At 62.5% G+C, this 55,807-nt stretch carries 56 protein-coding genes and 1 tRNA gene (1 of these 57 cut by a window edge); 36 read left to right on the forward strand and 21 right to left on the reverse strand.

Annotation, left to right across the window (positions count from 1 at the left end; translation table 11 throughout):
* The first annotated feature begins 101 nt into the window (after positions 1–101).
* From NEZ08_RS06125 to NEZ08_RS06150, 6 genes are all read left to right on the forward strand, one after another.
* Positions 102–178 (forward strand) — tRNA-Arg (locus tag NEZ08_RS06125).
* 17 nt (positions 179–195) lie between these two features.
* Positions 196–876 carry an alpha/beta family hydrolase gene (locus NEZ08_RS06130; protein WP_298105234.1) on the forward strand — a complete coding sequence of 227 codons (681 nt, stop codon included), beginning with the start codon at positions 196–198 and terminating at the stop codon, positions 874–876.
* Positions 877–914: 38 nt separating this feature from the next.
* Positions 915–1,352, forward strand: a complete 438-nt coding sequence (locus tag NEZ08_RS06135; RefSeq protein ID WP_298105237.1) for a hypothetical protein — start codon at positions 915–917, stop codon at positions 1,350–1,352.
* A complete protein-coding gene (locus tag NEZ08_RS06140) occupies positions 1,339–2,343 on the forward strand; it encodes an ABC transporter substrate-binding protein (RefSeq protein WP_298105240.1) in 1,005 nt (334 codons plus the stop codon). The genes NEZ08_RS06135 and NEZ08_RS06140 overlap by 14 nt, the downstream gene beginning before the upstream one ends.
* 152 nt (positions 2,344–2,495) lie before the next feature.
* Positions 2,496–3,269, forward strand: a complete 774-nt coding sequence (locus NEZ08_RS06145; protein WP_298105431.1) for an ABC transporter ATP-binding protein — start codon at positions 2,496–2,498, stop codon at positions 3,267–3,269.
* Positions 3,262–4,095: an ABC transporter permease gene (locus NEZ08_RS06150; RefSeq protein WP_298105243.1), complete on the forward strand. Its 834-nt coding sequence runs from the start codon at positions 3,262–3,264 to the stop codon at positions 4,093–4,095. Before NEZ08_RS06145 ends, NEZ08_RS06150 begins: the two co-directional genes overlap by 8 nt.
* A gap of 89 nt (positions 4,096–4,184) precedes the next feature.
* Here the strand turns inward: NEZ08_RS06150 and gtdA are convergent, their stop codons facing one another.
* Positions 4,185–5,225, reverse strand: coding sequence for a gentisate 1,2-dioxygenase (gene gtdA / locus NEZ08_RS06155; protein ID WP_298105245.1), 1,041 nt, complete (start codon positions 5,223–5,225; stop codon positions 4,185–4,187).
* A gap of 113 nt (positions 5,226–5,338) precedes the next feature.
* Between gtdA and maiA the strand changes: the two genes are divergently transcribed.
* From maiA to NEZ08_RS06170, 3 genes are read left to right on the forward strand one after another with little or no spacing between them, the layout of a single operon-like run.
* Entirely contained in the window at positions 5,339–5,971 is a 633-nt protein-coding gene (maiA, locus tag NEZ08_RS06160) for a maleylacetoacetate isomerase (RefSeq protein WP_298105249.1), read from the forward strand.
* Positions 5,961–6,467 carry a MarR family winged helix-turn-helix transcriptional regulator gene (locus tag NEZ08_RS06165; RefSeq protein WP_298105252.1) on the forward strand — a complete coding sequence of 169 codons (507 nt, stop codon included), beginning with the start codon at positions 5,961–5,963 and terminating at the stop codon, positions 6,465–6,467. Before maiA ends, NEZ08_RS06165 begins: the two co-directional genes overlap by 11 nt.
* Positions 6,467–7,660 carry a 3-hydroxybenzoate 6-monooxygenase gene (locus tag NEZ08_RS06170; RefSeq protein WP_298105255.1) on the forward strand — a complete coding sequence of 398 codons (1,194 nt, stop codon included), beginning with the start codon at positions 6,467–6,469 and terminating at the stop codon, positions 7,658–7,660. Before NEZ08_RS06165 ends, NEZ08_RS06170 begins: the two co-directional genes overlap by 1 nt.
* Positions 7,661–7,673: 13 nt before the next feature.
* On the opposite strand, the gene NEZ08_RS06175 is transcribed toward NEZ08_RS06170, so the two are convergent.
* A complete protein-coding gene (locus tag NEZ08_RS06175) occupies positions 7,674–8,537 on the reverse strand; it encodes a LysR family transcriptional regulator (protein ID WP_298105258.1) in 864 nt (287 codons plus the stop codon).
* Positions 8,538–8,634: 97 nt separating this feature from the next.
* Between NEZ08_RS06175 and NEZ08_RS06180 the strand changes: the two genes are divergently transcribed.
* Positions 8,635–9,576, forward strand: coding sequence for a DMT family transporter (locus NEZ08_RS06180; protein ID WP_298105260.1), 942 nt, complete (start codon positions 8,635–8,637; stop codon positions 9,574–9,576).
* A gap of 9 nt (positions 9,577–9,585) precedes the next feature.
* Positions 9,586–10,356: an MBL fold metallo-hydrolase gene (locus NEZ08_RS06185; RefSeq protein ID WP_298105262.1), complete on the forward strand. Its 771-nt coding sequence runs from the start codon at positions 9,586–9,588 to the stop codon at positions 10,354–10,356.
* A 4-nt stretch (positions 10,357–10,360) separates the two neighbouring features.
* On the opposite strand, the gene NEZ08_RS06190 is transcribed toward NEZ08_RS06185, so the two are convergent.
* From NEZ08_RS06190 to NEZ08_RS06210, 5 genes are all read right to left on the reverse strand, one after another.
* Positions 10,361–12,832, reverse strand: coding sequence for a hypothetical protein (locus tag NEZ08_RS06190; protein ID WP_298105265.1), 2,472 nt, complete (start codon positions 12,830–12,832; stop codon positions 10,361–10,363).
* Positions 12,833–12,991: 159 nt separating this feature from the next.
* Positions 12,992–13,747 (reverse strand): TIGR02186 family protein, encoded by a 756-nt coding sequence (locus NEZ08_RS06195; protein WP_298105434.1) that lies wholly within the window; start codon positions 13,745–13,747, stop codon positions 12,992–12,994.
* A gap of 32 nt (positions 13,748–13,779) precedes the next feature.
* Positions 13,780–14,706 (reverse strand): sulfite exporter TauE/SafE family protein, encoded by a 927-nt coding sequence (locus NEZ08_RS06200; protein WP_298105268.1) that lies wholly within the window; start codon positions 14,704–14,706, stop codon positions 13,780–13,782.
* Between the two features lie 330 nt (positions 14,707–15,036).
* The gene (locus NEZ08_RS06205; RefSeq protein WP_298105270.1) at positions 15,037–18,339 is read right to left on the reverse strand and encodes a hypothetical protein; all 3,303 of its coding nucleotides are present in this window, start codon (positions 18,337–18,339) and stop codon (positions 15,037–15,039) included.
* Positions 18,340–18,540: 201 nt separating this feature from the next.
* On the reverse strand, positions 18,541–19,137 hold the full coding sequence (locus tag NEZ08_RS06210; RefSeq protein WP_298105272.1) for a PadR family transcriptional regulator: 597 nt from the start codon (positions 19,135–19,137) through the stop codon (positions 18,541–18,543).
* Positions 19,138–19,287: 150 nt separating this feature from the next.
* On the opposite strand from NEZ08_RS06210, the gene NEZ08_RS06215 reads away from it, so the two are divergent.
* The 4 genes from NEZ08_RS06215 (at position 19,288) to NEZ08_RS06230 (ending at position 25,097) form a co-directional block, all read left to right on the forward strand.
* Positions 19,288–19,677: a nuclear transport factor 2 family protein gene (locus tag NEZ08_RS06215; protein ID WP_298105275.1), complete on the forward strand. Its 390-nt coding sequence runs from the start codon at positions 19,288–19,290 to the stop codon at positions 19,675–19,677.
* A 117-nt stretch (positions 19,678–19,794) separates the two neighbouring features.
* Positions 19,795–21,585, forward strand: a complete 1,791-nt coding sequence (locus NEZ08_RS06220; protein WP_298105277.1) for an acyl-CoA dehydrogenase C-terminal domain-containing protein — start codon at positions 19,795–19,797, stop codon at positions 21,583–21,585.
* A 66-nt stretch (positions 21,586–21,651) separates the two neighbouring features.
* On the forward strand, positions 21,652–22,860 hold the full coding sequence (locus NEZ08_RS06225; RefSeq protein ID WP_298105279.1) for an acetyl-CoA C-acetyltransferase: 1,209 nt from the start codon (positions 21,652–21,654) through the stop codon (positions 22,858–22,860).
* 11 nt (positions 22,861–22,871) lie between these two features.
* A complete protein-coding gene (locus NEZ08_RS06230; protein WP_298105282.1) occupies positions 22,872–25,097 on the forward strand; it encodes a 3-hydroxyacyl-CoA dehydrogenase NAD-binding domain-containing protein in 2,226 nt (741 codons plus the stop codon).
* A 153-nt stretch (positions 25,098–25,250) separates the two neighbouring features.
* Here the strand turns inward: NEZ08_RS06230 and gstA are convergent, their stop codons facing one another.
* On the reverse strand, positions 25,251–25,865 hold the full coding sequence (gene gstA, locus NEZ08_RS06235; RefSeq protein ID WP_298105286.1) for a glutathione transferase GstA: 615 nt from the start codon (positions 25,863–25,865) through the stop codon (positions 25,251–25,253).
* 126 nt (positions 25,866–25,991) lie between these two features.
* Here gstA and NEZ08_RS06240 point away from each other — a divergent pair, with 126 nt between their 5' ends.
* The 6 genes from NEZ08_RS06240 to NEZ08_RS06265 all read left to right on the forward strand — a co-directional run bounded on the left by NEZ08_RS06240 (position 25,992) and on the right by NEZ08_RS06265 (position 30,378).
* Entirely contained in the window at positions 25,992–26,480 is a 489-nt protein-coding gene (locus NEZ08_RS06240) for a MarR family winged helix-turn-helix transcriptional regulator (protein WP_298105289.1), read from the forward strand.
* A 96-nt stretch (positions 26,481–26,576) separates the two neighbouring features.
* On the forward strand, positions 26,577–27,947 hold the full coding sequence (locus NEZ08_RS06245; protein WP_298105291.1) for a glutamate--cysteine ligase: 1,371 nt from the start codon (positions 26,577–26,579) through the stop codon (positions 27,945–27,947).
* A 330-nt stretch (positions 27,948–28,277) separates the two neighbouring features.
* Positions 28,278–28,775: a PAN domain-containing protein gene (locus tag NEZ08_RS06250; protein ID WP_298105294.1), complete on the forward strand. Its 498-nt coding sequence runs from the start codon at positions 28,278–28,280 to the stop codon at positions 28,773–28,775.
* Positions 28,776–28,853: 78 nt separating this feature from the next.
* Positions 28,854–29,258 (forward strand): thioredoxin family protein, encoded by a 405-nt coding sequence (locus NEZ08_RS06255; RefSeq protein ID WP_298105298.1) that lies wholly within the window; start codon positions 28,854–28,856, stop codon positions 29,256–29,258.
* Between the two features lie 167 nt (positions 29,259–29,425).
* Positions 29,426–30,142, forward strand: a complete 717-nt coding sequence (locus NEZ08_RS06260; RefSeq protein WP_298105301.1) for a cytochrome c biogenesis CcdA family protein — start codon at positions 29,426–29,428, stop codon at positions 30,140–30,142.
* A gap of 26 nt (positions 30,143–30,168) precedes the next feature.
* The gene (locus tag NEZ08_RS06265) at positions 30,169–30,378 is read left to right on the forward strand and encodes a GDCCVxC domain-containing (seleno)protein (protein ID WP_298105304.1); all 210 of its coding nucleotides are present in this window, start codon (positions 30,169–30,171) and stop codon (positions 30,376–30,378) included.
* Positions 30,379–30,386: 8 nt separating this feature from the next.
* Here the strand turns inward: NEZ08_RS06265 and lepB are convergent, their stop codons facing one another.
* The 3 genes from lepB to NEZ08_RS06280 form a co-directional block, all read right to left on the reverse strand.
* The gene (lepB, locus tag NEZ08_RS06270) at positions 30,387–31,157 is read right to left on the reverse strand and encodes a signal peptidase I (protein WP_298105307.1); all 771 of its coding nucleotides are present in this window, start codon (positions 31,155–31,157) and stop codon (positions 30,387–30,389) included.
* Complete coding sequence (gene tldD / locus NEZ08_RS06275) at positions 31,154–32,575, reverse strand: metalloprotease TldD (RefSeq protein ID WP_298105310.1); 1,422 nt, start codon at positions 32,573–32,575, stop codon at positions 31,154–31,156. Before tldD ends, lepB begins: the two co-directional genes overlap by 4 nt.
* 222 nt (positions 32,576–32,797) lie before the next feature.
* Complete coding sequence (locus tag NEZ08_RS06280) at positions 32,798–33,283, reverse strand: invasion associated locus B family protein (protein WP_298105437.1); 486 nt, start codon at positions 33,281–33,283, stop codon at positions 32,798–32,800.
* Between the two features lie 540 nt (positions 33,284–33,823).
* On the opposite strand from NEZ08_RS06280, the gene coxB reads away from it, so the two are divergent.
* From coxB to NEZ08_RS06320, 8 genes are all read left to right on the forward strand, one after another.
* Positions 33,824–34,666: a cytochrome c oxidase subunit II gene (coxB, locus tag NEZ08_RS06285; RefSeq protein WP_298105313.1), complete on the forward strand. Its 843-nt coding sequence runs from the start codon at positions 33,824–33,826 to the stop codon at positions 34,664–34,666.
* A 108-nt stretch (positions 34,667–34,774) separates the two neighbouring features.
* Positions 34,775–36,394, forward strand: a complete 1,620-nt coding sequence (gene ctaD / locus NEZ08_RS06290) for a cytochrome c oxidase subunit I (RefSeq protein ID WP_298105317.1) — start codon at positions 34,775–34,777, stop codon at positions 36,392–36,394.
* A gap of 51 nt (positions 36,395–36,445) precedes the next feature.
* Positions 36,446–37,384 carry a heme o synthase gene (locus NEZ08_RS06295; protein ID WP_298105321.1) on the forward strand — a complete coding sequence of 313 codons (939 nt, stop codon included), beginning with the start codon at positions 36,446–36,448 and terminating at the stop codon, positions 37,382–37,384.
* A gap of 16 nt (positions 37,385–37,400) precedes the next feature.
* Positions 37,401–37,565 (forward strand): CoxF protein, encoded by a 165-nt coding sequence (locus NEZ08_RS06300; protein WP_298105324.1) that lies wholly within the window; start codon positions 37,401–37,403, stop codon positions 37,563–37,565.
* A gap of 57 nt (positions 37,566–37,622) precedes the next feature.
* Positions 37,623–38,234, forward strand: a complete 612-nt coding sequence (locus NEZ08_RS06305; protein ID WP_298105327.1) for a cytochrome c oxidase assembly protein — start codon at positions 37,623–37,625, stop codon at positions 38,232–38,234.
* 103 nt (positions 38,235–38,337) lie between these two features.
* Positions 38,338–39,231: a cytochrome c oxidase subunit 3 gene (locus NEZ08_RS06310; protein WP_298105329.1), complete on the forward strand. Its 894-nt coding sequence runs from the start codon at positions 38,338–38,340 to the stop codon at positions 39,229–39,231.
* Positions 39,232–39,327: 96 nt separating this feature from the next.
* Entirely contained in the window at positions 39,328–39,720 is a 393-nt protein-coding gene (locus tag NEZ08_RS06315) for a DUF983 domain-containing protein (protein WP_298105333.1), read from the forward strand.
* Positions 39,717–40,472 carry an SURF1 family protein gene (locus tag NEZ08_RS06320; protein WP_298105336.1) on the forward strand — a complete coding sequence of 252 codons (756 nt, stop codon included), beginning with the start codon at positions 39,717–39,719 and terminating at the stop codon, positions 40,470–40,472. Before NEZ08_RS06315 ends, NEZ08_RS06320 begins: the two co-directional genes overlap by 4 nt.
* 38 nt (positions 40,473–40,510) lie before the next feature.
* Here the strand turns inward: NEZ08_RS06320 and NEZ08_RS06325 are convergent, their stop codons facing one another.
* The 3 genes from NEZ08_RS06325 to NEZ08_RS06335 all read right to left on the reverse strand — a co-directional run bounded on the left by NEZ08_RS06325 (position 40,511) and on the right by NEZ08_RS06335 (position 42,287).
* Positions 40,511–40,687 carry a hypothetical protein gene (locus NEZ08_RS06325; protein ID WP_298105339.1) on the reverse strand — a complete coding sequence of 59 codons (177 nt, stop codon included), beginning with the start codon at positions 40,685–40,687 and terminating at the stop codon, positions 40,511–40,513.
* 88 nt (positions 40,688–40,775) lie between these two features.
* A complete protein-coding gene (locus NEZ08_RS06330; RefSeq protein WP_298105342.1) occupies positions 40,776–41,432 on the reverse strand; it encodes an acyl-homoserine-lactone synthase in 657 nt (218 codons plus the stop codon).
* Between the two features lie 126 nt (positions 41,433–41,558).
* Positions 41,559–42,287, reverse strand: a complete 729-nt coding sequence (locus NEZ08_RS06335) for a LuxR family transcriptional regulator (RefSeq protein ID WP_298105344.1) — start codon at positions 42,285–42,287, stop codon at positions 41,559–41,561.
* Positions 42,288–42,762: 475 nt separating this feature from the next.
* Between NEZ08_RS06335 and thrC the strand changes: the two genes are divergently transcribed.
* The 4 genes from thrC to NEZ08_RS06355 all read left to right on the forward strand — a co-directional run bounded on the left by thrC (position 42,763) and on the right by NEZ08_RS06355 (position 46,974).
* Positions 42,763–44,181 carry a threonine synthase gene (gene thrC, locus NEZ08_RS06340; RefSeq protein WP_298105440.1) on the forward strand — a complete coding sequence of 473 codons (1,419 nt, stop codon included), beginning with the start codon at positions 42,763–42,765 and terminating at the stop codon, positions 44,179–44,181.
* A 30-nt stretch (positions 44,182–44,211) separates the two neighbouring features.
* A complete protein-coding gene (locus NEZ08_RS06345) occupies positions 44,212–45,501 on the forward strand; it encodes a pitrilysin family protein (RefSeq protein ID WP_298105347.1) in 1,290 nt (429 codons plus the stop codon).
* A 71-nt stretch (positions 45,502–45,572) separates the two neighbouring features.
* Positions 45,573–46,160, forward strand: coding sequence for a GNAT family protein (locus NEZ08_RS06350; RefSeq protein WP_298105349.1), 588 nt, complete (start codon positions 45,573–45,575; stop codon positions 46,158–46,160).
* A 127-nt stretch (positions 46,161–46,287) separates the two neighbouring features.
* On the forward strand, positions 46,288–46,974 hold the full coding sequence (locus tag NEZ08_RS06355; protein WP_298105352.1) for a hypothetical protein: 687 nt from the start codon (positions 46,288–46,290) through the stop codon (positions 46,972–46,974).
* 80 nt (positions 46,975–47,054) lie between these two features.
* On the opposite strand, the gene NEZ08_RS06360 is transcribed toward NEZ08_RS06355, so the two are convergent.
* From NEZ08_RS06360 to NEZ08_RS06380, 5 genes are all read right to left on the reverse strand, one after another.
* A complete protein-coding gene (locus tag NEZ08_RS06360) occupies positions 47,055–47,540 on the reverse strand; it encodes an ATP F0F1 synthase subunit B (RefSeq protein WP_298105356.1) in 486 nt (161 codons plus the stop codon).
* A gap of 5 nt (positions 47,541–47,545) precedes the next feature.
* On the reverse strand, positions 47,546–48,100 hold the full coding sequence (locus tag NEZ08_RS06365; protein ID WP_298105359.1) for a F0F1 ATP synthase subunit B: 555 nt from the start codon (positions 48,098–48,100) through the stop codon (positions 47,546–47,548).
* 71 nt (positions 48,101–48,171) lie between these two features.
* Positions 48,172–48,399 carry a F0F1 ATP synthase subunit C gene (locus NEZ08_RS06370; RefSeq protein WP_009796340.1) on the reverse strand — a complete coding sequence of 76 codons (228 nt, stop codon included), beginning with the start codon at positions 48,397–48,399 and terminating at the stop codon, positions 48,172–48,174.
* Positions 48,400–48,439: 40 nt separating this feature from the next.
* Entirely contained in the window at positions 48,440–49,183 is a 744-nt protein-coding gene (locus tag NEZ08_RS06375) for a F0F1 ATP synthase subunit A (RefSeq protein ID WP_298105362.1), read from the reverse strand.
* A gap of 66 nt (positions 49,184–49,249) precedes the next feature.
* Entirely contained in the window at positions 49,250–49,621 is a 372-nt protein-coding gene (locus NEZ08_RS06380) for an AtpZ/AtpI family protein (RefSeq protein WP_298105365.1), read from the reverse strand.
* Between the two features lie 569 nt (positions 49,622–50,190).
* Between NEZ08_RS06380 and NEZ08_RS06385 the strand changes: the two genes are divergently transcribed.
* Positions 50,191–50,640 (forward strand): hypothetical protein, encoded by a 450-nt coding sequence (locus tag NEZ08_RS06385; protein WP_298105442.1) that lies wholly within the window; start codon positions 50,191–50,193, stop codon positions 50,638–50,640.
* A 14-nt stretch (positions 50,641–50,654) separates the two neighbouring features.
* Positions 50,655–51,134 carry a secondary thiamine-phosphate synthase enzyme YjbQ gene (locus NEZ08_RS06390; protein ID WP_298105367.1) on the forward strand — a complete coding sequence of 160 codons (480 nt, stop codon included), beginning with the start codon at positions 50,655–50,657 and terminating at the stop codon, positions 51,132–51,134.
* Positions 51,135–51,200: 66 nt separating this feature from the next.
* Here the strand turns inward: NEZ08_RS06390 and NEZ08_RS06395 are convergent, their stop codons facing one another.
* Positions 51,201–52,835, reverse strand: a complete 1,635-nt coding sequence (locus tag NEZ08_RS06395; protein ID WP_298105370.1) for an MFS transporter — start codon at positions 52,833–52,835, stop codon at positions 51,201–51,203.
* 317 nt (positions 52,836–53,152) lie between these two features.
* On the opposite strand from NEZ08_RS06395, the gene NEZ08_RS06400 reads away from it, so the two are divergent.
* A complete protein-coding gene (locus NEZ08_RS06400) occupies positions 53,153–53,827 on the forward strand; it encodes a response regulator transcription factor (RefSeq protein WP_298105373.1) in 675 nt (224 codons plus the stop codon).
* A 2-nt stretch (positions 53,828–53,829) separates the two neighbouring features.
* Here NEZ08_RS06400 and NEZ08_RS06405 read toward each other — a convergent pair whose 3' ends face one another.
* Positions 53,830–55,807 carry the 3' portion of a PAS domain-containing hybrid sensor histidine kinase/response regulator gene (locus tag NEZ08_RS06405; protein ID WP_298105376.1) on the reverse strand. It continues 1,544 nt past the right edge of the window, so only the last 1,978 of its 3,522 coding nucleotides appear in the window; its start codon lies beyond the right edge, outside the window; the stop codon is at positions 53,830–53,832.

The raw sequence follows: 55,807 nt of genomic DNA on the forward strand, positions 1-55,807 counted from the left end.
GTCGAAAATCGGCCGACCGGCAGGCGCCCAGAGGCTGGCGATCCGGGGGCGGCTCTGATACATGAAAGCCGAGTTGACGCTTCACAGAAGCGAAATACTCCGGTCCCGTAGCTCAGCTGGATAGAGCGACGGTTTCCTAAACCGTAGGTCGCATGTTCGAGTCATGCCGGGATCGCCATTCTTTCAGCTGTTCGGATGAAAGCTGATAGCCCGCAGCAACTGACGTTCGAAGCCGGAAAGTCCGGGCCGCTCTCCGCGCTCGTGCTGCGTCCCGAGGCGTCACGCGCCTGCTTCGTCTTCGCCCATGGCGCGGGTGCCGGAATGGCCCATTCCTTCATGGCGACGTTTGCGGGAGGCCTTTGCGGGCGCGGGATTGCCAGCCTGCGCTATCAATTCCCCTACATGGAAAAGGGCAGCAAGCGGCCGGATGCGCCGGCCGTCGCGCAGGCAGCTGTGCGCGCCGCCGTCACGGAAGCCGGACGAATCTTCCCGCGTCTTCCATTGATCGCCGGCGGCAAATCCTTTGGCGGCCGCATGACCTCGCAGGCGCAGGCGGCGTCTCCCTTGCCGGGCGTGCGCGGCATCGCTTTTGTCGGCTTTCCCTTGCATCCGGCGGGAAAACCGTCGACTGACCGCGCCGATCACCTTGCCGGGATCGATATTCCCATGTTGTTCCTGCAGGGAACGCGTGACACCCTGGCCGAAGTGGCGCTGATCGGCCCGGTCGTGCAACACCTCGGTCCGCGCGCGACCTTGCATCTGGTCGAAGGCGCCGATCATTCCTTCCACGTGCTGGCGCGCTCGGGCCGCAATGACGTCGAGGTGATGAACCAGATGATCGATGCGTTCGCCCGCTGGATGGATTCGGTCGTCTGAATGCGGCAACCAGGCCTTCAACACCCGCGGCAGATGCCGTGGATCTGCCGGTCCAGCGCCTGGTCTTCCTGCTTCATCTGCTCGAGCGCTTCCATGGTCGCATCGCGACGCGGCTCAGGAGGCTTTCGTTTGGCGGCCAGTTCGGCCTCCTGCCGCTGATAGCAGGCTTCGCGCTCTGCCTTAGCCTGGATGAACCGGCATTGTTCCACTGCAGTCGCGGGAGCAACGCTCACCATCAGCCCGGCGCAAGTCACAAGGGCGGCGAGCGTGAAGGCGAGACCTTTCGTTCGGACGGAGATCATGCGCTGCTTTCATATTCGGCTGCGGTGCTGCCGACGGTGGTGATGCCGATCTTCGATAGCAAAAAATGTCAGCCCGGGGCATTATATTCCCCTGATCCACCGGAAATCCGACTTGAAATTCACATCCATCGAAAAACCTGCGTCCCGCCTGAAAAGCCGGATGAAGGCGTTTGAACTCTTTTTCCTGACTTTGGTGCTGACGCTGACCATCAGCGTGAGCGCGCGAGCCGATGATGCTCTCAAGGCGCGGGTCGGCGTCTTGAAATTGTCGTCATCGGCGCCGGTCTTCATCGCGCAGGACAAGGGATATTTTCGCGATGCGGGTCTCGACATCGACCTGAAATTCTTCGATGCGGCGCAGCCGATTGCGGTGGCGACGACCTCGGGCGATGTCGATATCGGTGTCACCGCCTTCACCGCCGGGCTTTATAACCTTGCCGGCAAGGGCACGCTGAAGGTGATCGGCGGCATGAGCCGCGCAAAGGCCGGCTATCCGCTGATCGGCTATTTCGCCAGCAACAAGGCCTATGCCAATGGCCTGAAGACGCCGAAGGATCTCGCCGGCAAGCGCGTCGCGGTGACGCAGATCGGCTCCAGCTTCCATTACTCGCTCGGGCTTCTGGCCGATCGCGACGGCTTCAGGCTTTCCGACATCCGGGTGGTGCCGCTGCAGTCGCTGTCGAATGTCGCCGCTGCGCTGAAGGGAGAGACCGTCGATGCCGCCTTGCTGCCGGTCTCGGCCGCGCGCAAATTGATGGACGACGGCGGGGCAAAACTGCTCGGCTGGGTCGGTGATGAGACGCCGTGGCAGGTGGGCGCAGTGTTCGCTTCGCCGAGGACGCTTGAGAAAAAAGCGCTCGTGACGAAATTTCTTGCGGCGATCGCCCGCGCCGACCGCGAATATCATGACGTCATCCTCGCAGCCGTCGCCGGCGGCAAGGCACCAATCAACGACAAGACCCGGCCGCTGCTCGAGATCATCGCCAAGTACACCAATCTGCCGCTCGAACAGGTGGTCGGCAATTGCGCCTATATCGATCCCGAGGGAAGGCTGGACGTCAAGAACGTCGCCCACCAGATCGCGTGGTTGCAGGGCGAGGGTTTTGTCGACAAGGGTGTCACGGTCGATGCGATCATCGCCAAGGATTTCGTGAAGCCGGATTGAGCGGCCGCGCGGCTTCGTCCTTGGAGACACCGCGTTGCGGCTCCTCAGGATGAGCAGATGGTGCTATCCCCGTCCGTGAAAATCTCTCCTCACGGGGAGAAGGGCGAAGCCCGCCTCGAACCATGAGGACCGACAACAGCAGGCTGAACCGAGTGGACCTGATCGCCAATCACATCTCGCATCGATTCGGCACGCTCAATGTGCTCGACGCCGTCTCGTTCACCGTTCGAGCCGGCGAAGTGGTCGCCGTCGTCGGTCCTTCCGGCTGCGGCAAGAGCACGCTGCTGTCGATCCTCGGCGGGCTGTTGCAGCCATCCTCAGGCGCGGCGGAATTGCGGGGCGCGGCTTCGCCGCAAAGTCTCAATCCGCTGACCTTCGTGTTTCAGGATTTCGCACTTCTGCCCTGGTGCACGGTTGCGGAAAATATCGAATTCCCGCTCTGCCATGCGATGTCGGATTCCGCCGCGCGGCGTGCCGTCGTCGACGATGTCCTGCGCCGCATCGGTCTGTCGGATTTTCGTACCGCCTATCCGAAGCAGCTTTCCGGCGGCATGCGTCAGCGTGTCGGCATTGCACGTGCGATCGCCGTGAGGCCTGCGATCCTGCTGATGGATGAGCCGCTGTCAGCGCTCGATTCGCAGACCCGCGAATTGCTGATGGAGGATTTCAGCCGGCTGCTGGCGGAGGCCGCGATGGGTGCGGTCTATGTCACCCACAATCTCGAAGAAGCGGTGCGGCTGGCGGATCGCATTGTCGTGCTGTCGCGCCGTCCCGGCCGTGTTCGCGAGGTCGTCAGCATTCCGTTGACGCGCGCCGAGCGTGGCGAGATCCGCGGGCGCGAAAAGCTCACGGCGTTGCAAGCCGAACTTTGGTCGCTGATCCGGAGCGAGGCGATCGACGCCGAACGCGAGGTCCAGGATGCTTGACCGCGCCGGAGAAAAGTCCCAGGCGCTGCAAGCTGGCGGCGATAACCTGCGCAAGGTTGCATTTCGCGGCGGCGGCTTCTCGCCGAAAACCTCGCGCTATGCCGGCCTGCTCGCGCTCGCCGTCGTCATCGTGCTTTGGCAAGCCGCCGGCAGCCTGTCGCTGGTCAATCCGATATTCCTGCCGAGCCCGCTTGCGATCGCGCGCGCCATCGTTCAACTCGCCTCGTCAGGCGCGCTCTGGCAGCATCTCGCTTATTCGATGATGCGGATCGGCACGGGCTGGCTGCTCGGCACCGTGGCCGGAATCATCGTCGGCTTTGCGATCGGGCTCTCGACGTTGGCGCGCAGCGTCGGCATCACCTTCATCTCGGCGCTGTTTCCGATCCCCAAGATCGCGCTGCTGCCGCTTCTGATCCTCTGGCTCGGCATCGGCGAGGAGCCGAAGATCGCGACCATTGCGCTCGGCGTTTTCTTCTCCACCGCGATCTCGGTCTATAGCGGCGTCGATGCCGTGCCGCGCAACCTCATTCGGATGGCGCAGAGCTTCAATGTCCCGTTCCTGACGATCGTTCGCCGCGTGGTCTGGCCCGGCGCCCTGCCGTCGATCCTTGCGGGCTTTCGTATTACCGCGTCGATCGCGCTGCTGCTCGTCGTCAGCGCCGAAATGATCGGCGCCGAATACGGCATCGGCGCATTCGTGCTACAGGCCGGCAATCTGATGCAGACCGATCAGCTGCTCGCCGGAGTGGTCATCCTGTCGCTGTTTGGCCTTTTGGTCGGATGGCTGATCAGCCGGCTCGAGAAGCGGCTGTTGCATTGGCGGTGACCGTGAGCCCCAACAATGGTCGTCAAGCGGCCTAGCCGTTCTTCAAACGGCTATGCCCGGCCATCAAAGGGTTGAGTGACGGCGGGTTGTTATGCGTTGCCGCGATCCTCGCGGAACAGGTCGAGCTTCTGCTGCACCGGGCGGTCGGAGAAGGAGAACAGCACCGAATCCGCGTCGGCCTCGTGGGTGACCCAGTGCCAGCTCGGCACCACGAACAGGTCGCGCGGCCCCCATTCAAAGGTCTGGTCACCGATCCTTGTGCGGCCCTTGCCTTCGATCGCGGCGAACACGGTCGCGTCTGTCGAGCGATAGCGCGCGGTCTTGAAGCCCTTCGGCAGCAGCTGAATGAAGGTGCCGATGGTCGGCATCGCGAAGTCGCCGGTTTCGGGGTTGGAGAACTTCAGCTTCAAGCCGTGGCAGGCGTCCCATTCGTCGCGCTGCCTGGCAGTCTCCAGCGCCTCGCGCGTGTAGGAATAGGGATAATTGAAGATCGGCGAAGTCTTCGATTTGCGCTTCTCGTCGACTGGCAGCAGGTTGCGGCCGTAACGCGCAAAGCTGTCGCCGGCGACGCGGGTGATCTTCTGCTGGTCTTCCTTCAGGCCTTCCGCGAAGGAGGCATCGAAGAATTTCACCATCGGAATGTCGAGGCCATCGAGCCAGAACATCGGCTCCTTGGTTTCGTTGGAATGATCGTGCCAGGTCCAGGCCGGCGTGATGACGAAATCGCCCGGCGACATCGCGGTGCGCTCGCCATCGACCGAGGTAAAGGCGCCCTTGCCTTCGAGCACGAAACGCAGCGCCGACTGGCTGTGCCGGTGTGCGGGGGCGATATCGCCCGGCACCACCATCTGCACGCCGGCAAACAGCGAGGTCGTGATCTTCGACTGGCCGCGCAGTCCCGGATTTTCCAGTACCAGCACGCGCCGCTCGGCTTCCTTGGCGGTGATCAGCTTGCCGGCCTCGTTCATGTAGGCGCGGATGGCGTCGAACTTCCACAAGTGAGGCTGGCAGGCGCTCTTCGGCTCCGGCGTGATCAGGTCACCGAGCACGTTCCACAGGGCGGAGAGATTTTCGCCGTCGATCTTCTTGTAGAACGCCTCGCGTTCCGGTGTTTTTTGCACCGCTTCCATGGCTCGACCTCCCATAATGTTATCTTGTTCTCAATTGACAGTATACTGCCAATATGGCTAGCGTCAATCGCGCCCCTAAAGGGTTACGCGATAAATAAAACGGGAGGTCGTCCATGAAGCTGCACGGCTATTTCCGCAGCAGCGCGTCATATCGGGTCAGAATTGCGTTGAACCTGAAGGGCTTGAGCGCGGAACACCTGAGCCATCATTTGCGCAGGGGCGAGCAGCACGCTCCCGGCTATCTCGCGATCAATCCGCAAGGGCTCGTTCCAACGCTGGAAGGGGACGGCGGCTCCGTTCTCACCCAATCGCTTGCGATCATCGAGTGGCTGGATGAGACACATCCCGCACCGCCGCTGTTGCCGAAGGAGCCGCTGCGGCGCGCGCTTGTGCGTGCCTTCGCGCAAGTGGTGGCCTGCGACATCCATCCGGTGCAGAACCTGAAAGTTCTGGCGCGGCTGCGCGAACTCGGCCTTGCCGAAGACAAGGTCACGGAATGGGCGGCGTGGGCCAACCGCGAAGGCCTCATGGCCTGCGAAAAGCTGATCGCCAGCGAAGCCGGGCCATTCTGCTTTGGCGATACGCCGACCCTCGCCGATCTCTGTCTGGTGCCGCAGCTTGCCAATGCGCGCCGGTTCGGCGTCGACGTTGCGGCCTTTCCCCGTTTGCTGAAAGCGGAATCGGCGGCGAAAGCCCTCAAGGCGTTCGCCGAGGCCGCACCGGAGCGGCAGGCTGATGCAGAATAGGCCCGACATAACGATGGACGCGGTCTACACCGCGCCAGGCTATCTGTTTCGCCGGATGCAGCAGATCGCGGTCGCCATCTTCATCGAGGAATGCCGCGATTTCGACCTGACGCCGGTGCAATACGCCGCGCTGATCGCGATCCGCACCCATCCCGGTATCGACGCGACGCGACTCTCTGCCGTGATCGCCTTCGACCGTTCGACGCTCGGCAGCGTGATCGAGCGGCTGGAAGCCAAGGGCTATATCGAACGCAAGCCGGCACCAGAGGACAAGCGCGTCAAGCTTCTGTACCTGACCAAGGCCGGCAGCAGCCTGCTTCGCGACATCATGCCTGCAGTCGATCGCGCACAGGTGCGGATGTTGCAGCCGCTGAAACCAGCCGATCGCAAGACGCTGCTGGTGCTGCTTGCGCAGCTCGTCGATCTTAACAACGAGGCCTCGCGCGTGCCGCTCCGGGCCGAGGATGCGTTGGAGCATTTGGGGAAGGTAGGCTGATGGCGGGTGCTGACAGACAACCGGTCCTGATCGCGGGCGGCGGCATCGGAGGCCTCGCGGTGGCGTTGGGCCTTGCGCAAAAGGGCATCCGATCAATCCTGCTCGAGAAGGCGTCAGTCCTCGGCGAGATCGGCGCCGGCATTCAGCTCGGGCCGAATGCATTTCACGCCTTCGACTATCTTGGCGTCGGCGAGGCCGCGCGCAACATGGCGGTCTATGTCGATCAGCTGCGGCTGATGGATGCAATGACGGCAAAGGAAATCTGTCACGTCGACCTTGGCGATGCGTTTCGCACGCGCTTCGGCAATCCCTATGCCGTGGTGCATCGCGGCGATTTGCATGGCGTATTCCTCAAGGCCTGCCGCGATTCCGATCTGATCGATCTGCGCGTCAGCTCGGAGATCACAGGCTATGACCAGGACGGCACGTCGGTGACCGCACGCCTCGCCTCCGGCGATCGCGTCACCGGTTCGCTCCTGGTCGGTGCAGACGGATTATGGTCGAACATCCGCAAGCAAGTGGTTGGCGACAGCAAGCCGCGCGTCTCCGGCCACACGACGTATCGCTCGGTGATTCCGACCGAGCAGATGCCGGAAGACCTGCGGTGGAACGCAGCGACGCTGTGGGCCGGACCGAAATGCCACCTCGTGCATTATCCGCTTTCGGGCTGGAAGGTGTTCAACCTCGTCGTCACCTGTCACAACGACGCCCCGGAGCCGGTCGCCGGCAAGCCGGTGCCCCATGACGAGGTGATGAGGGGGTTCGCGCACATCAATGAGCGTGCGCTCGAGATCATCCGCCACGGCACCAACTGGAAACTCTGGGTGCTCTGCGACCGCGACCCGACCGAGCGCTGGGTCGACGGCCGCGTCGTGCTGCTCGGCGATGCCGCCCATCCCATGCTGCAATATTTCGCGCAAGGCGCCTGCCAGGCGATGGAAGATGCTGTGTGTCTTTCTCACATGCTCGGCAGCCATGCCGGCGATCACGCCAACGCTCTGGAGAAATACCGCGCGCAGCGTTTCCCGCGCACGGCGCGGGTGCAGATGCTGTCGCGCGCCATCGGCGAGCACATCTATCACCCCTCGGGCGAACATGCCCGCTTGCGCAACGCCATCATGGGCGCGAAGTCGCAAGGCGAATGGTATGGCGATCTCGCCTGGCTCTACGGCGGCACGGGCCTGACGGCGTGAGATCGTGCCAGTCTTAAGCGGCCTTGGCCTGCACCGCGTCGCAGAACTCGGCGAGGCGCTCGGCAAGCCGCAGGGTCGCGGGGCTGGCGTCGGGCGATGCGACCAGTGCGACTTCGGTGCGGTCGATCGGAGAGAAGCCCTCCTTGGCCGTGAGCACGCGATGGTCAGCCTGGATCGACATTTCCGATAGAATCCCCAAACCCATGCCGGCGGCGATTGCGGCCTGAATGCCGGCAAGGCTGGAGCTCGAATAGGCCATGTGCCAGGTTCGGCCGGCGCTTTCCAGCGCGTGGATCGCGCCGGCGCGATAGAGACAGCCGAGCGGAAAGCCGATCAGCGGCACGGAGCCGGCTCTCGCATCGATCGGATGGCTCTTGCTGGTGACCCAGTGCACGCGCTCCGGCCACACGGCGATACCGCCCTTTTCGCCAGCCGTTCGCTTGAACAGCGCGAGGTCGAGATCGCCGCGCTCGAGATCGCGCTTCAAATTCACGCTTTGATCGGCGCGGACGTCGAGTCGCAGATTGGGGTGGGACCGCGAAAAGCTCGCCAGCAGCTTGGCCAGCCGATAGGCAGCGAAATCTTCCGGCACCCCGAGCCTCACCGCGCCTTCATTGCCCGGCCGCGCCAGCACGTCACGGGCCTCTTCTTCCAGGGCGAGAAGTCGCCGCGCATAGAACAACAGCCGCTCGCCGGTTTCAGTCGGCGTCACATCCTTGCCGCTGCGATTAAGAAGCGGCTGGCCGATATCGTCTTCCAGCCGCTTGATCTGCTGGCTCACGGTGGACTGGGTGCGATGGACGCGCTCCCCAGCGCGGGTGAAGCCGCCAGCGTCCACCACCGACACAAAACTGCGCAACAGCTCGAGGTCCAGCATGAGAGTAAGCCATTTATTTTTCCACTGGATAGTAGTTTATTATTTAATTTCCAAATAGCAAGGGGCGGACCTAGATCATGGGCAAGGAGAATGCCCCATGTCTCAGGCCACCTCATCGGTCGTCCCGTCGGTCGCGGGACCGCGAGCCGCCCTCAATTCGCTTCCGCTCCTGATCGCACTGTTCTGCCTGCTTTGGAGCTATGCCTTCGTCGCCGGCAAAATCGGCGTCACCTATTGTCCGCCGCTGATCCTGCTGGCGGCCCGCTTCTCGCTGGCCGGCATGCTGATTCACGGCACGGTTGCGCTGCGCGGCGACCGCTGGTCACTGTCGCTTCGGGATACGCTGGTGTTCGCCCTGATCGGCGTCGCCAACAACGCGCTCTATCTCGGCCTCGGCTATACCGGCCTGAAGAGCGTGTCCGCCGGTCTCGGCGGCCTGATCGTCAGCGCCAATCCGGTGTTCACGGCTGTGTTCGCGGCGCTCCTGCTCAACGAGCAACTTGCCTGGCGCAAGGTCTTTGGACTTCTGCTCGGCATTCTCGGCGTCGGGCTGATCGTCTGGCATCGCTTGTCGGTCGGCACCGACAGCCTGCACGGCATCCTCTTCACCTTTGCCTCGCTGGCGTCGATCGTCGCCGGAACCATTCTGTTCAAGCTTCTGGCGCCGAAAGGCTCGCTCTGGATCGGCAACGGCGTGCAAAACATGGCCGCCGGCATCGTCCTGACTCCGATTGCCTTCACATTTTCCAGCGTGAGCGACATTGTGCCGAACGTCCAGCTCCTCGGTGCGTTCGCGTTTCTCACGCTGGGCGGATCGATGCTGGCCTATGTGCTCTGGTTCCATCTGCTGCGGGCTTGCGGTGCGACGGCCGCAAGCGCCTATCACTTCCTGATGCCGCCGCTTGGCATGCTGTTCGCCTGGATTGTGCTGGGCGAGCATGTCGCGATCCGCGATCTCCTGGGGATTGTTCCGGTGGCGCTCGGTATCTATCTCGTGACACGTCCGGCCGCAGCCGCGACGTCTGCCGCTTCACGATAGGAGAGTTCGATGTCTTCGCTCACCCTCACCTTGATCGGTGGCCCGACTGCTCTGATCGAAATCGACGGCTTTCGCCTGCTCACCGATCCGACCTTCGATCTGCCCGGCACCTACCAACTGCCGCATGTCAAACTGGAAAAGCTCTCCGGACCGGCACTGGCGCTGGAAGCGATCGGGGAGATCGACGCGGTCCTGCTCAGTCACGATCAGCACGCCGATAACCTGGACGAATCCGGCAAGCACTTCCTGCCGAAGGCCAAGCGCGTGCTGACGACGGAGGCGGGAGCGAAAAGGCTCGGCGGCCATGCCGAAGGTCTCGCGCCCTGGACCAGCACAGAGTTGTCGAAAGGCGGGCGCTCGCTGACGGTCGTGGCGACGCCGGCGCGCCACGGCCCCCACGGGATTGAACCGTTGTCCGGTGACGTCATCGGCTTCGTGCTCGTCTCAAAGGAATTTCGTCCGATCTATATCAGCGGCGATACCGTCTGGTATGACGGCGTGGCGGAAGTGGCGCGACGCTTCAAGGCCGGCGTCGTGATGCCGTTCGCGGGCGCGGCGCAGACCCGCGGTCCGTTTCATCTGACGATGGACACCAACGACACGATCGAGACCGCGCGCGCCTTTCCCGATGCCGTGATCGTGCCGCTCCATACCGATGGATGGGCGCACTTCAGGCAAAACGCGGCCGATTTGCGCGCCTCTTTCGATGCGCTCGGATGCGGAGCGCGCCTGAAGCTGCTTGAGGCGGGTGTCGCGACCGCTATCGAGTTGCCACGCTAGCTGGTCAGGCCGGTTGCCTGTCCGGGATGCCGCCAATCGATTCGGCTAGCGCCGGCTGGATGGAGGGAGCCACAATATTGGCTTCAAGGCCGGTCTCATCCTCTCTCGCGCGGCCGGCTCCGCGGCTTACGGCAATCATGATGGCGCAGACCGCATAGAAGCCCACGCCGATCGCGTAGGTGTTGGCAATGCCGAAAGCGATCGACAAGGCCATGCCGAGCACGGACGCGAGCATCGACGTAATGCCGTTGGCGCTCCAAAAGAACGGAAGCAACTCCGATCGGTCGCGCCAGACGCTCAGTCCGAGCGGGAACATCATTCCCATGCAGAATGCCGGCGGTGCCAGCAACAGCACCGACAGCAGAATGCGGGCGTCGGTGGCCGCCGATCGCGCCACAGTGGTCAGTAAGGGAGTGAGCAGTCCTGCGACAGTGAGCGTTACCAACAGGGCAGCGGCCCTGACGATCACTGCGCCCGGCCGGGGGTAGCCGGCGGTAACAGTGGTGCTGCCGATTCCACTGAAAAGGAGGATCGTGAAAAGGACGACGGCGAGCCCATAGACGGGATGTCCGAGGAAGACCGCCAGCCGCTGCATCTGCGAGACCTCGATCAGCATGAAGCCCATGCCGATCGCGCAGAAATATGCCAACGGCGGCGTCAGTGCCGACGGCGGCATCCGCTTCGCCAGCCGGAGGAACGGAACGAAGATGTAGTAAACGCAGGCGCACAGCGCCACCAAGATCAATATCAGCGTCGTGCTGATCGCCGCATTGTTGTTGGAAAGCGTCGCCGAGGGCTTGGTGAAGAGATTGCGGAAGCGCTCGGTAAAAAAGAAGAACGGATTATCGTCGGTCGAAGGGGTGATGTTTTCGACCAGAGATGCGAAGAAGGCGCGGTCGGCCTTGCCGGACATCAGCGTCGAGGTAATTGCGTCGTAAGCGACGTCCGGTCCGATCAGGACCTTGAAACCTTGCGCTTCGAGTTTCGCCTGCGCCTTAAGCCATTCGGCGTTCGTCAGTGCGTCCGGGCGGGTTATCACGGTGACGATGTTGTCGACGTTCACAGCGATGACATGCTTCGACAACTCGGCGGCAGGCACACCTTGACGCTGCAGTGCGCTGGCTGCGATCGCAACAAGCCGGTGAAGCTCGACGCGATGGCTCTTGGGGTCAAACCAGCGCGATACCGACAGCATTCCGCCCGGTTTCAAAGACCGGTAAAAATCGTCCCATGCGTCCACCGTATAAAGCCGGTTCTCGGTCAGCGTCAGCCCGCCGGCCGCCGTAGCCGCCCAGGTGTCGATCAGTGAAATCTGCACAAGGTCGTAGCGCTCGGAGGAATGATTGATGTAGCTGCGCGCCTCGGCGTTGACCAGAGATACGCCAGGCTGACGATCGAGATGACCGGAGAAGTCGGCGAACTTATCCGTGAGGACTTCGAAGATCGCGGGGTTGATCTCAATCCCGCGGATATGCTTCGCGCCAAACAGCAGCCCGGAAAGAATGTCGCGCCCGCCGCCGACGCCGACGACCGCCACGTCGGTAACCGGCTCGACCAGATAAGCGGCATTGATGACGTCGTCCTTCAGGTAAGCCGCCTTGTCGAGATCGCCGTCGTTGCGCGTAATGACGGTGTTTGCACCGGCATCGATGTCGAGGATGTGCTGATCAATCCTCGTCTTGGGCGCACGGGCAAAGCCCCAACCGAACGGCTCGGACTCGCCGAGTGCAATCACCCGAATGCGGGAGTAGGTGTTCCAGCGTTCAAACAATGTGCCCGTCTGCCGAACGCCCTTGGCCCAGAACACGCCGAGATGGCTCTTGCCGGAAATATCCAGACCCGCGTGCATGGCCGTTACGATCGTCAAGATCAGTGCGACCGCGCCGCTCAGCCGCGCACTGCGGAGGTCCGCGCTACCGCGTGCCATGATCCAGCCCGCGCCCGCGGCAAAAGCGGCGATCCCCATCGTTGCGCTGACGGGGTCGACGACAAGCAGCAGCAGGATCACGCCAATGCATCCGAGCGCTGCCCCCGCAAGATCAGCCGCATAGAGCCAGCCGCCGCTGTAGGGCAGGCGAGTCAGCAAGAGCGTTATACAGACGCCGCTTTCGGTGAAGGGCTTCACAAATGCGATCGTCGCGATTCCCAGCGCCACCGTCACGTATGCGGCGGGAGCCACGAGGGGTACGCACAGAAAGGCTGCCATCGCGCTAACGCCGGTCATCGCAAACCAGGAGGCGTGCCTTGCGAACTCGATCCCAACGCGCTCCGGGGTGTAGCGGGCGGGATGGTTATAGACCTCCATCGCCCCGCGGGTCAGCCCGAGCATGGCGAGTGAAATGGCGGCGAATGCGAAATGGTAGTACAACATCACGCTGAAGAATCGCGTGATCAAAATCTGGTAAGACAGGGTTGCCGTCGCCAGGGCAAAAATCGCGAAATAGCAGCGGCCGGGAATTCGAACGGATGCTTGCAAGGTAGAATCCTTGATGGATTGCGGCCAGTCTGCGACGCAACCTGCTTCCTACGATACCTTGCATAATGTTTGCTTAAGAGCGCGGGCGGATTGTCGCGCCGTTCGGTAGCTTCGGTTTAGCGATAGACTGGGGCGCAATACAACGGTGCTGTCGGAGCGTTAATCCTTGCGGAACACGACCGAGGCCATCCAGCCGGCCATCAGCGCCATGAAGGCGGTGAACAGGCCGTACACCAGCCCGTCCTGACGGGCGGCCGTGGCGACGAATTGCTCGAAGCCGACCTTGACGATGTCGAAAGCGGTGTCGGTCCGCGTGATCAGGGCGCCATCGGCGAACAGCTTGATCTCGACCTTGTAGGTGCCGATCGGCACGGCGGCCGGCAGGGGAATGCCGGTGCGGAACAGCGTTGGCGTCAGGAAGGTCACGGCCGACGTCTCTTCGCGATAGAGGCCCTGTTCGCGGCGCAGTCGGACAAAGGCGCTGCGGAAGGCATCATTGGGTACGACGTCGGCATAATCGGTGCCCACCCGCTGGGTCAGCAGCACGTTGTTGAGACCGAGCTGCTGCCGCCGCTCCACGTCGGGCGAAGCGATCGCATCGAACGGGCGGTTCGAGAACAGTGCGAGATAAGTCGGCACCTGTATGAATTCGCGGTAGTCGGTATTGATCCAGATGCCGAATTTGCGTTCCTTGCGCCGCGTCACCATGTCGGCGCGGGGCCCGATGACCGTGACAACGAGATCGTAGTTGTTGCGGCCGGGCGGCGTGGAGGCGTCCTTCTCGACTGAGCCGAACAGCACCAACTCCTCGCCGGAATAGGCCGGCGTCACGGTCACGCGATGATTCGAGACCGAGACGATCAGCCGTTCTGCGCGCGCCGGCTGAGCGATGCCGGCTGCGCCGAGCGCGATCATCGCTGCAAAGACGGCGCAGAGGACGCGTCCGCTCATACGGCGCCTCCGGTTTGGCGGATGGTAAAGAGATCGTCCGGGCGGATGACAAGTTCGTAGGCAAAGCGAATGCCGACTGCCAGAATCAGAAGTCCGAGCAGGAGCCGCAGATGCTCGCCGCGAATCTTTTGGCCCGCGCGGGCGCCGAATTGGGCCCCGGTGACGCCGCCTGTCATCAGGACCAGTGCCAGCACGGCATCGACCAGATGGTTGGTGATCGCATGCAGGAGCGTGGCGAACACCATGGTGACCAGCGTCAGCACCATCGAGGTGCCGATCACCGTTGAGGTCGGCACGCGCAGGAAATAGATCATGATCGGCACGAGGATGAAGCCGCCGCCAATGCCCATGATGGCGCCGATGAATCCGATGATCAGTCCGACACCGATCACGGGAATGACGGACAGATAGATCTTGGAGCGCTTGAAGCGCATCTTGAACGGCAGGCCATGGACCCAGCCGTGGCTGCCGGACCGGCGCAGCGACACCGCCATGCCGCGGCGGACGCGGAGCATCGAGCGCAGGCCTTCCCAGAACATCAACCCGCCGACGGTGGTCAGCAGCACGACGTAGGAGAGGGCGATCATCAGGTCGAGCTGGCCGAGCGAACGCAGCAGCGTAAAGGTCCAGACGCCGAGCGCCGTACCAATCGTGCCGCCGCATAACAGCACGAGCGCGAGAGCCGGATCGATGGCGCGGCGTCGCCAGTAGGTAATCGCGCCGGAAAAGGACGAGGCTGCGATGTGGCTGGCGACGGAGGCGACCGCGACCGACGGCGCGATGCCGATGAAGATCAAAAGCGGCGTCATCAGGAATCCGCCGCCGATGCCGAACATGCCGGAGACAAAGCCGACCGCCGCGCCCATGGCGAGGATAAGAAAAATGTTGACCGGAATGTCAGCGATCGGGAGATAAAGCTGCACGCGCGTCGTTTCCGGATGGACCGTGAGGCCGGCGGAAACCGCCCCGGGGCCAGGTTTCTTGGGAGCGCGGAGAAAGCCGCATCCCTGCATAGCCGAAATCGGTAATTGGAGGGATTAAAGAATCCGCACGCAGCGCGTTTTTTTGCCGATCGCCGCCCGCAACTTTGGATGTGGTGAAAAATACCTGTTAACGGCGAGCCGCCTTCGTGACCTTCGCGATTGTGATCCGGCAACGCAAAGCCAGTTGATCGGTCGGATCAGCCGCCGATCGTCCAATCGAACTTGTCGGATCGGAATGGTTCGGCGGCGCCTCAAGCGCGCCGCTTGACTTCAGTGGGCCGACGCCGTGCGCTTGGCTCCGGCTGCCCTGGCGGCCGGCTTTGCCAGCGTCGGCGTTGCTTGGGCCGGTGCGGAATCCCATCCGCCAGCGGGGCTTGCCACATTGACGGCATCGTCGGGCTGAGGCTCGGCCGTAAAGGTCTGGATCGCGAGCTTGGCGGCGGCGAGCGACTGCGGGTCCAGCCGCTTGGCAATGTCGTCGCGCTTGCGGCCGGCGTCGACGTCGCCCTGCGCCGCGGCGAGGCTGAACCATTTGAAGGATTCTGCGAGGTTCTGGTCGACGCCGATGCCGCGGGCGTAGAGAATGCCGAGATTGTACTGGCTGTCGGCGATACCGCGGTCCGCAGCCTTGCGGAACCACTGCGCCGCGCTCTTGTAGTCGGCGCCCTTGCCGCCGCCGTCGGCATAGAGCACCGCGAGGTTGTGCATCGCCTTGGCGTTGCCGCGTTCAGCAGCCTGAGTGTAGTAGCGACGGGCGATGTCGACGTCCTTCGTTACGCTCAGGCCCTTCTCGTAGAAGGTTCCAAGGCGGAAGATTGCCGGTACCACGCCGGCCTGCGCCGCGCGATCGAACCATTTGGCCGCCTCGTCGTAGTTCACCGCGACGCCTTTGCCTTCGGCGAAGCGCACCGCGACCTCATATGCCGCGCTCGGATCGCCCTTGAGCACGGCGGCGCGTAGAACAGGACCGCCGATGGACTCCGGCAGCCTTTCGGTCGGCGGCACCGCGATCATCGCCAATTTCGGCGGGCTCGAAACATTCTTCGCAAGCGGGATTGTTCCGGTCACGTCGTCGTTTGCCGCGGCTGACGACGAGTCCTGCGGAAGAGGGCCTGAGGCGGCGCTGTCGGCTCTGTCAGGGGCGGCATTGAAGGACTGTCGTCCGATCGGAACCGGCGATGTCATCGAGGGCCCGGTCGGCGCCGGCGCCAGAGTTGCGCCGCTTCCGGCAGCAGCCGCTGGTGCTGAATCGCCCGATCTCTCCACAGCGGGCATCGCCGTCGGTTCGCCGCTGTCGAGCAGCGTCATGGCCATCTTGAACGTGCCGAGCACGATCACGACGACGCTGGCGCCGACGAGCAGCGAGCGGATCTTCGAGGTGATCGTCGAAGCTGCGGCCTGACCGTTGGCCGGTGCGGCCTTCGGTTGTTTTCCGGCCTTGTCGGACGGCGGCGCGGCGGCCGCGGCCTGCGCGGCGCGTCGCGCGGCGGCGATGAAGCTCGAGGTGCTGACTGGTTCCTTCGGTACGGCCGCGGGAATGCTGCTGATCGCGCTCTCCGAAGCCGCGATGCGCTCCGCCGGTGAAGCGGCTCGTCCCGATGGCCGGGTGCCCGGCTCAAGGGGGTGATCGGGCGGCAGCTCCGGGGCGATCGACACGCGGGATGGTGCAGTGTGCGGCTCGAGGATCTCGCCGATGGTGCGAGCGGCGGCCGGTTGTAATGGCTCAGCCGCACGGAAATCCCGCGGCGCAGCCGCAAAGGCTTCCTGCGGTGTGGCTGGACTCGGCGCCGGCGGAGGGTCTTCCGCGTAGCTTGGTCCAGCCTCCGGCTCGCCCATCGGCGGCGGCGAATAGGAAGGCTCGATCGCCGATGGAGGTACGGGCTGCGCCGCCATCGGCGGTGCCGGCTGAGTGCGTACCGCACGCAGGTCGCCCTCGATCGTTGAGAGGCGATCGACCACGTGGCCCAGCGTGTTGTGGACGGCTTCCAGCGAATCCTGGGTGTGACGATTGGTTTCCGCCTGGCTGAAGCGAATGTCGGACAATTCGCGCTTGACGAGGTCCGTCAGTTCGCTGTCCCGGCCGGTCGGCGGCTCGCTGCGGCTGTCGGCGACGAAGCTGGCAAAGCTGGCATTCTGGCGTTCGAGATGGTGCAGGATGTCCTGAAGGCCTTCCTCGACCCGTCCGAGGTTGCCGGAGCGGGAGTCGCTCGAGGCTTCCAGCCGTTCGAGCAGGTAGGAGACGCGCTGTTCCAGATGGGCAAAGGCAGCGGCGTTGTCATTGCCGACCGGGATGCGGTCGAGTCGATCGGACAGCGCCATCAGGGCTCGTTCGATCTGCTCGGTGTTTTCGCTTGCGGCCGGACGCTGTTCGCGGCTCTCGAGCGAGGACATCAATGCGGCGATGCGCTGTTCAAGTGCGGCGAGCGAGTCCGATCGGTCGTCCGGTCGGGCCAATTGATCGACCTTGGCAGACAACGTGTGCACGTCGTCGGAAAGTCGTGCCAGGGCGTCGTTGGAAGCGACGTTGGAGACGATGGCGCGAAGTGCTGCGATCGCACTTTCGAGCTGGTGAATGGTCGACGGATCGTCGTTGGCCCGAATGATCTGATCGAGCTTCGCGGTCAGGTTACGAATTGCCTGATCATAGCCTGCCAGCTGTTCGGCTGGCGTCAGCGAGCGCAAGACCTCGCGGATTTCGCCGAGGGCACGCTCGATGCTGGCGAGCGCCTGGCTGTCGCTGCCGTTCTGCTTGTTGTCGTCGATCCGGCGGGAAAGCGATCGGATGTCGCTTTCGATCGATTCGATTGCGCGGCGCGGCATCGCCTCGGTGATGGCTTGGCGGATTTCGCTCAATTCGCTGCGAAAGGCTTCAATCGATTGCTCGATGTGATCCGGCCGTCGCAGCGACTCGATCTCGCTCGTGATCTTGAGGAGATGCCGCTCCAGCGAAGAGAAATCCGGGCCCGGAGACGGCGGAGCGTGGGCGGCCGCGGGCGGCGCGAAACCGGGCGTCGGCGCAATGGGCGGCGCGCTGCGAAGCGTCGGGGTCGCCGCAACCTGGTCGAGTTCGTTCTGGCGAGCGGAAATTTCCGCAATCGCCGAGTCGAACGAGGCTGGATTGAGCGGAGGCGAGGGGCGGTAGACCTGCGCGGCGGCGCGTTCGACCATCTCGGTCTGGCGCTGCTTTTCCTGCGCCTCGCGCTGGCGCGCCGGGGCGGGATTGGAAATCTGTGACAGCCGCGCATCGAGTCGGGCGATGGCGTCGTTCAGTTGCTTGGCGACGGGCGGCTCGCCGCGTGGAGCTTCGCTCCGCGGGCGTCCTTGCGAAATCTGTTCGATCTGACGGGCGATCGCGTCGAGCCGCTGGTGGATATCGGCGACATCGCGGCTTTGCTGCGCCGGCGCTGGCGGCCGCTGATCGGCAGCACCGCGGAAGCTCGGCGGCGCAGCGTCGCCCAGGTTGAGGTTGAGCCAGTCGTTCAGCGACACCCCGGCGCGGCGAGCCGCGGCCTCGGCCCGCTCCCGGACGGCAGGATCGATGCCTTCATTACTCCACGATACGCGCGAATTCATGCTTCTGTCCGGTTCCGCTTTCGGCGCTCCACCTGGCGCCTCCGGCCTCCCCGCGCGTCCCGAAATACAGACAATCGAATTCGGCGCGGGTCGTCTGCCTCTGCAGGTCGACTTTTTCGCGTCACGGTAAATAACGGGTTAAGGAAAGGCGGCCGGGCGCTCGTAAACTTTACGATCGGCTTGATTTTTCTGCCGGCCGGCTCATTCGGTCGAGCCGGTCCGCTCCCGTGTCGCAGCGTCGAGCTGCACGACATTCGCCGTATCCTGGATAGCCGACAGCGCAGTGATCGCCTCTTCGCACCACTCGGCTACCATTCGCTCGTACCGCATGCCGATGCGAAGCCCGAGCAGCTTGCCCAGGTCGGCCGGCAGCGCCGTATTGAGCGGAAAACGCTTTTTCAGAATCCGCTCATAGCGTTCGTAGCGGTCGCGGTGATGCTCCAGCCGCGCCATGAGGTCGGCGCGAAGCGGTTCGACATCCACCGCATCGAGCGCATAGATCCGGATCAGGAGGTCGTCCTTGATCTGCGCCGGGGTCGAAGGGCGGGCCGCCCAATGCCTGAAGGCGGCCCTGCCTTCGGCCGTCAGCGTGTAGACCAGCTTATTGGGCTTGCCGGTCTGGACGACCTCGCGGCCGTGGATGTGGCCGCGCTCGCGCAGCTTGGACAGCTCGCGATAGATCTGCTGATGATCGGCTTTCCAGAAAAAGCCGATCGAGGAATCGAAGGTCTTGGCGAGCTCGTAGCCCGTCATGGGCCGCTCGGTCAGGCAGGCGAGGATGGCATCACCGAGGGCCAAAGGTCGGGCTCTCCTTCAGATATCGAACGATCCGGGCCGCAACACTTGACTTTATGCATATAAGCGCATATGCGTCAATATGCATATTGAGGAATGAGATGAACCGTGTGTCCGTTGGCTGTCGATGCGGCCAAGCATGGGAGGCGTCCTTTGAACACGACCGGCCTTCAGCGATGGCGCGACTTTGTCAGGTCCCACGATCCTGCAGTCCTTTGGGACTCGCTCCATCCGGACGTGGTATTCGAGAGCCCCGTCGTGCATACGCCGCAGCGCGGCCGCGACATCACATTCAAATATCTCACCAGCGTGGTCAAAATCCTGGGCGGGCCAACCTTCCGCTTTACCGGCGAATGGACCAACGATACCGGGGCGGTGCTTGAATTCGCAAATGACATTGACGGGATCACGATCAACGGCGTCGATATCATCACCTGCGACGCCGAGGGCCGCATCACGCGTTTCAAGGTGATGGTTCGTCCGCTGAAAGCCATCAATCTGCTGCATCGCCTGATGGCCGAGCAGCTGGGGAAGACGCCGTGACCTATCGAAAGACGGTGATGTAGCGGGATAGGTGCTGCCCTCGACCCAAGGAAATGGCTAAGGTTCCCTTTGAGCCTTTCCTAAGGAAACGCCAACACGACTTGCCGGGAGAACGTCATGCCGATCTACAAAGCGCCTGTCGAAGACGTCCAATTCCTGCTCAACGACGTCTTTCAGATTGATCGCTACGACAATCTTCCGGGCTTCAGCGACGCGTCGGCCGACGTTCGCGAGGCGATCCTAGGCGAGGCCGCCAAGCTCAGCGAAGAAGTGCTGCAGCCGCTCAATCGCGTCGGCGATCTCGAAGGCTGTATCCGTCACGACGACGGCAGCGTGACGACGCCGAAGGGATTTAGAGAGGCGTACAGGCAGGTCGCCGAAGGTGGCTGGCTCGGCCTTTCGGCGCCGACGGAATATGGCGGCCAGGGCCTCCCGATGACACTGAGCCAGAGCGTCACGGAATTTCTATCCTCGGCGAACATGGCCTTCTCCATGTATGGCGGCCTCACGATGGGGGCAACGGCGGCGCTGTTGGTCCATGGCAGCGCTGAACAGAAATCGACCTACGTGCCGAAAATGGTGGCCGGCGAATGGACCGGCACCATGAACCTTACCGAGCCGCAATGCGGCACCGATCTTGGTCTGATCCGCACCAAGGCGGTCAAGCAGGGCGACGGCAGCTACAAGATCTCCGGCACCAAGATTTTCATTTCGGCCGGCGAGCATGATCTGGCCTCCAATATCATCCATCTGGTGCTGGCGCGGATCGAAGGCGCCCCTAGCGGCATCAAGGGCATCTCGCTCTTCGTAGTGCCGAAATTCCTGGTCAATGCCGACGGTTCGCTGGGGCAGCGTAATGGCGTCAGCTGCGGCTCGATCGAGCACAAGATGGGCATTCACGGCAATTCGACCTGCGTCATGAACTACGACGGCGCCACCGGCTGGCTGGTGGGCGGCGAGAACAAGGGTATGCAGGCCATGTTCGTGATGATGAACGAGGCGCGGCTCGGTGTCGGTGTGCAGGGTCTGGCGCAGTCGGAAGTCGCCTATCAGAACGCCGCGGCCTATGCCCGCGACCGCTTGCAGGGGCGCGCGCTGTCCGGACCACAGGAAAAAGACAAGCCCGCCGATCCAATCATCGTGCATCCGGATGTGCGGCGTACTTTGCTCACAATCCGCGCCTTCAACGAAGCGGCACGCGCCATGGTGGTGTGGACCTCGCTGAAGAGCGACGTCGCCCACCGCTCCAGCGATCCCAAGGACCGCGAGGCCGCCGACGATCACATGGGTTTGATGACCCCGGTCCTGAAAGGCTATCTCACCGAAACCGGCTTCGCCAACGCGGTCCAGGCGCAGCAGATGTATGGCGGCCACGGCTATATTGCCGAGCAGGGGATGGAGCAGTTCGTGCGTGATGCGCGGATCGCCATGATCTACGAAGGCGCCAACGGCATTCAGGCGCTCGATCTGGTGGGGCGCAAATTGCCGCGTGACGGCGGCCGCGCCGTGATGGCGTTCTTCGGCGAGGTCGGCAGCTTCGCCAGGGAGCACGGCGGTGACGAGGCGATGAAGCCCTTTGTCGCGCCGCTGTCCACCGCGCTCGGTCACCTCCAGCAGGCCACCACCTGGCTGATGCAGAACGCCATGATGAAGCCTGACAATGCCGGCGCGGCCGCCACCGATTACATGCATTTGTTCGGCCTCGTGACGCTCGGCTATATGTGGGCCAAAATGGCCAAGGTCGCCCAGGACAAGATTGCAGGCGGCGGCGCGACGGCCTATCTCTCGACCAAGCTTGTGACCGGCCGCTTCTTCATGGAGCGGGTGCTGCCGGCGACATCGACACATCTGGCGCGGATCCAGAGCGGAAGCGCGACGATCATGGAACTGGCGGCGGACGCTTTCTGATCGAGGCTGTTTCGCCGATATCCTCGACCCGCTATCATATGACGACCATCATTCCGGGAGGGCATCATGCCTGAGGCTTATATCTACGATCACGTTCGCACGCCGCGCGGCAGAGGCAAGCCCGATGGCGCGCTTCATGAGGTGACGGCGCTCGCGCTTGCCACCGTGCCGCTGAAGGCGCTGAAGGAACGCAACAATCTCCCCGAGGATGTTGTCGATGACGTGATCCTCGGCGTGGTCGATCCGGTCGGCGAGGCCGGCTCCGACATTGCGCGCTTCGCATCGCTGCAAGCGGGTCTTGGCGAGGCGGTTCCGGGCATGCAGATCAGTCGCTTCTGCGCCTCGGGCCTTGACGCGGTGAATTTCGCCGCTGCGCAGATCATGAGCGGGCAGAACCAGCTCGTGATCGGCGGCGGCGCGGAGTCGATGAGTCGGGTCGGCATCGGCGCTTCCGGCGGGGCTTGGCCGATGGATCCTTCGATCGCGGTGCCTTCCTATTTCATGCCGCAGGGCATCTCGGCCGATCTGATCGCGACCAAATACGGTTTTTCGCGCGATGATGTCGATGCCTATGCGGTGCAGAGCCAGCAGCGCGCAGCAAAGGCCTGGGACGAGGGCCGCTTCAACAGGTCGGTGGTGCCTGTCAAGGACGTCAACGGGCTGACTATCCTCGCCAAGGACGAGCACATGCGGCCGTCGACGACCATGCAGTCGCTGGCGCAGCTCAAGCCGTCATTCGCCGATGCGGCGGCGATGGGCGGCTTCGACGGCGTGGCGATCCAGTCGCACCCGGAAATCGAACGCGTCAACTACGTGCATCATGCCGGCAACTCGTCCGGCATCGTCGATGGCGCCGGGGCTGTGCTGCTCGGCAGCAAGGAGGCCGGCAGCAAGTATGGCCTCAAGGCGCGTGCAAAGATTCGGGCCTTTGCCAATATCGGCTCGGAGCCAGCGATGATGCTGACCGGTCCGGTCGACGTCACCGAAAAGCTGTTCGGACGCTCCGGCATGAAGAAATCCGACATCGATCTGTTCGAGTTGAACGAGGCGTTCGCTTCCGTGGTGCTGCGCTATATGCAGGCCTTCGAGATCGATAGCGCCAAGATCAACGTCAATGGCGGCGCGATCGCGCTCGGCCATCCGCTGGGAGCAACCGGCGCGATGATTCTCGGCACCGTGCTCGACGAACTCGAACGCACCAACCAATCGACCGCGCTGGTGACGCTTTGCATCGGCGGCGGCATGGGAACCGCCACGATCATCGAGCGCGTTTAAGGGGACACCACATGGCCTTCAAGAATTTCACCGTTGAGACGGACGCCGACGGCATTGCGCTCGTGACCTGGAACATCCCCGGCCGTTCGATGAACGTGCTGGATCAGACCTCGACAGACGAACTCGAGGCAATTCTCAAGCAGACCACGGCCGATGCCGCGGTGAAAGGCGTGGTCATCACCTCCAGCAAGGAAGCGTTCTGCGCCGGCGCGGACCTTTCGATGCTCGAGGGCATGAACAAGGCCTATGCCAAGGCGCTCAAGGAGCAGGGCGAGACGGCCGCGAACCAGATGCTGTTCGACCAGAGCCGGCGCTTCTCGCTGGTGCTGCGTGGAATCGAGACATCGGGCAAGCCGTGGGCGGCTGCAATCAACGGCCTTGCTTTGGGCGGCGGCTTCGAGATCACGCTCTCCTGCCACTACCGGGTGGCCGCAGAGAATCCGAAAACGCGGCTTGGATTGCCGGAAGTGAAAGTCGGTCTGTTTCCGGGCGCCGGCGGCACGCAGCGCGTGCCGCGCCTGGTCCCCCCGCAGGATGCGATGACAATCCTGCTGAAGGGCGATCCGGTCACAGTCGAGAAGGCCAAGCAACTCAACCTCATCCATGCCATCGTGCCGGCTTCCGACCTGATCAAGGCCGCCAAGGACTGGATCAAAGGCGGCGGCAAAGCGGTCGCGCCCTGGGACGAGAAGGGATTCAAACTGCCGGCCGGCCCGGTCTATTCAAAAGCCGGCATGATGATGTTCCCGGCTGGCAATGCGATTTTCCGTCGCGAGACGTTCGACAATTATCCGGCGGCGCGCGCCATCATGCAGTGCGTCTACGAGGGCTTGCAGCTGCCGATCGACGCGGCGCTGCGGGTGGAATCGCGCTACTTCACCAAGATACTGCGTTCGAACGAAGCGGCTGCGATGATCCGCTCGCTGTTCATGTCGATGCAGGAACTGAACAAGGGCGCGCGGCGTCCGCAAAACGTTCCGCCGACCAGGGTCAAGAAGCTCGCCGTGATCGGTGCCGGCTTCATGGGGGCGAGCGTCGGCTATGTTTCGGCGCGTGCCGGCATCAACGTGGTGCTGATCGATCGCGACCAGGCCAGCGCCGACAAGGGCAAGGCGCACGCGCAATCGGTGATCGACGATCTGATCAAGAAGGGCCGCGCCAAGGAGAGCGACCGCGACGCGGTCCTCTCGCGGATCACCGCAACCGCCGACTATGCCGCGATTTCGGATTGCGATCTCGTCATCGAAGCCGTGTTCGAGGATCGTAAGGTGAAGGCGGAGACCTACGCGAAGGCACAGCCGCTGCTGCGAAAAGACGCGATCTTTGCCTCCAACACCTCGACGCTGCCGATCAACTCGCTGGCGGAAGAATTCAAGGACCAGGAGAAGTTCATCGGCATCCACTTCTTCTCGCCGGTCGAGAAGATGATGCTGGTAGAGGTCATCCTCGGCAAAAACACCGGCGACGTCGCGCTCGCCACCGCGCTCGACTATACGCGCCAGATCGGTAAGACGCCGATCGTCGTCAACGACTCCCGCGGCTTCTTCGCCAACCGCTGCGTCCTGCGCTTCACAGCCGAAGGGCTGGAAATGCTGATGGAAGGCGTGCCGCCGGCGATGATCGAGAACACGGCGAAGATGGCCGGCATGCCGGTCGGGCCGCTGTCGCTGTCGGATGAGGTCGCGCTCGACCTCGTGCTCAAGATCATGAAGGCGACGGAGGCCGATCTGGGTCCGAACGCCATCGACCAGGCGCAGAAGAAGCTCCTCGTCGAACTGGTCGAGAAGCAGGGCCGCTTCGGCCGCAAGAACGGCAAGGGCTTCTACGACTATCCCCAGAAGGGCAAGGGGCAGAAGAGCCTTTGGCCGAACCTCGGCGCCCTTCAGCCCAGGCATCTCGATCCCGATACGCTCGACGTCGAGGAACTGAAACAGCGGTTCCTGGTGGTGCAGGCGGTGGAAGCGGCCCGCACCGTCGAGGATCACGTCATCACCGATCCGCGTGAGGCTGATGTCGGTTCGATCCTCGGCTTCGGCTTTGCGCCGTTCACCGGCGGCACGCTGTCCTATATCGATTTCATGGGCACGAAAAAGTTTGTCGAGCTCTGCCACAAGCTCGAGGCCAAGTATGGCTCGCGCTTCGCGCCGCCGAAGCTTCTGGTCGACATGGCGCAGAAGGGCGAGACGTTCTACGGCCGCTTCCCGCCGAAAAAGCTCGCCGCGCAGGCGGCGGAGTAGTTGGGCGTCATTCCGGGATGGTGCGCTAGATCAGCACCAGACCCGGAATCAGGATTCTCAGATGCGCAACTGCGCATTGGGGTGCGATGCGGAGCCTGCCATCGGGCCGGCCAATAGGCCGACCCTGGCATCGCTCTGCAGTGACGATCAATCTTACGCCGCCTTGACGAGGCCTTCCTTGACGAGCGCCTCCTGGACCTTCGGTCGCGCGGCGACACGATCCCTGTAGGCGAGAAGGTTGTTCAATCCGGAGAGGTCGAACTTCATCCCCTCGGCCCAGCGCAGCATCACGTAAAGATAGCCGTCGGCCACCGTGAATTGTTTGCCCAGCAGGTAGTCGCCGCCGGCCAGCTGGCTGTCGACATATTTGAACTTGCCCATCGCGCGGTCCTTGAACACCCCCTTGGCCTCGTCCGAGAGCATGGGGTTGAACAGTGGACCGATGTTCTTGTGCAATTCGCCGTTGACGTAGGTCAGCCATTCCAGAAGCTTGTAGCGCTCGGCGCTGTCGCGGGCCGGCGCAAGGTTCTTGGCGGGGACCTTGTCGGCAATCATCTGCACGATTACGGGGCCCTCGGTGATCAGTTCGCCACTGTCCAGGGCCAGTGCCGGCACCTGGCCTTTGGGGTTGACCTTCAGGAAATCGTCACCGTTTTCGAGTTTCTTGGCACGCAGGTCGACCTTCACCAGATCGTAGGGAAGACCGGCTTCCAGGAGCGCGATATGAGGGGAGAGCGAGCAGGCTCCGGGCGAATAATAGAGTTTCATGGATTTCCTCCCTTTAAGACGGTGCCAAATGGCCCTCGCATGGTTAAATGCAAATGCATGAAGTAGTCAACATTGATGCACATGCATCGAGTGCGCTAGAATGCATACGAAGGTGTGGGCCAGGTCATGAAGCGTAAACCATCGACGGAAGCGACCGCCGCCTGGATTCGCCTGATGCGAGTTCAGAGCCGGGTGCTCAATGCCGTCGAGCAGGATCTGAAGAAGGCCGGCTTTCCGCCGCTGGCCTGGTATGACGCGCTGCTGGAATTGTCGCGTGCGCCTGCCGGCGAGCTTCGGCCGGTGGAATTGGAAAAGCAGATGCTGCTTCCGCAATACTCCACCTCCCGGCTGATCGACCGCCTGGTGGACGAGGGGCTTGCCGTCCGGCGTGAGTGCAAGATCGACAAACGCGGCCAGTTCGTCGAGATCACGGAAGCCGGGCGTGAGCTGCAAAGAAAGATGTGGAGCGCCTATTCGGCTGGAATCGAGAAGCACGTCGGCTCGAAACTCTCGGACGCCGATGCCGTCAAACTTTGCGGCCTCTTGGACCGGCTTGGCTGTTCCTGCGGGGAGGCCGCCTCGCTCGCTGTCAAAGACGGTGCGGCGGTCCGATGATGCCGTACATATCTGTGCTAGCCGCGGGCCGCCCGGTCCGCGGAGATCTTCGCCACCGCGCGCGTTCGGTCGCAGCGCCCCAAGTCAGGAATTTGCATGGCGCGTGACCAGCTCGATATGACCCCGCTCCAGTCGCGCGACGAACTGGTCGCGTGGCTCGAGGCCGGCGTAAAGCCCGCTTCCGAATTCCGTATCGGAACCGAGCACGAGAAAACCCCGTTCACGTTGAGCGGCCATGAGCCCGTGCCTTACGAAGGCGCGCGCGGCATCGGCGCTCTTCTCGATGGCATGAAGCTGCTGCTCGGCTGGGAGCCGATCATGGAGCGCGGCAACATCATCGGGCTTTACGACGTCACCGGCGGTGGAGCGATTTCGCTCGAGCCGGGCGGACAGTTCGAACTGTCCGGCGCGCCGGTGGAGACCGTGCATCAGACCCAGAGTGAGCTGATGGCGCACCTTGCGCAGGTACGGGAGGTCGCAACGCCTTTGGGCATCGGCTTCCTCGGGCTAGGCATGACGCCATCCTGGTCGCGGGCGCAGATTCCTGTGATGCCCAAGGGCCGCTACAAGATCATGACCAACTACATGCCAAAAGTCGGCCGGTACGGCATCGACATGATGTACCGGACCTGCACGGTACAGACCAATCTCGACTTCTCGTCCGAAGCCGACATGGTCAAGAAATTGCGGGTATCGCTGGCCTTGCAGCCGGTCGCCACCGCCCTGTTCGCGAATTCGCCCTTTACCGAAGGAAAGCCTAACGGCTTTCTCTCGTTCCGCTCGGAAATCTGGCGGGACACCGATAATGCGCGCTCGGGGATGCTGCCGTGGGCGTTCGAGGATGGCATGGGGTTTGAGCGCTGGGTCGACTATGCGCTCGATGTGCCGATGTATTTTGTCAAACGCGACGACGACTATATCGATGTGTCGGGCACGTCGTTTCGGGATTTTTTTGAGGGGAAAAATCCGGCGCTTCCCGGCGAACGGCCGATGCTGTCCGATTGGGCCAATCATCTTTCGACGATTTTCCCGGAAGTTCGCTTGAAGCGCTACCTGGAAATGCGCGGCGCCGATGGTGTGCCCTGGGGGCGCTTGCCGGCATTGCCGGCCTTCTGGGTCGGACTTTTGTATGATGACACCAGCCTCGACGCGGCCTGGGAGCTCGTCAAAGGCTGGAAGGCCTCGGAGCGGCAATCGTTGCGCGATGACGTCCCGCGTCTTGGCTTCAAGGCCAGGATCAAGGACCGCTACATCTTCGAAATTGCGAAGGACTGTCTGGCGCTGGCGCATGCGGGATTGCGGCGGCGCGCCCACGCCGACCAATCCGGGCGCGATGAAACGCGTTATCTGGAGCCGCTGGACCGGATCATCGACGCCGGACAGACCCCGGCGGAAGAGATGCTGGCCAAGTTCAACGGGGCATGGGGCGGCTCGGTTGCGCCCGCCTATGACGAATACGCCTTCTAGGTCAGATATCAGCGTGCCGGCGGGTCTCCGGCCGTTCATCAGCCGTACAGGTTCATGGCGATCAAATGGCGCAGCCGCAATCATTTCAATCGGTTGAAAGCATCTCGTATGTGGGGAGGCCGCCTGCTGCCAGGGCCCATCTTGCGAAGTTCGTGCGCCATCGCAGCAGCCATCTTCACGAACTTCGGAAGATCGCGGGCACAGGCAGACTTATCGAATCCAGTTCTGCTTTATCGATCTGAAGTCCCTGATCGAATCCGCCGCTCTTGGTGGAGGGATTGCAGGTCCGCGGTCCTGGCGTGTTTGGGAACGTTCGTTCTCCTCGCCGCCATGACCGTTCATCGACCGGCCGCGGCACAGGCCAATTTCGACCGGCCGGGCGGCGACTATCTGAGTTTGCCGGTGGCTTCGGGCGATCCGGCGGAGTGCGCGCTGGTTTGCGAGCGGGACCGCCGCTGCCGCGCCTGGAGCTTCAACTACCCGAACGAGACGTCTCACGCGGCGGTCTGCTGGCTCAAGAACAGTGTGCCCGCGCGCGTCGCGGATGACTGTTGCGTGTCAGGGGTGCGCGGCGCCGGCGTGCTGGAAACGCGTAATGGCGCAATCGAGACCTCGATCGATCGCGCAGGTGGCGATTACCGCACTTTCGAACTCAAGCGCGGCGACCGGGATGAGGTCTGCAAGGCAGCGTGCGCAGCCGACAACAAATGCCGAGCATGGACCTACGCGCGCGCGGGTTATGTCGGCCGAGAACCTCACTGTTATTTGAAGAAGGAGATCAAGCCACCGCGACGCAGGCCCGGCTTTATCTCCGGTGTGGTCAGGTAACATTGCGCTCCTCTGCGGCGTAACAACGCTAGCCGCTCAAGCCTCAAAGAGAAGGCAGGGCAAACCACGGAGCTGACGATGATCATCACGCGCAGGTTTTTGAACGGGGCATTGGTTGCAGGCGCCTTGGCGGTCGTTGCGCCCTTGGCGGCCTCCAGGGCGAATTCGGCGGTGCCGTTTTCCACCGATGCGTTCAAGGCCGCCCAGGCGGCCGGCAGTCCGATCCTGGTCGAAATCCACGCCGACTGGTGTCCGACCTGCAAAGCGCAGAAGCCCATTCTCGACAAGCTGACGGCTGAGCCGAAGTTCAGGGACCTGAAAATCTTCCGTGTCGATTTCGATGCCCAAAAACCGGCGGTCAAGGCGTTCGGCGCACGAATGCAGTCAACCTTGATCGTCTTCAAGGGCAACACGGAGCAGGGACGCTCTGTCGGCGACACCAAGGAAGCCTCAATCGCAGCCCTGCTCGACAAGAGCCTTTGATACCAGTGGAGCGGATTTGAAATTCGCTGCCCGCCGAGCCGCAAGCTCGTTAAGCCAATGTCACATCCTAAACTCCACCAGAAAAATATGGCTTGTGGTCCTTTGATTCTGACATTCGCAAAGCGACCGCTGAGAGGGGATGCGAATGTTGGAATCGGACCACTAGCGTGACCGCGCTTGCTCTGGCCTTCGCGGCGGGGATCCTGTCGATCCTGTCGCCATGTGTGTTGCCGCTCGTGCCGATCGTGCTTGGCGCGGCGGTGACTGCGCACCCCTTCGGCGCTGTGGCTTTGGCCGCGGGGCTGGCGTTATCGTTCACCGGGCTTGGCCTGATGCTCGCACTGGCGGGATTTGGGCTGGGCATCGATGCCGGCACGTTCCGCTTCGCAGCGGCTGCCGTGATGATCGCGCTGGGCGCGATCCTTGTGGTTCCCTCATGGCAGGCACGGCTTGCGAGCGCTGGCGGTCCGGTTTCGGCCTGGGCCGATCGCCGCCTCGGCGGATTTGCTTCGTCAAGCCTTGCGGGCCAGATCGCGATCGGCCTGTTGCTGGGTGCGGTGTGGTCGCCATGCGTCGGCCCCACGCTTGGAGCGGCGTCCCTTCTGGCTTCCCAGGGCCACGATCTGACGAGGGTTGGCCTCACGATGGGGGCGTTCGGCATCGGCGCCGGCATGCCGCTGGTTCTGCTTGGGCTTCTCTCCCGCGCAACCTTGATGCGAATGCGCGGCAATCTGATGTCGGCCGGCAAGCTCGGCAAGGCTCTGTTGGGCGCGGCGTTTATCGTCATTGGCCTTGCAATCGTCAGCGGCGCCGACAAGCGAGTCGAGGCAGCGCTGGTCGAGGCCTCGCCTCAATGGCTGACCGACTTGACGACATCTTTTTGAGCCCACGTGCGTCTGGATGAGCGACAATGCAACTGGAATCGAGGCTGACCTGCCCGAAATGCGGCTTTCAGGCCACCGAGCAAATGCCGCTCGATGCCTGCCAGTTCTTTTATGAGTGCAAGGGATGCGGCGAAAAGCTGAAGCCGAAAGCCGGCGATTGCTGCGTGTTCTGTTCTTACGGCTCAGCGCCGTGCCCGCCGGTCCAGCAGGACGGCGGGCGCAAATGCTGCGGCTAACCCCGCCCTCAATGCACCGATGTGAAGAATCGGGCGAGGCGGAAGCCGGACAACCACGTCCAGACCGGCTGCTCGCGGATGCCGAGATCCCATGAGCCGATCACGGCGTCAGCGCGGCCGACCAAATCGTCGATCGGCAACAGGCCGACGCCGCCATCGCGAAGCGGTACGCGGCTGTCGGCCGAATTGTCGCGGTTGTCGCCCATCACGAACAGACAGCCGGGCGGCACCGTGACCTCCTGTGTGTTATCGAGGCGGCCGTTGTCGCGAAGCTTGAAGATTGCATGGCTGACGCCGCCGGGCAGCGTCTCGATGTAGCGCCTTGCCGGTTCATATTCGCCGCGCTCGTCCTCCACCTGCCCGATTCCGTCCGGCTTGAGCGAAGCCGCACGGTCGTTGATGAACAGTTGGCCCTGGCGCATCTGGATGCGGTCGCCGGGAATTCCAACCACCCGCTTGACCCAGGCTTGCGAGCGATCGCCGGGCCAGCGAAACACCACGACATCGCCGCGCTTGGGCGGACTGCCGAACACGCGGCCGGTTTCCGGCAAATTGATCTGAATCGGCAGCGAAGCGGTGCCGTAGCCGTAAGGGAATTTCGAAGCCAGCAGCGCATCGCCGATCATCAGCGTCGGCTCCATGGAGCCCGACGGCACATAGAACGGTTCGGCGATCGCGCCCTTGGCCAGGAAAACCAGTCCGAGCGCTGCCGCGAATTGCAGCAGTTGAGCTCCCCAGCCCCGCGCACGCTTGGCGATCGTTTGCCGTTCCATCGTCATGAACCGGTTCCTCCAACAGTAATGCGTTCCATCCGCAGCGTCGGCTGGCCGACGCCGACCGGGACGCCTTGGCCGTTCTTGCCACAGGTGCCGATCCCTGTGTCGAGCGCGAGGTCGTTGCCGACCATCGTGATGCGATGCAGGTCGGTTGGTCCATTGCCGATCAGCATCGCGCCTTTCAAGGGCGCGCCAACCTTGCCGTTCTCAATGCGGTAGGCCTCGGTGCACTGAAATACGTATTTGCCGGAGGTGATATCGACCTGGCCGCCGCCGAAATTGGCGGCGAAAATGCCGTTCTTCACCGAGGCGAGGATTTCCGCCGGATCGCGGCCGCCGGACAGCATGTAGGTGTTGGTCATGCGCGGCATCGGCACGTGGGCATAGCCCTGGCGGCGTCCGTTGCCGGTCGGCTTCATGTTCATCAGGCGCGCGTTCTGGCGGTCCTGCATGTATCCGACGAGGATGCCGTCCTCGATCAGCACAGTGCGGTTGGTCGGCGTGCCCTCGTCATCGATCGAAAGCGAACCTCGGCGCGAAGCCATGGTGCCGTCATCGACCACGGTGACGCCCTTGGCCGCGACCTGCTGGCCCATCAGCCCGGCGAAGGCGCTCGTCTTCTTTCGGTTGAAGTCGCCTTCGAGCCCGTGGCCGACGGCTTCGTGCAGCATCACGCCGGGCCAGCCCGCCCCTAACACGACGTCCATTTCGCCAGCGGGGGCCGGCACCGATTCCAGATTAACCAGCGCCTCGCGGATCGCGCCATCGGCGGCCTCGCGCCAGGCCTTGGTGTCGATGAAGCGGGCATAGCCTTCGCGGCCACCATAGCCTCTCGAGCCGCTTTCCTGACGGTCGCCCTGGCCGGCTACGACAGAGATATTCACCCGGACCAGCGGGCGGATGTCGCGGTAGCTTTCACCATCGGGACGCAGGATCTCGACCACTTGCCACGTGGCGCCAAGGCTGACCGTCACCTGCCGCACCCGCGGCTCCTTGTCGCGGACGTAAGCATCGATTTCGGCGAGCAGCTTGACCTTGGCCTCAAATCCGGGGGCGTCCAGGGGGTTCTCATCGCCATAAAGCCGGACATTGGTGTGCGGCGGGGCTGCGGCAAACGTCCCGCTGTAGCCGCCGCGGACGGCGGCCACGGCGTCCGCGGCACGCATAAGGGCCGGCAGCGAGACGTCGGAAGAGTGCGCATAGCCGACCGCATCATCCTTCACGGCGCGCAAGCCGAACCCCTGGCTGGTGTCGTAAGTCGCCTGCTTCAGCCGCCCGTTGTCGAACATCAGGGCTTCGGTCTGGCTGTATTCCAGGAACAACTCGCCATCGTCGGCGCCTTTCAGGCCCCGCGTGATCTGCTGGCGGACAGAATCGCGGTCAAGATTGGCGCGATCGAGAAGCGAGGTGGGGGGCGTCATGCGTGCTCCAATTTTTCGATTCGTTCCGCTCGGTCTATCATCCGCCTTGCGTCCGGAGCCTGTAAGGCTCGCGCAGCTTCGGATTGCCAGCCGAGCTTATCAAAACCTGCGCAGTGGTCGCCTTACATCACCGTAACCCGGATGACGCGACTACTCCAAAATAGGCACGATAGCCTGCGAAGGGGAGGGGCGGGGGCATCCCGTCAAGCGGGGCACAACGTCTCACGGCAATTTGTCATAGCCCTCGCCGAGCCCGTTCAGGCTGAGCGGGAAGCCGATACCCTCCTCGGGCGTCTCGAAGATGATGAACGTGGCGGTCTTGGCGCTTCGCAGTTGTCCCAATAACTTGTCGTCCAACACGACCTCGGCCACGCAGCCGTTGGGCAGGCATCGGACAAAGCCGGCGCGGCCGACGTCGACATTGTCGAGCTTCAGCCCGAGTCCGGACGGCAGAAGGACCCCGAGCGGCGCAACCACCCTCATCAGCCGGCTCTTCTGGTCGGCGGTCTTGAGCACAATGACGGTCAAGCCGGCATTGGAACGGTCCTCGGCCACGACGCTCTGGATCAGCGCGCATTGCTCGGCTTTCGCGCCCGGCGGGGTATCGCAGCGGATTTGCCAGTCGCCGTGGACCGAACGCACCGCGCCCTGGGCGAGAGCCGGCGCCGTCAGGCCGAACCAGCAAAAAATGACCAGGCTGGCCGCCATTCCAACAATTGATCGCAGGGCGAACGCGTGATCTCCCGGCTCGCGGCTCGGCGTGGAACTGGCCGGGTGTTTCGAAGGCCCCATCAGGGTCGATTCCTTGATATTTCTTTGGCTTGAGTGGTTGGCAACTTGGCCGCGACCCGACTGATACGGCAAATGACGGCGCCATGAAGGCTGTCTTATTTCACCGGAGCCGAATCCACCAACGAATCAGGTCCCGCAAGAGGAACATTTCCGTGCCTACATCCGGTAATCCGCCTGTCAAGCCATCGCCCGTCTGAAGGCGGAAATTTCGGCGGATTTTCCGTAAAAATGCCACCTGCTCACATTTGCGGGTGATGCGCGCTGATAGGCCGCACTACTGCATTGCGATGCCCGTAGAATTATGGTTTGAGAAGCTGGAAATTGAATTATTCCAGCAAGCTGGCCCTATATGCTTCCAAAGTGCATGCCAAGGCCATCTGTCAGGGTCGGATTGCTCGCCCATTCTTTGCCTGCGGCGGAATGTACGAGGGTTTCATCGAAGGGAGCGGAAGCGACATGAATATGTCGAAGGGCAGGGTGGCCCGGTGCGGAGCGGGTCTGGCGGTCGCTGGCGCCGCGATGTTGGCGAGCGGCGCGGCATTGGCGGCAAAACTGGGGCAGCCCTCGCCGTGGGAGATCGGCCTTCAGCCGTCGGGCTCGCCGGTGATGGACAACATCACCTGGTTTCATAATTTCCTGTTGGTCCTGATCACCGCCATCACGCTCTTCGTGCTGGCGTTGCTTGTCATCGTCATCGTGAAGTTCAACGCTCGAGCAAATCCTGTGCCCTCCCGGACCACCCACAACACCCTGATCGAGGTGGCGTGGACGTTGGTCCCGGTGCTGATCCTGGTGGGTATCGCGGTGCCATCGTTCCGCTTGCTGTTCCAGGAACTCGACGTTCCGAAGGCGGACCTGACCGTCAAGGTGACCGGCAAGCAGTGGTACTGGAGCTACGCCTATCCCGACAACGGCAAGTTCGAATTCGATTCGCTCCTGTCGAAAGACAAGCAGCCGCGGCTGCTCGGGGTTGATAATGAAATGGTCGTGCCGGTAAACAAGGTCGTCCGGGTGCAAATCACCGGCGCCGATGTGATCCACTCCTTCGCGGTGCCGGCGTTCGGCATCAAGATCGACGCCATTCCCGGCCGCCTCAACGAAACCTGGTTCAAGGCCGAGAAGACCGGCATGTATTACGGCCAGTGCTCGCAGCTATGCGGCAAGGACCACGCCTTCATGCCGATTGCAGTGCACGTGCTGACCGACCAGGAGTTCGCGGCCTGGGTTGAGGGCGCCAAGAAGAAGTTTGCCGCCAATCCGGGCAATGAGTTCGCCTCGGCTGGCACGACAGCGCAGTGATCCGGACGGGCGGCCTTCTGAGGGCGGTCCGCAATTCATCTTCGGGGTGCGCTTCAAGGGGCGAGGGATCCGAAGGTCTTCTAAGAGCTTGCAAAGCAGGGTTTGAAAATGGCAACCACGGCAGCGACACACGATCACGCTCATGACGATCACGCTCACCACCATCCGACAGGGTGGCGGCGCTGGTTGTTTTCGACAAACCACAAGGACATCGGGACGATGTACCTCGTGTTCGCAATCATGGCCGGCATAATCGGCGCTGCAATGTCGATCGCGATCCGTGCCGAGCTGATGTTCCCGGGCGTTCAGATCTTCCACGACACCCATACCTACAACGTGTTCGCGACCTCGCATGGCCTGATCATGATCTTCTTCATGGTGATGCCGGCGATGATCGGCGGCTTCGGCAACTGGTTCGTGCCGTTGATGATCGGAGCGCCCGACATGGCGTTCCCGCGCATGAACAATATCTCGTTCTGGCTTCTGCCGGCTTCCTTCTCGCTGCTTCTCATCTCGACGATGGTCGAGGGCGAGCCCGGCACCCTCGGTGCCGGCACCGGCTGGACCATTTATGCGCCGCTGTCGACCGCGGGGCATCCTGGGCCGGCGGTCGATTTCGCGATCCTGGCGCTCCATCTGGCCGGTGCCTCGTCGATTCTGGGCGCCATCAACTTCATCACCACGATCTTCAACATGCGCGCTCCCGGCATGACCCTGCACAAGATGCCGCTGTTCGTATGGTCGATTCTGGTGACCGTGTTCCTGCTGCTCTTGTCGCTGCCTGTGCTGGCGGGCGGCATCACCATGCTGCTGACCGACCGTAATTTCGGCACGACGTTCTTTTCGCCCGAAGGCGGTGGCGATCCGTTGTTGTTCCAGCACCTGTTCTGGTTCTTCGGTCATCCCGAAGTGTACATCCTGATCCTGCCGGGCTTCGGCATGATCAGCCAGATCGTCTCCACCTTCTCCCGCAAGCCCGTGTTCGGCTATCTCGGCATGGCCTATGCGATGGTGGCGATCGGCGGTATCGGCTTCGTGGTGTGGGCGCACCACATGTACACGGTCGGAATGTCCTCGGCGACGCAGGCTTACTTCGTCGCGGCCACGATGGTTATTGCGGTGCCGACCGGCGTCAAAATCTTCTCGTGGATCGCCACGATGTGGGGCGGCTCCATTGAGTTTCGCACGCCGATGCTGTGGGCGATCGGCTTCATCTTCCTGTTCACGATTGGCGGCGTCACCGGCGTGGTGTTGGCCAATGCCGGCGTCGACCGCGTGTTGCACGATACCTATTACGTGATCGCGCACTTCCACTATGTGCTGTCACTCGGTGCAGTATTCGCGATCTTCGCCGGCTGGTACTACTGGTTCCCGAAGATGACCGGTTACATGTACAACGAGACCATCGCCAAAGTGCACTTCTGGGTTACCTTCATCGGCGTCAACCTGATCTTCTTCCCGCAGCACTTCCTCGGGCTGGCCGGCATGCCGCGGCGTACGGTCGACTACCCGGATGCCTTTGCCGGTTGGAACTTCATCTCCTCGATCGGCTCCTACATCGCCGGCTTCGGCGTGCTGATCTTCTTGTACTGCATGTTCGACGCCTTCTTCCTGCGTAAGGAGCGGGCTGTCGATAATCCGTGGGGAGCCGGTGCGACGACGCTGGAATGGACACTGTCGTCGCCGCCGCCGTTCCACCAGTTCGAGGTGCTGCCGCGCGTACAGTAATGAGACACGCGGCGCGTCAGGCGCCGCGTCCCTGCAAGGAAGAAAGTCGTCTTGTCGGTCGTTGATCACTCAGGCATCGAACTGTCACCGCGGATTTCGGAAGCCGACGTCGCCGATTACGTCGCACTTCTGAAGCCGCGGGTGATGTCCCTCGTCATTTTCACCGCGCTCGTCGGCCTCTTTATCGCACCGGTCCATGTGCACCCGGTGCTGGCTTTCACGTCCATTCTCTGCATTGCCGTCGGCGCAGGCGCGTCCGGCGCACTGAACATGTGGTACGAGGGCGACATCGATGCCCTGATGTCGCGCACAGCGAACCGGCCGATCCCGCGCGGCCGGATCACTCCGCCGGAAGCCGCCGCTTTCGGCATGACGCTCGCCTTCTTTTCGGTGATGACGCTGGGCATTCTCGTCAACTGGGTCGCCGGTGCGTTGCTCGCATTCACGATCTTCTTCTACGTCGTTATCTACACGATCGCGCTCAAGCGCTGGACCGCGCAGAACATCGTGATCGGCGGGGCGGCGGGCGCCCTTCCGCCGGTGGTGGCCTGGGCGGCGGCCACAGGTTCGCTCTCGGTGGAACCGCTATTGTTGTTCCTGATCATCTTTTTCTGGACTCCGCCGCATTTCTGGGCGCTGGCGTTGTTTCGCAGCGAGGATTACGCCCGTGCCGGCGTTCCGATGCTGCCGGTGGTCGCTGGACCCGATGCGACGCGCTTGCAGATCCTGCTCTACACAATCGTGCTGGTTGCGGTGGCGCTGGCGCCTTGGCCCCTCGGCTATTTCGATGCGCTCTATGGCATCACCTCGCTTATCCTGGGCGGCGTCATGCTGGCGCTTGCGGCCAACGTCTACCGCCTGCGGGAGGGCCGCGAAGCCGCGCGCGCCACGCGCAGGCTTTTCGCGTTCTCGATTCTTTATCTGTTTTCGCTGTTTGCGACCCTTTTGATCGAGGTCGTGGTCCGCGCCCTCGTCCCGTCGATCTGGTAAGGCGCATGTCAAGGCAATGGCCGGCAACGATAGACCAGACGGAATTGTTCTCACCGAGGCGCAGAAAAAAAGCCGCCGCCGCCGGTCGATCGCAATTGCGCTCGCGCTCGGCGTCCTGGTCGTCCTGTTTTTCGCGGTCACCATCGTCAAGGGGCCGGCCGTGCTAGTGCGGCCGTTGTAGGACATGGCGAACCAGCCCAACCAGTTCAATCAGCGTCAGCCTTTCCCCGGCGAGAAGATGACCTCGCCGCTCCGCGGCCTGCGGCGCGACGCCATGGTGGCGGCAACTTGCGGCTTCGTGGTGGCGCTGATGGTCGGGGCTGCTTACGCGGCGGTGCCATTCTATAACTGGTTCTGCCGCACCACCGGCTTTAATGGCACAACGCAGGTGGCAATCTCGGCCCCGAGCGGAGCGCCGCTCGATCGCAAAGTTACCGTTCGCTTCGATTCCAACGTCGCCGGCGGTCTGCCCTGGAAGTTCGAGCCGGAGCAGAACGAAGTCGAGGTCAGGATCGGCGAAGTCAAAACCGTATTCTACAGGGTGACGAACCGGTCCGCGCGCACCACCACCGGGCAGGCGGCCTACAACGTCGCGCCGCTGACGGTTGGCTCCTATTTCGAGAAGATCAACTGCTTCTGCTTCACCGAACAGACCATGGAGCCAGGCGAAACGCGCGACATGCCGGTCGTTTTCTATGTGGATCCCTCGATTGTCAAAGACAGCGAGAACGACACGCTGAACACCATTACACTGTCCTACACGTTCTATCCCCTCCGTGAGTCCGCGATGAAGCCACTGGCTTCCGGTGAGGCGAAAAACTCGGGCCGCGGCGAAGAGGGTGAACTTTGAGGAGAGTACGCCTTGGCCGGTAACTCCCGGCCGAACGCGAAGTTTTGAATTTGGACGTTGAGACGACGCGGCCGGGCAGGCCGCTCTAACGGAGAGACCGAAAATGGCTACGGCGCAAGTCAAGCATCACGATTACCACCTCGTCGATCCGAGCCCGTGGCCGGTCGTCGGCTCCATTGCGGCCTTCATCATGGCGGTCGGTGCCATCATGTGGATGCACCACATGACCGGCGCGGCACCGATCATCTTCTTCGTCGGTCTGCTCGGCGTGCTCTATACCATGGCCAGCTGGTGGACGGATGTGATCCGCGAGGCGCAGTACAAGGGTGACCACACCCGCGTCGTCCAGATCAGCCACCGCTATGGCATGATTCTGTTCATTGCCTCCGAGGTGATGTTCTTCGTGGCCTGGTTCTGGGCCTTCTTCAATTCGGCCCTGTTCCCGGCTGACGCGGTCCACGCCGCTCGTGATGCCATTTTCGGTTGCGGTGCGGGCACCCAGATGGGAGCTTGCTCCGTTCCCGGCACGTGGCCGCCGAAGGGGATCGAGGCGTTCGATCCCTGGCATCTGCCGCTCCTCAACACGCTTCTGTTGCTCACCTCGGGCACAACCGTCACCTGGGCGCACCATGCCCTGCTTGAGAACGACCGTCAGGGTCTGAAATACGGCCTCTGGCTGACCATTGCGCTCGGGGCGTGTTTCACCTGCGTGCAGGCTTATGAGTACAGCCACGCGCTGTTCGGCTTCTCCGGCAATATTTACGGCGCGACCTTCTTCATGGCGACCGGCTTCCACGGCTTCCATGTGCTGGTCGGCACCATCTTCCTGATCGTCTGCCTCGTCCGCGCCTACGCCGGACACTTCTCGCCGACCCAGCATCTCGGCTTTGAGTTCGCGGCTTGGTATTGGCATTTCGTCGACGTGGTGTGGCTGTTCCTGTTCGCCTGCATCTACGTGTGGGGCACTGGCGGCGGCCGCCTGGTGGGCGCCGAATAATTTGGCCGTCACGGATTGGCAAAAGGGCGGCCGCGGGGCCGCCCTTTTTGTTTTGCGTCAAAGCGCACCGATGGTGTTCCATGCTAGAGGAGTTCTATGAAGGCTTCTTCGGATACCCCGGCCCTCTACCAGACTGTGCTGCGCGGGCTTGCCTGCAAATGTCCGCGTTGCGGCGACGGCAAGTTGTTCGCGGGCTTTCTGTCGCTCCGGCCAAGGTGCGAGTCCTGCGGGCTGGACTACACCTTTATCGACACGGGCGACGGCCCGGCCATCTTCATCATCATGCTGGCGGGCGCGATCGTGGTGGCCTGCGCGCTGGTCGTCGAAGTGAAGTATCAACCGCCATTCTGGTTGCATGCGGTGCTTTGGCTGCCATTGATACTCGCGACCACGCTGCTGCCCTTGCGTTCGATGAAATCGCTCCTGATTGCGCTGCAATTCCATCACAAGGCTGCGCCGGGTCGTTTAATTGACCGCGAGCCGAAATGAACGAAATCGCGGGACGGCGATCCCTTGGCTTCGGCCTTTTCACGCTGGCCATGACCGCCATCTTCATCGGCCTCGGCGTCTGGCAGCTCGAACGGCGGGTGGAAAAGCACGCGCTGATTGCGATGTTGACGGAGCGGCTGGCGGCAGAGCCGGGTCCATTGCCCCCGCCTTCCGATTGGAACAAGCTCGCCCCGCAAAGCGATGAATTCCGCCGCGTCCGCTTCACTGCGAGCTATACGGCGGAGCCTGATGCCATGGTTTTCAGCTCCGGGTCGGCCGTCCGCGGTGACGTGTCCGGGCCCGGCACCTGGGCGTTCATGCCGGCGCGCCTACCGGGCGGTCAGATCGTCGTCATCAACGCTGGTTTCGTGCAGAACACGATGCAGGACCGGGCGCAGCAGAATCGGGCAGTGTCGCCCCTTGTGACCGGCAAGCCGGCGGAACTCACCGGTTACATTCGGTTTCCTGCGAAGGCGGGCATGCTGACGCCCGCTGCCGATCCGGCAAAGCGGCTGTGGTTTACGCGCGATCACCTTGAGATGGCGCACCTGCTCGGCTGGGGCCAAGTTGCGCCGTTCTATGTCGATCTGGAGCAGCCAGTACCGCCGAACGGTGTTCCCTTGCCCGGCCCCCTCCAGGTCCACCTCAACGACGATCACATGCAATACGCCATCACCTGGTTCGCGCTCGCCGCTGCCGTCGTGATCGCGTTTTTGGTTTCGTTGCGGGGGAAACGCCGCAGCGCCGGCTGATCCGGCAAGTTGGCCGGTCTCCGATAAAAACGTAGCCGTCAGGACAGCTGCTTGTTCTCGCGGCTGACGAGCGAAAGCTGCTCGGTCTGGACGGCCTCCAGGCGCGCTATCATCAAAATGCCGGCAACGAAAGTCAGGCCGTGATCCTCAGCCTGTTCGATAGCGTCGTCGATTTTTTCAATCAGCACCCTCAGCTTTTTATTCTCTCGGAACATGAGATATCCTCTGGCTTGCTCGGACGTCGCGTCGGCAGCGCGCGCAATCACAGTTCAATCTTGCCGAATTTCCACCAATATGAACCGACTAGAGGGCCGCGAAAGGCTCGCGCAGCGCGGACCGTTCGATGACGGGCAGGTCCTGCCAGACGAGCACAGGCCCCGGCACTGATCGGCGGAGGCAGATCTCCGCCCACGCCCGTTCATTGACCTCGACGGTGACGGCGACCGTCGACATCGAATCAATCTCGATGGGCAGGCCGAGCGGGCGTGCGACCCAGCCTTGATCGAGCAGGCGCGGCAACCACCAGCTCTCCAGCACGATCGTGAAGGCCGACAGGCCGATGGAAAGGCCGTACTCCATTGCTGCGGCCTGAATCACCGCCTCAGCGCGTGGCCCGGCATGTTCGCCGCGCCGGTTCTTCACAACGAAAATCCGCGACAATTCGTAGACGTCGGTTCGCCGCACGGGGCCGTTCAGGGACAGCCCCGGAAATAATTCGCTAAGCAGCGTCGGTGCCGTGGTCGGTACCAATCGCATGCCGGCGATGATGGAGCGGCCTTCCAGACCAAGGAGGTAGACCGTCTCTTCGGTGTCGAACTGGTCTACCTCGCGCTTATCGGGACGCTCGAGCTCGGCCCATTTGCGCTCGACCACGTAAATCTGGTGCCGGAGACGGAAATAGTCCTCGAGGATTTGCGAGTACAAATGCCGGTTATCATGACGGATGACGTGAACGTCCATGGACCTCTCTCCAAACCGCGCGGCCTTGCACGTATCGGAGAGAGTGTTTTTTCGTTCGCCAGCCGGCTACTGTCCGAAAGGACAGGGCGGTGGTGCCTCTGGCCAAGGAACTTCAAGTTCGCCGCACTAGAGCTTGATCAGCCCCCAAGCGAGGGCCTTGGCGACCGCCGAGGTCCGGTTGACAGCGTTCAGCTTGCGTGAAGCTTCGACCAGGTGGAACTTCACCGTGCGCTCGGAGATCTTCAGGATCATCGAAATTTCCCAGGAGGTCTTGCCGCCGGCGACCCAGCGCAGGACTTCGCGTTCGCGGGCGGTCAGCGGATCGCGTTTTCCCCGTCGCGGCTTTGCCAGCGAACGAATGCGATTATGGGCGTAGACTCCGATCAGCTGGAGCGCGCTCTTGGATACCGGATCGAGGTACAGATGCTCGGTGGCGAGGCTGATCACGGCGCCGCCTTCGTCGTAATGCAGCGGAATGCAATAACCATCCCGCAGCTGGAATTCGGTAGCCCGGGTCATCACCCGATGCGCAGCGGGATCGTCGTCTTTGTCATAGCGCGCCTCCGACCATTCGAACGGCTGGACCGTCGAGGCGCCGTATCGCGGCACCGGATCGAGCGCGCTGAAATTTTCGCGCGTATAGAGCTCAAACCACTCGTCCGGCCAGCCGTTGGCGAGAGTCAAATCGGCAAGCGCAGTCCCCGGCGCCGGAAGACCTGCCATGATGTAGGCGTGGAATCCGCACGCCTTGATTTCGGACTCGAATAACCTGACGACGCCGGGCGCATTCAGCCGCTCGACCGCATCGACAAAATCGAGAGCTCGCCTACCCCACTGCCGGGCTGCGTTCGCCATCGTATCCCCTCAAGGCCCCCCCAAGATTGCAACCGCACCATGCCCGCGTCAATTACCGATAGCTCGCCGGGCTGGGTTACGCCGCAAGAGAAGCCCTCGGTCGAATGACGCGGCAGTCCCGGCCACAGCGTCGCGGAGGGACCGGTGCGCTGTGGCACTTCATGCTGCATTTCGCTCCGATCTGGGCTCGAAGATGCAGGTAAGAAGCGGTTCCCACTTCCTTCCAAAACGCTTATGGTGCCTCACTTTGCTCCCCGTTGGTGATTTTATGTATAAAAATCATATTGTTAATGGAATGTCGGCCATTGGAAGTGCGCGTCGTCCGCTTGAAGTCCCTGCTCCGCCCATCGTTAATCCGGTTCAGGAACTGCAGCCTTAAAACGGCACTAATCCAAATTCTCCAGTGCCCATAAGTTTCTGAACTTCGTAAAAGGGGTGCTGCAATGAAGACGAATTTCGAAAAGTGGGCACCGGTTTGACGCGGTACATTTCGACGCGGGGGGAAGCTCCCATCCTGGGTTTCTGTGACGTGATGCTGGCCGGGCTCGCCCGCGACGGCGGTCTTTACGTGCCCGAGGTCTGGCCGCAGTTTGCGCCTGAGGTGATTGCCTCCTTTTTCGGTAAGCCCTATTGGGAAGTCGCTGTTGAAGTGATTCGTCCCTTCATGGGCGGCGAGATTTCTGATGCCGATCTCGGCCGCATGGCCAATGAGGCCTACGCCACGTTTCGCCACCCCGCGGTGGTGCCGCTCGACCAGGTCGGCCCTAATCAATTCCTGCTGGAGCTGTTTCACGGTCCGACGCTGGCGTTCAAGGATGTCGCCATGCAGCTGCTTTCGCGGCTGATGGATCACGTGCTGGCCAAGCGGGCGGAGCGCACGACGATCGTGGTGGCGACGTCCGGCGATACCGGCGGCGCCGCGGTCGATGCATTTGCAGGCCTCGACAACGTCGACCTCGTCGTTCTGTATCCGCATAACCGTGTCTCGGACGTGCAGCGGCGGATGATGACGACCGTTGATGCCCGCAACGTGCATGCCTTGGCGATCGAAGGCACCTTCGACGACTGTCAGGCCATCGTGAAGGAATTGTTCAACGATCACGCGTTTCGCGACGCCGTCGCGCTGTCGGGCGTCAATTCCATCAACTGGGCGCGCATCGTGGCGCAGGTCGTGTACTACTTCACGTCGGCCACAGCTCTTGGTGCGCCGGCCCGTAGCGTCGATTTCACGGTGCCGACGGGCAATTTCGGCGACATCTTCGCCGGCTTCGTCGCCAAGCGGATGGGACTGCCGATCCGCTGGTTGCGCATCGCTTCCAACGTCAACGATATCCTGCCGCGCACGCTGAAGACCGGCATCTACGAGACCCGTGAGGTCCATGCCTCATCATCCCCGTCGATGGACATTCAGGTGTCGTCGAATTTCGAACGCCTGCTGTTTGAAGCCAGCCGCCGCGACGCCGCGCTCGTTCGCCGCCTGATGGCCTCGCTCAAGCAATCGGGGCGCTTCGTCCTGCCTGATGCCGTACTGGCCGCGGTGCGCAGCGAGTTCGATGCCGGACGCGCCGACGAAACGGAAACCAGCGCCGTCATTCGCGCGGCCTGGCGCGAGGCCGGCGATCTGGTTGACCCGCATACCGCCGTGGCGCTGGCCGTTGCAGATCGCGACAGCCCGGATTCCAGCCTGCCCAACATCGTGTTGTCGACCGCGCACGCCGCGAAGTTTCCCGATGCTGTGGAAGCGGCCTGCGGTATGAGGCCGGAACTGCCGCCTTGGCTCGAAGGTTTGATGACGAGGCCCGAGCGCGTCGAAGTGATGAAAAACGACACGGCCGAAATCGCGCGGTTTGTCCGCTCGGCCAGCCGTGCCGCGAAACCGGCGTCCCGGTTCTGACATTCGTATCAAATTCAGGAGGAGCGCCGGATGAGCGTCGAAGTCACCAAGCTGCCGTCTGGCCTCACCGTCATCACGGATACCATGCCGCATCTCCAGACGGCTGCGCTCGGGGTATGGGCCGGAGTCGGTGGCCGCGACGAAAAGCCCAATGAACACGGTATCTCGCATCTATTGGAGCATATGGCGTTCAAAGGGACGACGCGACGCACCTCGCGCGAGATCGTTGAGGAAATCGAGGCGGTCGGCGGCGATCTCAACGCGGGCACCTCGACGGAAACCACGGCGTATTATGCCCGCGTGATGAAGGCCGACGTGCCGCTGGCGCTCGACGTGTTGTCCGACATTCTCGCCAATCCCTCCTTCGTGCCCGATGAACTTGAGCGCGAAAAGAGCGTGATCGTGCAGGAGATCGGCGCCGCACAGGATACGCCCGACGACGTCGTGTTCGAGCACCTCAACGAGCTGTGCTATCCGGATCAGCCGATGGGGCGATCACTGCTTGGAACGGCGAAGACGCTGCAGTCGTTCAACCGCGACATGCTGCGCGGCTATCTTTCCACGCATTATCGCGGTCCCGACATGGTGGTCGCCGCCGCAGGCGCCATCGATCACCACCAAGTGGTGGACGAGGCGGCACGGCGTTTTGCGAGCTTCGACGGCACACCTGCACCGAAGCCCGAGCCCGCGATGTTTGGCAAGGGAGGTTCGCGCGTGGTGCATCGCGAGCTGGAGCAGGCGCATTTGACGCTGGCGCTCGAGGGAGTTCCGCAGACCGACCAGTCGCTGTTCTCACTTCAGGTCTTTACCAACGTTCTCGGCGGCGGCATGTCGTCGCGTCTGTTTCAGGAGGTGCGGGAAAAACGCGGGCTCTGCTATTCGATCTACGCCTTTCACGCGCCCTATATAGATACCGGATTTTTCGGCCTTTATACCGGCACCGATCCGGGCGATGCGCCGGAGATGATGGAAGTGATCGTCGACGTCATCAACGAGGCCGTGGAGACGCTGACGGAATCCGAGATTGCCCGCGCCAAGGCGCAGATGAAGGCCGGCCTGTTGATGGCGCTGGAAAGCTGCAGCTCGCGCGCCGAGCAATTGGCGCGGCACATCCTTGCCTATGGGCGACCGCTGGCGGTCGAGGAGCTGGTGGCGCGGATCGACGCGGTTAGCGTGGAAACTGCGCAGGACGCTGCGCGCGCGCTGTTGTCGCGCAGCCGGCCCGCGGTTGTCGCGCTCGGCAGCGGCAGGGGGCTGGACACAGCGGTCGCTTTTGCGGAAGGATTGACCAAGTCGAAGGCCAAGGAGCGCCTTCACTGAATGCTGCGGGTAACGAGCGTGATTTTCATCCGGTCATGATTCCTGTTTGAAGGATCGGGGGAGTTTGAAGCATGGCCCTGTTTCGGTTGCCTTCAAGCGGTCCGGCTGCGCTTGTTCCGCGCGGTCACGGCCTCTTGCTGCGCGCGCCTCAGATGTCGGATTTTCTGCAATGGGCACACCTGCGGGAAATCAGCCGGAGCTATCTCACTCCTTGGGAGCCGATCTGGCCGTCCGATGACCTGACCCGTTCCGGGTTCCGGAGGCGGCTGCGCCGTTATGCCGAGGACGTTGCGGCAGACAGGTCATATCCCTTCCTCGTCTTTCGCGAGGCCGATGGTGTCATGGTGGGCGGAATAACGCTCGCCAATGTCCGGCGTGGCATCGTCCAGGCCGGTACGATCGGCTATTGGGTCGGGCAGCCCTTTGCGCATCGCGGCTACATGACGACCGCCCTGCGCGTGCTGCTGCCATCGCTGTTCGGCGAGCTCAATTTGCACCGCATCGAAGCCGCCTGCATCCCGACCAACACGCCCTCGATTCGGGTGCTCGAGAAGTGCGGCTTTACCCGCGAGGGCATGGCGCGGCGGTATCTCTGCATCAACGGCGTCTGGCAGGATCATCTGCTATACGGTCTGTTGCATGAGGATTTCCGCGGTTAGGCGGCGACTGCGGGAATCGAACCACGTGTTTCCAGATTATGACGGACGCCTTGGGTTTGCCGCCATTGCGCTGCTATAAGCGCCGGGCCATCGTTTAGTGGCGGGTTTCATTGGGGATTTTCGACTGATGCGGCATGGGCGGATCTGGCAGGTGGGGGCCGCCGTGACGGGCCACAAGCGCACCGCGCTGGCTTTTGCGGCCGCCGCAGCTTTGCTGACGGGATGTGGCGGCACCACTTTCAACAACCCCTTCAGCACGACGACCGTTCCCCAGGAGGATCTCCCGACGATCAGCGATCGCTTCGATCAGCTGTTCGGCGGACGCGGAAAGGTTTCCGAAGTCGCGCCGGACGGCACCGAACTCGACTGTCCTCCGGTGAAGATTCGCGCCGGCGCGTCCACCTACGGGGTGGCGCCGCCCGGCCATCAGCCGGTCGCGACCGAGTTGAACTATCAAGCGACCATCACGCGGACCGCGCGCGATTGCCGGCGCATGGGCAACGGCCAGATTTCGGCGCGGATCGGCATTCAGGGCCGCGTCATTGCCGGCCCCGCCGGGGCGCCCGAAACGGTCGAAGTCCCGGTGCGTGTTGCAGTCGTCCAGACCGGCGTTCAGGAGAAGGTGCTGACCACGAAGGTTTATCGGACCACGGTCGCGATGAACGGGGAAGGCGGCATGTTCAGCGTGGTTGGCGAGGACCTCGTTTACAACATGCCGGCAAACCTCACGAGCGACTCCTTTGTTTTCTACGTCGGCTTCGACCCGCAGGCGATCACGCCACCGGCGCCGGCCAAGCCGTCGCGGCGTCGATAGGATCGGTTCCGAGGAATGAAAACGAAAACAAAAGGCCGGCGCGAGGCTGTCGCGCCGGCTTTTTGTTGTGACTGGAATCGTCAGTTCAGCTTTTCGCGGACTTCGGTGATGCCCTTGGCGAGAAGGTCGTCAGCCAGCTGACCCTTGACCGTCTGCGACAGGATGGTGGAAGCAGCGGTTACGGCCGCATCGGCCGCCGCCGCACGCACATCGGCGAGCGCCTGGGCTTCGGCCAGTGCGATCTTGCCCTCGGCGGCCTTGGTTCGCCGCGCCACAAAATCTTCCATCTTTGTCTTGGCTTCGGCGGCGATCCTCTCCGCATCGACCTTCGCTGCGGCGACGATGTCCTGCGCTTCACGCTCCGCGCTGGCGCGCCGTGCCCTGTACTCTTCAAGCAGGCTTGCTGCTTCCTGTTTGAGGCGGCGGGCGTCATCGAGTTCGGCCTTGATGCGGTCGCTGCGATGATCAAGCGCCGTCAGCACGGTGCGATGGACACCGAGATAGGCGAATATGCCCATCAGGATGATGAAGCCAACGGCGACCCAGAACTCCGGTTCGGCGAACATCGAACTTATCCTTTCAAGGACGCATCGACGGCGCGTCCTACCGACGTGCCGTCGGGGGCGACGCCGGTCAGTCGCTGGACGATCGCGGCAGCTGTGTCGGCAGCGATGCCGCGCACGTTGCTCATCGCAGCCGCGCGGGTCGAAGCTATGGTCTTCTCTGCGTCCGCCAGCTTTTGCGACAGCCGCTCTTCAAGCGTCTTGCGTTCGGCTTCCGACTGCGCGTTCAGCTTCTCGCGGTTTTCCGCGCCGATCGCCTGTGCACGGGAGCGTGCAGCGGCCAGCTCGCTCTCATAGGCCTTGATCGCGCTGTCGGATTGCTCCTTCAGCTTCTGGGCTTCTGCGAGGTCGCCATCGATCTTGTTCTGACGCGCGTCGAGCACGCCGCCGACGCGCGGCAGCGCAAACTTCGAGACGATCAGATACAGCGCGACGAATGCGATCGCCAGCGACACCAGCTGCGAGGCGAAGGTGTTCTTTTCAAACGGCGGAAACTCCTTGTGGCCGCCGTCGGCCTCAGTGTGGGCGGTGGTGCCCTTCGGCTCGCCATGACTTTCAGCCACGAACCTTCTCCTGTTCGGCTAACCGAGATTCGATCCCGGCCTCTTGAAAGTGAGGCGGGACCGGCGAGGGATCAGAGCGCAAACAGCAGGAGCAGTGCGATCAGCAGCGAGAAAATGCCGAGCGCTTCGGTCACTGCGAAACCGAAAATCAGGTTGCCGAACTGGCCCTGGGCGGCTGAGGGGTTGCGCACCGCGGCAGCGAGGTAGTTGCCGAAAATGATGCCGACGCCGGCGCCGGCGCCACCCATGCCGATGCAGGCAATACCTGCGCCAATGTACTTCGCGGCAATCGGATCCATGAAACGAACTCCTTCTTGAGGTTTGGTTGGGGGGCCTTCTCTAGTGGCCCGGATGGATAGCGTCGTTGATGTAGATGACGGTGAGGATGGTGAAGACGTAGGCCTGGAGGAAGGCGACGAGAATCTCCAGCGCATAGAGCGCAATCACCATGGCGAGCGGCAATGCCGCGCCGAAATAGCCGGCGATGCCGATCCCGGCGAGCATTGGGATGAACCCCGCGAACACCGCAAGCGCGATGTGGCCGGCCAGCATATTGGCAAACAGACGAACCGAGTGCGAGATCGGCCGCAGGAAGAACGAGAAAACCTCGATGAAGACGACCAGCGGGAGAATGAAGATCGGGATGCCCGAAGGAACGAAAAGCTTGAGGAATTTCAGGCCATTTTTATAGAAGCCGTAGATCAATACGGTCAGGAACACCAGCACGGCCAGCGACGCCGTGACGATGATGTGGCTCGCGATCGTGAAGCTGTAGGGAATGACCCCGATCATGTTGGAGACGGTCAGCAACATGAAAATGGTGAACACCAGCGGAAAGAACTTCATGCCGTCCTTGCCGGCGTTCGATCGAATGGTGTTGGCGACGAACTCGTAGGTGATTTCCGCGACCGATTGCAGGCGGCCCGGCACCAGATTCCGGCCGGGCCCGAGCATCAACAGCGCAGTCAAGGCTACCGCGCCGAACATGTAGGCGGAGGAATTGGTAAAGGCGATCTCCTGATTGCCGATATGGCCAATCGTGAAGAGCTTCTCGATATGGAATTGTTCGATCGGATCGATCATCCGCGCAGCATCTCTAGGCTATTGCCGGCCTTGCCGGCATTTCTAATCACGTCGTCCGCCACTTCCTTAACGGCCGGTCTTGTTTGGAGCAACACCCGCCGATCTGATCACGTTCAGAACGCCGGCCGAAAAGCCGACCAGCACGAACACGATGAGCCCGAAAGGTGACGTCGAAAGCAGACGGTCGAAACCCCAGCCCATCAGTGCTCCGAGACCAACACCGGCAATCAACTCCGATGAGAGGCGGAAACCCATTGCCATGGCCGACGCCCTGGCATTGCTGTCTCCGCTTCCAGCTTCGGGTTGGTCAGTTCTGATGTTTCGGCTGTCCCGAAGTGCGGACAACCGGTGCTCCAGACTTCCGAGCCTTGCGGAAAGCGCGGCCTCATCGGAGGACGACTTGCTTTCATCTTCGCGGTCATTCGTGCCTTGCGCCATGCTTAAGACCCGAAACGATGATGCGATGGATGAAAACGACGCCCCGTCACCCCTCAAAAGCCGCGCGGACCATACTGACCGCGTTTAATCAAGTCAAGATTGCGTCACAGCTATATATTATATTGATATCATTTGACTATTTTGTTTATCCAGAGTCGGATTGAACGCTCGGTCGCCGCACTGCAATAGCTCCCGGCCGGATCGGGGGTGAATCGAGGTCCGAAACCGTTCTTGCCCGCCCGGAAGTCGAACTGAACAGGCCGATCTGCAACGCCTGCCTCTGTCTGACACGGCGCTGATGCAGCGGTCGGCGGCATCCCGCTTTTCGAAGTTCGTGCTCAGATCGGCAGTACGAGGTGCTGGACGGCAAGATTTTCCGGGGTCAGGATCAGACCGTACTGCTGTCGGACGCACGAATTCGGGCCGTGCGCCCAATGGAAATCGAGGGCGGGGACGATCAAGAGCTAGACAAGGCTGCGGAGCATCCCATGACCAGATCAGTATTTGCGGCATCAAGCATTGTCCTCGTCTCGCTTCTGGTTGCAGCAAGCAGCGCTGCGGCCGAACCCATGCCCGACAACGAAAACGGCCGCTTTGCAATGTCGCAGGTCGGCGATGGCGTGATCCGGCTCGACACGCGCACCGGCGCGGTTTCGAACTGCAACAACAGCGGTCCGGGTTGGGCCTGTTACGCCGTTCCGGACGAGCGGGCGGCATATGACGCGGAGATCGGCCGGCTGCAGGCGGAGAATGAAAAGTCCAAGGCGGAAATCGAAAAACTGAAGGCCGAACTGGCGTCGCTGGCGCCGACCGTCGAAGGCAAGACCGAAGAGGCGTTGCCGAAATCTGACTCGCTGAAGAAGGCAGAGCCGAAGGCTGCTGAGAACCCGCGCAAGATCGAAATACCCTTGCCCAGTGATCAGGACATGGACCGCGTGATGTCGCTTCTCGAACGCGCCTGGCGACGGCTGGTCGAAATGGCCAGCCGCATGCAGAAAGACGTTAGCGGCAAGATATGAGGCCGCGTTGATTCATGGCGAGATCACCGTCCATTTCCCGATCGGCGCTATCGGCCGTTTCCGCCGGTTCAATCGTGTCGTCGCTGCTCACCGTGCAGACATCGGGCCGCGGTTTTCTCGATCTTACCGGCGACGTCGCGCAATTCGTCCACGACGCGAATGCAGTCGAGGGCCAGGTGACGCTGTTCATCCGACACACCTCGGCCTCGCTGACGGTCGAGGAAAATGCCGATCCGACCGTGCTTGAGGATTTGACTGCCGCACTCGATCGCCTCGCGCCGGAGAATTTTGGATGGAGCCACGATGCCGAAGGCCCAGACGACATGCCGGCGCACGTCAAGACGATGTTGACGGCAACCTCGCTGCAGATTCCGGTCATCAAGAACAGGCTGATGCTTGGAACATGGCAGGCGATCTACTTGATCGAGCATCGGCGGCAACCGCATCGGCGTGAGATCGTCTTGCAGTTTGCCGGCGCGGTCGACACGCAATAGACGGCACAAGCAAAACCGGCCGCGGATTGCCCCGCGGCCGGCTTGTCAGCCTTGTATCGAGACGAATCAGGTGCTGGTTATGTCGACATCCTTGGTCTCGGGCAGGAACAGGAAGCCGATCACCAGACTCATGAGCGCAATGACGACCGGGTACCACAGGCCTGAATAGATGTTTCCGGTGTAGGCCACGATGGCGAACACGGTCGCCGGCAGGAAACCGCCGAACCAGCCGTTGCCAATGTGATAAGGCAACGACATGCCGCTGTAGCGGATACGGCTGGGGAACAGTTCGACCAGCCACGCCGCGATCGGAGCATAGACCAGCGTCACATAGATCACGAGCAGCCACAGCAGGATTACCGTCGCCACTTGGTTGATTTCGGCCGGATCGGCCGAAGCCGGATAACCATGGGCCTTGATCGCAGCAGGCAGCGCCTTGGCAAAATCCGCCGCGCTGACGTCCAGCGTCTGCTCGCCGATCTTCACCTTCGCCGGCGTTCCCTTCGGCGCATCTTGGCTCTGGTAATTCACCGACAGATTGACCAGCGCCGCCTTGGCCGTGTCGCAACTCGTTGTGTATTTCTCGGTGCCCGTCGCCTTGAACTGGAACGAGCACTCCGCCGGGTCGGCGATCACGGTGACCGGGGCGGAAGCGAGGGCGGCTTCGAGCTTCGGATTGGCGAAGTGCGTAATACCCTTGAATATCGGGAAATACGTCAACGCTGCCAGCAGAAAGCCAGCCAGGATGATGGGCTTGCGGCCGATCTTGTCGGACAGCCAGCCGAACAAGATGAAGCCGGGAGTGCCGAGCGTGAGCGCGATGACGATCATGATCTGCGCGGTGACGCCGGGCACCTTGAGTGTCTGGGTCAGGAAGAACAACGCATAGAACTGTCCGCCGTACCACACCACGGCTTCGCCGGCGGTGGCGCCGAGCAGGGCGAGAAGCGCGATCTTGGCGTTGTTCCATTCGGCGAAAGCCTCGCTCAACGGGCGCTTCGAGGTTTTGCCTTCTTCCTTCATTCTCTGAAAGACGGGCGACTCGCTCAGGCTCAGGCGGATCCAGACGGAAACCGCGAGCAGGACGCCGGAGAGCAGGAAGGGAATCCGCCAGCCCCAATCGCCGAACGATCCTTCGCCCATGGCGTTGCGCACACCGAGAATAAGCAACAGCGCGAGAAAAAGACCCAGCGTTGCGGTGGTCTGAATCCATGAGGTGTAATAACCGCGTTTGCCCGGGGGAGCGTGCTCGGCGACATAGGTCGCTGCCCCGCCATATTCGCCGCCGAGCGCCAGGCCCTGGATCAGCCGCAGCAGGATCAGCACGACCGGCGCTGCGATGCCCCAGCTCGCATAGCCGGGCAACAGGCCGATGAAGAATGTGCCGATGCCCATGAGGGTCATGGTGATCAGGAAGGTGTATTTGCGTCCGATCATGTCGCCGAGCCGGCCGAAGATCAGCGCGCCGAAAGGGCGTACCGCAAAACCCGCGGCAAAGGCGAGCAGCGTGAAGATGAAGGCCACGTTCGGCGGGACGTTGGAGAAAAAGTATTTAGCCAGGAAGGAGCCGAGCGTGCCGTATATGTAGAAGTCGTACCACTCGAAGACCGTGCCCAATGAGGAAGCGAAAATGACCTTTCGCTCTTCGGCCGTCATCCCCCGGCCGCGGACACCCTCACCCGCTGCTGCTGCCATTGCCATTGCCCGCACTCCCCGGATTGCTGTTGCAAACGTTCACACCGATGCGCCATCTGACCACAAGGTTTCCAGTACGGTAACATCGACGTGAACTGTCGTAATCTACAACTTTGGAACTAAATTAGGAACGTGCATCTGTGGGAGCGGCATTGTTTGGAGAGGCCTCACAGCGTCGTGGTGCGATGCACAAAGGGCCATAATTAACCGCCAGTTCGGATGGCACGACTGATATCTTGCATGCGGTCCTACGCCGCAGGACAATTGATCCACAAAACCGGCTATGCCGGGATCGCTCTCGAGTAACCGTTGCAAAGCAATAGATGACGACCGCTCCCGCCACCCGTCTTGTGATCGCCGACGACCATCCGCTATTCCGCGACGCGCTGCGTCAGGCGGTAGCCAGCGTCGTGACATCGGCCAGGATCGATGAGGCCGGCAGTTTTGAAGAACTGACCGCGCTGCTCGATCACGATCCCGATGTCGATCTTGTCTTGCTCGATCTGACCATGCCCGGGATATCCGGCTTCTCCGGGCTGATTTACCTGCGCGCCCAGTTCCCGGCGATTCCTGTCGTCATCGTGTCCGCCAGCGACGATGGCGGCACCATTCGCCAGTCGCTGGATTTCGGTGCTTCCGGGTTCATCCCGAAGCGATTTGGCGTCGACACGTTGCGCGATGCCATCATGAAGGTGCTTGATGGCGACGTCTGGGTGCCCGCGGACACCGACCTGTCGTCGGCGACCGACCCGGAAATGGCCCGCCTGCGCGACCGGTTGGTGACGCTGACGCCGCAGCAGGTGCGCGTGCTGATGATGCTGTCGGAAGGCTTGCTCAACAAGCAGATCGCCTATGAGCTCGGAGTTTCGGAAGCGACCATCAAGGCGCACGTATCGGCGATCTTGCAGAAGCTTGGCGTCGAAAGCCGGACGCAGGCGGTGATCGCCGCGGCCAAAATTGCCGGCGGCCAATGGCGGCAGAGCGCGCCGCAACCGTAAAGCTACTCCGCCGCGACCATCTGCTGAGCGCGCCACTGACCCAGAAGTGCGCGCAAGGAGGCCGGCTTCACCGGCTTGTTCAGCACCGCGATATGTTCTCCCCGCGCCGCAGCGCGAACATGCGGGCTGCGATCGGCGGTGATCAGAATGGCTGGAATCGTCTCGCCGAATTTCTTCCTGATATCGCGGATCGCGGCAATGCCGTTGCCACGATCGAGATGATAATCGACCAGAAGTCCGGTGAGCGGCTTGCCTGCGGCCTCGATCGCCTCGATCGCGGATTCCGGATCGCTCACGGCAATCACCTGGGCGTCCCAGCCTCCGAGCAATGTTTTCATGCCGTCGAGAATGGCGGCATCGTTTTCGATGCAGGCGATCAGGGCACCCGACATCGGCGCCCGCGACAACGGTGTCGCGCTGGTGACGGCCGCCGTATAGTTGACGGCTTTCGCGGTCGGCACCGTTACCGAAAAGGTTGAACCTCCGCTCGCGACCGAATCGAGCGCAATGCCATGCCCGAGAACCCGGGCAAGCCGTTCGACGATGGACAGTCCGAGCCCCAGGCCGCGGGCAATGCGCGCGCCCTGTTCGAGCCGATGAAATTCCTTGAAGATCTCGCCGCGCTTGAGCACGGGAATGCCGACGCCGGTGTCGAAAATGCCGATTCTGAGCGATTCGCCGCGCCGGCGGCAGCCGACCAGAACCCGGCCGCGCGGGGTGTATTTGATCGCGTTGGAGATCAGGTTCTGCAACAGCCGCCGAAGCAGCAGGCGGTCGGATTGCACGGGCAGTGAGCAGGGTACGAAGGTCAGCTTCAATCCCTTGGCACGTGCAATCGGCGCGAACTCGATTTCAAGCGAGCGCATCAGGTCGCCGATCTTGAAACTCGTCACCGAGGTCGTCATCGCGCCGGCGTCCAGCCGCGAGATGTCCAGAAGTGCCCCGAGGATTTCTTCGATCGCCTCCAGCGAATCGTCGATGTTCTCGACCAGCCTTGAGTCCTCGCCGCCGCTCTGGCGTTCCACCAGGCTAGTCACATAGAGCCGCGCCGCATTGAGCGGCTGAAGGATGTCGTGGCTCGCAGCGGCGAGGAAGCGCGTCTTGGAGATGCTGGCGTCTTCGGCCGTGCTCTTGGCGAGCGCCAGTTCCGAGTTCAGCCGTGTCAGCTCCTCGGTGCGGTCGCGGACGCGCTTTTCCAGCGTGGCGTTGGCACGCTCCAGCGCTTCGGCGGCTTCGAACGACGGCGTGACGTCCGAGAAAGTGATGACAAGGCCGCCGCCGGGCATTTGGTTGGAGCGGACCTCGATCACCATCTGCCGGTCGGGCAGGCGCTCGAGATAGGGCTCACCCTCGGCAGTATAGGCTTTCAGGCGCCGCTCGACGAGAACCTCCTTGTCCGCAGATTCCGAAGGCGTGCTCGCCGCCGTGACGGTCGTGATGTATTCGAGGATCTCGCGCAGCGGAATGCCGATCTGCACGAGGTGTGGCGCCAGTCCCAGAATGTCTCCGAACTGGCGGTTCGAGCAGATCAGTTGCAGGTCGGCGTCGAACACCGCGATGCCCTGGCGCACGTGATTGAGCGCCGTCTGAAGGATCTCGCGGTTGAAATGCAACGCCGCGTGGGAATCGTCGAGCAGTTTCAGCGCAGCCTTGGCCGAGACGGTGCGCTTGCGCAACAGCAGCGACATCACCAGGCGCGAGGAGGCCGCGCCGATCGATGAGGCGATCAGGTGCTCGGCATGCTGAAGCAGTTCGAAATCAGCGGGCGCCGACGGCGCGAGACGAAGGTTGCGCGACGCCGCAAAGGCTTCAAAGGAATCCCTGGCACGATCCGGCCCCAGATACTGCGCAACCGTGCTCTGGATGTCCTGCACGGTCACCGTCGTCCGCCAGCGGCGGAAGGTCGGCGCCATCGGCGTCAATACGCTAGGGGTGAACAGATCCGCCTGCATCCGTTCGATCGACGACGGCTGACGCGAC

It is taken from the genome of Bradyrhizobium sp., from assembly GCF_027451485.1.
Lineage (GTDB): Bacteria > Pseudomonadota > Alphaproteobacteria > Rhizobiales > Xanthobacteraceae > Bradyrhizobium.

What these genes read in the sequence shown, in the direction of transcription:
- NEZ08_RS06130 (WP_298105234.1), top strand. Translation starts at nt 196, where the DNA reads ATGAAAGCTGATAGCCCGCAGCAACTGACGTTCGAAGCCGGAAAGTCC.
- NEZ08_RS06140 (WP_298105240.1), top strand. Translation starts at nt 1,339, where the DNA reads ATGAAGGCGTTTGAACTCTTTTTCCTGACTTTGGTGCTGACGCTGACC.
- NEZ08_RS06150 (WP_298105243.1), top strand. Translation starts at nt 3,262, where the DNA reads ATGCTTGACCGCGCCGGAGAAAAGTCCCAGGCGCTGCAAGCTGGCGGC.
- gtdA (WP_298105245.1), bottom strand. Translation starts at nt 5,225, where the DNA reads ATGGAAGCGGTGCAAAAAACACCGGAACGCGAGGCGTTCTACAAGAAG.
- maiA (WP_298105249.1), top strand. Translation starts at nt 5,339, where the DNA reads ATGAAGCTGCACGGCTATTTCCGCAGCAGCGCGTCATATCGGGTCAGA.
- NEZ08_RS06165 (WP_298105252.1), top strand. Translation starts at nt 5,961, where the DNA reads ATGCAGAATAGGCCCGACATAACGATGGACGCGGTCTACACCGCGCCA.
- NEZ08_RS06170 (WP_298105255.1), top strand. Translation starts at nt 6,467, where the DNA reads ATGGCGGGTGCTGACAGACAACCGGTCCTGATCGCGGGCGGCGGCATC.
- NEZ08_RS06175 (WP_298105258.1), bottom strand. Translation starts at nt 8,537, where the DNA reads ATGCTGGACCTCGAGCTGTTGCGCAGTTTTGTGTCGGTGGTGGACGCT.
- NEZ08_RS06180 (WP_298105260.1), top strand. Translation starts at nt 8,635, where the DNA reads ATGTCTCAGGCCACCTCATCGGTCGTCCCGTCGGTCGCGGGACCGCGA.
- NEZ08_RS06185 (WP_298105262.1), top strand. Translation starts at nt 9,586, where the DNA reads ATGTCTTCGCTCACCCTCACCTTGATCGGTGGCCCGACTGCTCTGATC.
- NEZ08_RS06195 (WP_298105434.1), bottom strand. Translation starts at nt 13,747, where the DNA reads ATGATCGCGCTCGGCGCAGCCGGCATCGCTCAGCCGGCGCGCGCAGAA.
- NEZ08_RS06205 (WP_298105270.1), bottom strand. Translation starts at nt 18,339, where the DNA reads ATGAATTCGCGCGTATCGTGGAGTAATGAAGGCATCGATCCTGCCGTC.
- NEZ08_RS06220 (WP_298105277.1), top strand. Translation starts at nt 19,795, where the DNA reads ATGCCGATCTACAAAGCGCCTGTCGAAGACGTCCAATTCCTGCTCAAC.
- NEZ08_RS06225 (WP_298105279.1), top strand. Translation starts at nt 21,652, where the DNA reads ATGCCTGAGGCTTATATCTACGATCACGTTCGCACGCCGCGCGGCAGA.
- NEZ08_RS06230 (WP_298105282.1), top strand. Translation starts at nt 22,872, where the DNA reads ATGGCCTTCAAGAATTTCACCGTTGAGACGGACGCCGACGGCATTGCG.
- gstA (WP_298105286.1), bottom strand. Translation starts at nt 25,865, where the DNA reads ATGAAACTCTATTATTCGCCCGGAGCCTGCTCGCTCTCCCCTCATATC.
- NEZ08_RS06240 (WP_298105289.1), top strand. Translation starts at nt 25,992, where the DNA reads ATGAAGCGTAAACCATCGACGGAAGCGACCGCCGCCTGGATTCGCCTG.
- NEZ08_RS06245 (WP_298105291.1), top strand. Translation starts at nt 26,577, where the DNA reads ATGGCGCGTGACCAGCTCGATATGACCCCGCTCCAGTCGCGCGACGAA.
- NEZ08_RS06250 (WP_298105294.1), top strand. Translation starts at nt 28,278, where the DNA reads ATGACCGTTCATCGACCGGCCGCGGCACAGGCCAATTTCGACCGGCCG.
- NEZ08_RS06255 (WP_298105298.1), top strand. Translation starts at nt 28,854, where the DNA reads ATGATCATCACGCGCAGGTTTTTGAACGGGGCATTGGTTGCAGGCGCC.
- NEZ08_RS06265 (WP_298105304.1), top strand. Translation starts at nt 30,169, where the DNA reads ATGCAACTGGAATCGAGGCTGACCTGCCCGAAATGCGGCTTTCAGGCC.
- lepB (WP_298105307.1), bottom strand. Translation starts at nt 31,157, where the DNA reads ATGACGATGGAACGGCAAACGATCGCCAAGCGTGCGCGGGGCTGGGGA.
- tldD (WP_298105310.1), bottom strand. Translation starts at nt 32,575, where the DNA reads ATGACGCCCCCCACCTCGCTTCTCGATCGCGCCAATCTTGACCGCGAT.
- NEZ08_RS06280 (WP_298105437.1), bottom strand. Translation starts at nt 33,283, where the DNA reads ATGGCGGCCAGCCTGGTCATTTTTTGCTGGTTCGGCCTGACGGCGCCG.
- coxB (WP_298105313.1), top strand. Translation starts at nt 33,824, where the DNA reads ATGAATATGTCGAAGGGCAGGGTGGCCCGGTGCGGAGCGGGTCTGGCG.
- ctaD (WP_298105317.1), top strand. Translation starts at nt 34,775, where the DNA reads ATGGCAACCACGGCAGCGACACACGATCACGCTCATGACGATCACGCT.
- NEZ08_RS06300 (WP_298105324.1), top strand. Translation starts at nt 37,401, where the DNA reads ATGGCCGGCAACGATAGACCAGACGGAATTGTTCTCACCGAGGCGCAG.
- NEZ08_RS06305 (WP_298105327.1), top strand. Translation starts at nt 37,623, where the DNA reads ATGACCTCGCCGCTCCGCGGCCTGCGGCGCGACGCCATGGTGGCGGCA.
- NEZ08_RS06310 (WP_298105329.1), top strand. Translation starts at nt 38,338, where the DNA reads ATGGCTACGGCGCAAGTCAAGCATCACGATTACCACCTCGTCGATCCG.
- NEZ08_RS06315 (WP_298105333.1), top strand. Translation starts at nt 39,328, where the DNA reads ATGAAGGCTTCTTCGGATACCCCGGCCCTCTACCAGACTGTGCTGCGC.
- NEZ08_RS06320 (WP_298105336.1), top strand. Translation starts at nt 39,717, where the DNA reads ATGAACGAAATCGCGGGACGGCGATCCCTTGGCTTCGGCCTTTTCACG.
- NEZ08_RS06325 (WP_298105339.1), bottom strand. Translation starts at nt 40,687, where the DNA reads ATGTTCCGAGAGAATAAAAAGCTGAGGGTGCTGATTGAAAAAATCGAC.
- NEZ08_RS06330 (WP_298105342.1), bottom strand. Translation starts at nt 41,432, where the DNA reads ATGGACGTTCACGTCATCCGTCATGATAACCGGCATTTGTACTCGCAA.
- NEZ08_RS06335 (WP_298105344.1), bottom strand. Translation starts at nt 42,287, where the DNA reads ATGGCGAACGCAGCCCGGCAGTGGGGTAGGCGAGCTCTCGATTTTGTC.
- NEZ08_RS06345 (WP_298105347.1), top strand. Translation starts at nt 44,212, where the DNA reads ATGAGCGTCGAAGTCACCAAGCTGCCGTCTGGCCTCACCGTCATCACG.
- NEZ08_RS06350 (WP_298105349.1), top strand. Translation starts at nt 45,573, where the DNA reads ATGGCCCTGTTTCGGTTGCCTTCAAGCGGTCCGGCTGCGCTTGTTCCG.
- NEZ08_RS06355 (WP_298105352.1), top strand. Translation starts at nt 46,288, where the DNA reads ATGCGGCATGGGCGGATCTGGCAGGTGGGGGCCGCCGTGACGGGCCAC.
- NEZ08_RS06360 (WP_298105356.1), bottom strand. Translation starts at nt 47,540, where the DNA reads ATGTTCGCCGAACCGGAGTTCTGGGTCGCCGTTGGCTTCATCATCCTG.
- NEZ08_RS06370 (WP_009796340.1), bottom strand. Translation starts at nt 48,399, where the DNA reads ATGGATCCGATTGCCGCGAAGTACATTGGCGCAGGTATTGCCTGCATC.
- NEZ08_RS06375 (WP_298105362.1), bottom strand. Translation starts at nt 49,183, where the DNA reads ATGATCGATCCGATCGAACAATTCCATATCGAGAAGCTCTTCACGATT.
- NEZ08_RS06380 (WP_298105365.1), bottom strand. Translation starts at nt 49,621, where the DNA reads ATGGCGCAAGGCACGAATGACCGCGAAGATGAAAGCAAGTCGTCCTCC.
- NEZ08_RS06385 (WP_298105442.1), top strand. Translation starts at nt 50,191, where the DNA reads ATGCCCGACAACGAAAACGGCCGCTTTGCAATGTCGCAGGTCGGCGAT.
- NEZ08_RS06390 (WP_298105367.1), top strand. Translation starts at nt 50,655, where the DNA reads ATGGCGAGATCACCGTCCATTTCCCGATCGGCGCTATCGGCCGTTTCC.
- NEZ08_RS06395 (WP_298105370.1), bottom strand. Translation starts at nt 52,835, where the DNA reads ATGGCAATGGCAGCAGCAGCGGGTGAGGGTGTCCGCGGCCGGGGGATG.
- NEZ08_RS06400 (WP_298105373.1), top strand. Translation starts at nt 53,153, where the DNA reads ATGACGACCGCTCCCGCCACCCGTCTTGTGATCGCCGACGACCATCCG.